Origin of the sequence: Mesorhizobium sp. B4-1-1, assembly GCF_006439375.1 — a bacterium.
Classification (GTDB): domain Bacteria; phylum Pseudomonadota; class Alphaproteobacteria; order Rhizobiales; family Rhizobiaceae; genus Mesorhizobium.
In genome coordinates, this window is the sequence record NZ_VFTH01000008.1 from 107,370 (window position 1) to 161,362 (window position 53,993).

General features: G+C 64.1%; 63 protein-coding genes, 1 pseudogene and 1 riboswitch (2 of these 65 cut by a window edge). Of the genes and pseudogenes, 33 read left to right on the forward strand and 31 right to left on the reverse strand.

What is annotated here, in order from left to right:
* From FJW10_RS13640 to FJW10_RS30770, 6 genes are all read left to right on the forward strand, one after another.
* A protein-coding gene (locus FJW10_RS13640) for a GlxA family transcriptional regulator (protein ID WP_140900497.1) crosses the window boundary here: on the forward strand, positions 1-613 show its 3' portion. The gene continues 365 nt to the left of window position 1, outside the view; the window shows 613 of its 978 coding nt (coding positions 366-978); its start codon lies off the left edge, out of view; its stop codon occupies positions 611-613.
* 129 nt (positions 614-742) lie between these two features.
* On the forward strand, positions 743-2,062 hold the full coding sequence (locus FJW10_RS13645; RefSeq protein WP_140900498.1) for an aspartate aminotransferase family protein: 1,320 nt from the start codon (positions 743-745) through the stop codon (positions 2,060-2,062).
* 17 nt (positions 2,063-2,079) lie between these two features.
* On the forward strand, positions 2,080-3,252 hold the full coding sequence (locus FJW10_RS13650; protein ID WP_140900499.1) for an FAD-dependent oxidoreductase: 1,173 nt from the start codon (positions 2,080-2,082) through the stop codon (positions 3,250-3,252).
* 213 nt (positions 3,253-3,465) lie between these two features.
* Positions 3,466-3,747: a hypothetical protein gene (locus FJW10_RS13655; protein WP_140785672.1), complete on the forward strand. Its 282-nt coding sequence runs from the start codon at positions 3,466-3,468 to the stop codon at positions 3,745-3,747.
* 100 nt (positions 3,748-3,847) lie between these two features.
* Positions 3,848-4,804 carry an EamA family transporter gene (locus tag FJW10_RS13660; protein ID WP_140900500.1) on the forward strand — a complete coding sequence of 319 codons (957 nt, stop codon included), beginning with the start codon at positions 3,848-3,850 and terminating at the stop codon, positions 4,802-4,804.
* Positions 4,805-4,994: 190 nt separating this feature from the next.
* A complete protein-coding gene (locus tag FJW10_RS30770; RefSeq protein WP_246674246.1) occupies positions 4,995-6,545 on the forward strand; it encodes an alpha/beta fold hydrolase in 1,551 nt (516 codons plus the stop codon).
* A 19-nt stretch (positions 6,546-6,564) separates the two neighbouring features.
* On the opposite strand, the gene FJW10_RS13670 is transcribed toward FJW10_RS30770, so the two are convergent.
* The 5 genes from FJW10_RS13670 to FJW10_RS13690 form a co-directional block, all read right to left on the reverse strand.
* The gene (locus tag FJW10_RS13670; protein ID WP_140900501.1) at positions 6,565-7,020 is read right to left on the reverse strand and encodes a MaoC family dehydratase; all 456 of its coding nucleotides are present in this window, start codon (positions 7,018-7,020) and stop codon (positions 6,565-6,567) included.
* Positions 7,017-8,312, reverse strand: a complete 1,296-nt coding sequence (locus FJW10_RS13675; protein ID WP_140900502.1) for an NAD(P)/FAD-dependent oxidoreductase — start codon at positions 8,310-8,312, stop codon at positions 7,017-7,019. The genes FJW10_RS13670 and FJW10_RS13675 overlap by 4 nt, the downstream gene beginning before the upstream one ends.
* Before the next feature lie 14 nt (positions 8,313-8,326).
* Positions 8,327-9,550 carry an NAD(P)/FAD-dependent oxidoreductase gene (locus tag FJW10_RS13680; protein ID WP_140900503.1) on the reverse strand — a complete coding sequence of 408 codons (1,224 nt, stop codon included), beginning with the start codon at positions 9,548-9,550 and terminating at the stop codon, positions 8,327-8,329.
* A 65-nt stretch (positions 9,551-9,615) separates the two neighbouring features.
* Positions 9,616-10,194 carry an OsmC family protein gene (locus FJW10_RS13685; protein ID WP_246674247.1) on the reverse strand — a complete coding sequence of 193 codons (579 nt, stop codon included), beginning with the start codon at positions 10,192-10,194 and terminating at the stop codon, positions 9,616-9,618.
* A gap of 235 nt (positions 10,195-10,429) precedes the next feature.
* Complete coding sequence (locus FJW10_RS13690) at positions 10,430-10,675, reverse strand: DUF1127 domain-containing protein (RefSeq protein ID WP_181177524.1); 246 nt, start codon at positions 10,673-10,675, stop codon at positions 10,430-10,432.
* Between the two features lie 257 nt (positions 10,676-10,932).
* On the opposite strand from FJW10_RS13690, the gene FJW10_RS13695 reads away from it, so the two are divergent.
* On the forward strand, positions 10,933-11,148 hold the full coding sequence (locus FJW10_RS13695) for a hypothetical protein (RefSeq protein WP_140831660.1): 216 nt from the start codon (positions 10,933-10,935) through the stop codon (positions 11,146-11,148).
* 49 nt (positions 11,149-11,197) lie between these two features.
* Here the strand turns inward: FJW10_RS13695 and FJW10_RS13700 are convergent, their stop codons facing one another.
* The 9 genes and pseudogenes from FJW10_RS13700 to FJW10_RS13740 form a co-directional block, all read right to left on the reverse strand.
* Positions 11,198-12,355 carry an ABC transporter ATP-binding protein gene (locus FJW10_RS13700; RefSeq protein WP_140900506.1) on the reverse strand — a complete coding sequence of 386 codons (1,158 nt, stop codon included), beginning with the start codon at positions 12,353-12,355 and terminating at the stop codon, positions 11,198-11,200.
* Positions 12,348-13,490: an ABC transporter substrate-binding protein gene (locus FJW10_RS13705; RefSeq protein WP_140681392.1), complete on the reverse strand. Its 1,143-nt coding sequence runs from the start codon at positions 13,488-13,490 to the stop codon at positions 12,348-12,350. The genes FJW10_RS13700 and FJW10_RS13705 overlap by 8 nt, the downstream gene beginning before the upstream one ends.
* The gene (locus FJW10_RS13710; protein WP_140900507.1) at positions 13,487-14,329 is read right to left on the reverse strand and encodes an ABC transporter permease; all 843 of its coding nucleotides are present in this window, start codon (positions 14,327-14,329) and stop codon (positions 13,487-13,489) included. The genes FJW10_RS13705 and FJW10_RS13710 overlap by 4 nt, the downstream gene beginning before the upstream one ends.
* The gene (locus tag FJW10_RS13715; protein WP_140900508.1) at positions 14,326-15,204 is read right to left on the reverse strand and encodes an ABC transporter permease; all 879 of its coding nucleotides are present in this window, start codon (positions 15,202-15,204) and stop codon (positions 14,326-14,328) included. Before FJW10_RS13715 ends, FJW10_RS13710 begins: the two co-directional genes overlap by 4 nt.
* A gap of 160 nt (positions 15,205-15,364) precedes the next feature.
* Positions 15,365-15,592: a hypothetical protein gene (locus FJW10_RS13720; protein ID WP_140900509.1), complete on the reverse strand. Its 228-nt coding sequence runs from the start codon at positions 15,590-15,592 to the stop codon at positions 15,365-15,367.
* An 87-nt stretch (positions 15,593-15,679) separates the two neighbouring features.
* The gene (locus FJW10_RS13725) at positions 15,680-16,996 is read right to left on the reverse strand and encodes an HlyD family type I secretion periplasmic adaptor subunit (protein ID WP_140900510.1); all 1,317 of its coding nucleotides are present in this window, start codon (positions 16,994-16,996) and stop codon (positions 15,680-15,682) included.
* 3 nt (positions 16,997-16,999) lie between these two features.
* Positions 17,000-18,733 (reverse strand): type I secretion system permease/ATPase, encoded by a 1,734-nt coding sequence (locus FJW10_RS13730; protein WP_140900511.1) that lies wholly within the window; start codon positions 18,731-18,733, stop codon positions 17,000-17,002.
* 52 nt (positions 18,734-18,785) lie between these two features.
* Positions 18,786-20,249, reverse strand: a complete 1,464-nt coding sequence (locus tag FJW10_RS13735; RefSeq protein ID WP_140900512.1) for a family 16 glycosylhydrolase — start codon at positions 20,247-20,249, stop codon at positions 18,786-18,788.
* A 326-nt stretch (positions 20,250-20,575) separates the two neighbouring features.
* Positions 20,576-21,361, reverse strand: a pseudogene (locus FJW10_RS13740) (pyrroline-5-carboxylate reductase dimerization domain-containing protein).
* Between the two features lie 229 nt (positions 21,362-21,590).
* On the opposite strand from FJW10_RS13740, the gene FJW10_RS13745 reads away from it, so the two are divergent.
* The 3 genes from FJW10_RS13745 (at position 21,591) to FJW10_RS13755 (ending at position 22,658) form a co-directional block, all read left to right on the forward strand.
* Positions 21,591-22,034 carry an SRPBCC family protein gene (locus tag FJW10_RS13745; RefSeq protein WP_140900513.1) on the forward strand — a complete coding sequence of 148 codons (444 nt, stop codon included), beginning with the start codon at positions 21,591-21,593 and terminating at the stop codon, positions 22,032-22,034.
* 87 nt (positions 22,035-22,121) lie between these two features.
* A complete protein-coding gene (locus FJW10_RS13750; RefSeq protein ID WP_140900514.1) occupies positions 22,122-22,361 on the forward strand; it encodes a hypothetical protein in 240 nt (79 codons plus the stop codon).
* A 66-nt stretch (positions 22,362-22,427) separates the two neighbouring features.
* Positions 22,428-22,658 carry a hypothetical protein gene (locus FJW10_RS13755; protein ID WP_140900515.1) on the forward strand — a complete coding sequence of 77 codons (231 nt, stop codon included), beginning with the start codon at positions 22,428-22,430 and terminating at the stop codon, positions 22,656-22,658.
* A gap of 44 nt (positions 22,659-22,702) precedes the next feature.
* Here the strand turns inward: FJW10_RS13755 and FJW10_RS13760 are convergent, their stop codons facing one another.
* The 5 genes from FJW10_RS13760 to FJW10_RS13780 form a co-directional block, all read right to left on the reverse strand.
* Entirely contained in the window at positions 22,703-23,407 is a 705-nt protein-coding gene (locus FJW10_RS13760) for an SDR family oxidoreductase (RefSeq protein ID WP_140900516.1), read from the reverse strand.
* 20 nt (positions 23,408-23,427) lie between these two features.
* Positions 23,428-23,949, reverse strand: coding sequence for a GFA family protein (locus FJW10_RS13765; RefSeq protein WP_348639756.1), 522 nt, complete (start codon positions 23,947-23,949; stop codon positions 23,428-23,430).
* A gap of 77 nt (positions 23,950-24,026) precedes the next feature.
* Entirely contained in the window at positions 24,027-24,242 is a 216-nt protein-coding gene (locus tag FJW10_RS13770) for a hypothetical protein (RefSeq protein ID WP_140900517.1), read from the reverse strand.
* A 217-nt stretch (positions 24,243-24,459) separates the two neighbouring features.
* The gene (gene dinB / locus FJW10_RS13775; RefSeq protein ID WP_140900518.1) at positions 24,460-25,722 is read right to left on the reverse strand and encodes a DNA polymerase IV; all 1,263 of its coding nucleotides are present in this window, start codon (positions 25,720-25,722) and stop codon (positions 24,460-24,462) included.
* 274 nt (positions 25,723-25,996) lie between these two features.
* Positions 25,997-26,377, reverse strand: a complete 381-nt coding sequence (locus tag FJW10_RS13780) for a cupin domain-containing protein (RefSeq protein ID WP_140900519.1) — start codon at positions 26,375-26,377, stop codon at positions 25,997-25,999.
* A 410-nt stretch (positions 26,378-26,787) separates the two neighbouring features.
* Between FJW10_RS13780 and FJW10_RS13785 the strand changes: the two genes are divergently transcribed.
* Entirely contained in the window at positions 26,788-26,979 is a 192-nt protein-coding gene (locus FJW10_RS13785; RefSeq protein ID WP_140831692.1) for a hypothetical protein, read from the forward strand.
* A 150-nt stretch (positions 26,980-27,129) separates the two neighbouring features.
* Here FJW10_RS13785 and FJW10_RS13790 read toward each other — a convergent pair whose 3' ends face one another.
* Positions 27,130-27,414, reverse strand: a complete 285-nt coding sequence (locus tag FJW10_RS13790; protein ID WP_140831694.1) for a hypothetical protein — start codon at positions 27,412-27,414, stop codon at positions 27,130-27,132.
* A gap of 212 nt (positions 27,415-27,626) precedes the next feature.
* Here FJW10_RS13790 and FJW10_RS13795 point away from each other — a divergent pair, with 212 nt between their 5' ends.
* Together FJW10_RS13795 and FJW10_RS13800 are read left to right on the forward strand one after the other, a co-directional pair.
* A complete protein-coding gene (locus FJW10_RS13795) occupies positions 27,627-27,974 on the forward strand; it encodes a hypothetical protein (protein ID WP_246674249.1) in 348 nt (115 codons plus the stop codon).
* 29 nt (positions 27,975-28,003) lie between these two features.
* Entirely contained in the window at positions 28,004-28,240 is a 237-nt protein-coding gene (locus tag FJW10_RS13800; RefSeq protein WP_140831696.1) for a hypothetical protein, read from the forward strand.
* Between the two features lie 81 nt (positions 28,241-28,321).
* Here the strand turns inward: FJW10_RS13800 and FJW10_RS13805 are convergent, their stop codons facing one another.
* Positions 28,322-29,539, reverse strand: a complete 1,218-nt coding sequence (locus FJW10_RS13805) for a TadE/TadG family type IV pilus assembly protein (RefSeq protein ID WP_140900520.1) — start codon at positions 29,537-29,539, stop codon at positions 28,322-28,324.
* A 252-nt stretch (positions 29,540-29,791) separates the two neighbouring features.
* Here FJW10_RS13805 and FJW10_RS13810 point away from each other — a divergent pair, with 252 nt between their 5' ends.
* From FJW10_RS13810 to FJW10_RS13825, 4 genes are all read left to right on the forward strand, one after another.
* A complete protein-coding gene (locus FJW10_RS13810) occupies positions 29,792-31,084 on the forward strand; it encodes a pilus assembly protein TadG-related protein (RefSeq protein ID WP_246674250.1) in 1,293 nt (430 codons plus the stop codon).
* 4 nt (positions 31,085-31,088) lie between these two features.
* Positions 31,089-31,529 carry a TadE/TadG family type IV pilus assembly protein gene (locus FJW10_RS13815; protein WP_140900521.1) on the forward strand — a complete coding sequence of 147 codons (441 nt, stop codon included), beginning with the start codon at positions 31,089-31,091 and terminating at the stop codon, positions 31,527-31,529.
* A gap of 16 nt (positions 31,530-31,545) precedes the next feature.
* Positions 31,546-31,986 carry a TadE/TadG family type IV pilus assembly protein gene (locus FJW10_RS13820; protein WP_246674251.1) on the forward strand — a complete coding sequence of 147 codons (441 nt, stop codon included), beginning with the start codon at positions 31,546-31,548 and terminating at the stop codon, positions 31,984-31,986.
* 411 nt (positions 31,987-32,397) lie between these two features.
* The gene (locus tag FJW10_RS13825) at positions 32,398-33,222 is read left to right on the forward strand and encodes a hypothetical protein (protein WP_140900523.1); all 825 of its coding nucleotides are present in this window, start codon (positions 32,398-32,400) and stop codon (positions 33,220-33,222) included.
* Positions 33,223-33,838: 616 nt separating this feature from the next.
* On the opposite strand, the gene FJW10_RS13830 is transcribed toward FJW10_RS13825, so the two are convergent.
* Complete coding sequence (locus FJW10_RS13830; protein WP_140900524.1) at positions 33,839-34,381, reverse strand: J domain-containing protein; 543 nt, start codon at positions 34,379-34,381, stop codon at positions 33,839-33,841.
* 520 nt (positions 34,382-34,901) lie between these two features.
* Between FJW10_RS13830 and FJW10_RS13835 the strand changes: the two genes are divergently transcribed.
* Positions 34,902-35,309, forward strand: coding sequence for a hypothetical protein (locus FJW10_RS13835; RefSeq protein ID WP_140900525.1), 408 nt, complete (start codon positions 34,902-34,904; stop codon positions 35,307-35,309).
* A 262-nt stretch (positions 35,310-35,571) separates the two neighbouring features.
* On the opposite strand, the gene FJW10_RS13840 is transcribed toward FJW10_RS13835, so the two are convergent.
* Together FJW10_RS13840 and FJW10_RS13845 are read right to left on the reverse strand one after the other, a co-directional pair.
* Entirely contained in the window at positions 35,572-35,919 is a 348-nt protein-coding gene (locus FJW10_RS13840; protein WP_246674252.1) for an exopolysaccharide production repressor protein, read from the reverse strand.
* 272 nt (positions 35,920-36,191) lie between these two features.
* Positions 36,192-37,079, reverse strand: coding sequence for a DUF1236 domain-containing protein (locus FJW10_RS13845; protein WP_140900526.1), 888 nt, complete (start codon positions 37,077-37,079; stop codon positions 36,192-36,194).
* A 246-nt stretch (positions 37,080-37,325) separates the two neighbouring features.
* Here FJW10_RS13845 and FJW10_RS13850 point away from each other — a divergent pair, with 246 nt between their 5' ends.
* A complete protein-coding gene (locus FJW10_RS13850) occupies positions 37,326-37,625 on the forward strand; it encodes a DUF1236 domain-containing protein (RefSeq protein WP_140831709.1) in 300 nt (99 codons plus the stop codon).
* Positions 37,626-37,838: 213 nt separating this feature from the next.
* Positions 37,839-38,060 carry a hypothetical protein gene (locus FJW10_RS13855; RefSeq protein ID WP_140652209.1) on the forward strand — a complete coding sequence of 74 codons (222 nt, stop codon included), beginning with the start codon at positions 37,839-37,841 and terminating at the stop codon, positions 38,058-38,060.
* A 292-nt stretch (positions 38,061-38,352) separates the two neighbouring features.
* Here FJW10_RS13855 and FJW10_RS13860 read toward each other — a convergent pair whose 3' ends face one another.
* Entirely contained in the window at positions 38,353-38,703 is a 351-nt protein-coding gene (locus tag FJW10_RS13860) for a DUF982 domain-containing protein (RefSeq protein WP_140900527.1), read from the reverse strand.
* Positions 38,704-38,918: 215 nt separating this feature from the next.
* Here FJW10_RS13860 and FJW10_RS13865 point away from each other — a divergent pair, with 215 nt between their 5' ends.
* From FJW10_RS13865 to FJW10_RS13885, 5 genes are all read left to right on the forward strand, one after another.
* On the forward strand, positions 38,919-39,218 hold the full coding sequence (locus tag FJW10_RS13865) for a DUF1236 domain-containing protein (protein ID WP_140831712.1): 300 nt from the start codon (positions 38,919-38,921) through the stop codon (positions 39,216-39,218).
* 130 nt (positions 39,219-39,348) lie between these two features.
* Positions 39,349-39,558 carry a hypothetical protein gene (locus tag FJW10_RS13870; RefSeq protein ID WP_140831714.1) on the forward strand — a complete coding sequence of 70 codons (210 nt, stop codon included), beginning with the start codon at positions 39,349-39,351 and terminating at the stop codon, positions 39,556-39,558.
* A gap of 119 nt (positions 39,559-39,677) precedes the next feature.
* Positions 39,678-39,923, forward strand: a complete 246-nt coding sequence (locus FJW10_RS13875) for a DUF2934 domain-containing protein (protein WP_140900528.1) — start codon at positions 39,678-39,680, stop codon at positions 39,921-39,923.
* A 360-nt stretch (positions 39,924-40,283) separates the two neighbouring features.
* A complete protein-coding gene (locus FJW10_RS13880) occupies positions 40,284-40,784 on the forward strand; it encodes a porin (protein ID WP_181177525.1) in 501 nt (166 codons plus the stop codon).
* A 19-nt stretch (positions 40,785-40,803) separates the two neighbouring features.
* On the forward strand, positions 40,804-41,304 hold the full coding sequence (locus FJW10_RS13885) for a porin (protein ID WP_140703592.1): 501 nt from the start codon (positions 40,804-40,806) through the stop codon (positions 41,302-41,304).
* Positions 41,305-41,310: 6 nt separating this feature from the next.
* Here FJW10_RS13885 and FJW10_RS13890 read toward each other — a convergent pair whose 3' ends face one another.
* Positions 41,311-41,520 (reverse strand): hypothetical protein, encoded by a 210-nt coding sequence (locus FJW10_RS13890; RefSeq protein ID WP_140831720.1) that lies wholly within the window; start codon positions 41,518-41,520, stop codon positions 41,311-41,313.
* Positions 41,521-41,672: 152 nt separating this feature from the next.
* The gene (locus FJW10_RS13895) at positions 41,673-41,870 is read right to left on the reverse strand and encodes a hypothetical protein (RefSeq protein WP_140900531.1); all 198 of its coding nucleotides are present in this window, start codon (positions 41,868-41,870) and stop codon (positions 41,673-41,675) included.
* A gap of 293 nt (positions 41,871-42,163) precedes the next feature.
* Positions 42,164-42,276, forward strand: a riboswitch (TPP riboswitch).
* Here FJW10_RS13895 and FJW10_RS13900 point away from each other — a divergent pair.
* From FJW10_RS13900 to FJW10_RS13915, 4 genes are all read left to right on the forward strand, one after another.
* Positions 42,267-42,875, forward strand: a complete 609-nt coding sequence (locus FJW10_RS13900; protein ID WP_140900532.1) for a YkoF family thiamine/hydroxymethylpyrimidine-binding protein — start codon at positions 42,267-42,269, stop codon at positions 42,873-42,875. It overlaps the preceding riboswitch by 10 nt.
* Before the next feature lie 148 nt (positions 42,876-43,023).
* Positions 43,024-43,791, forward strand: coding sequence for an ABC transporter permease (locus FJW10_RS13905; RefSeq protein ID WP_246674261.1), 768 nt, complete (start codon positions 43,024-43,026; stop codon positions 43,789-43,791).
* Complete coding sequence (locus tag FJW10_RS13910; RefSeq protein ID WP_140900533.1) at positions 43,788-44,561, forward strand: ABC transporter ATP-binding protein; 774 nt, start codon at positions 43,788-43,790, stop codon at positions 44,559-44,561. Before FJW10_RS13905 ends, FJW10_RS13910 begins: the two co-directional genes overlap by 4 nt.
* Entirely contained in the window at positions 44,558-45,574 is a 1,017-nt protein-coding gene (locus FJW10_RS13915; protein ID WP_140900534.1) for an ABC transporter substrate-binding protein, read from the forward strand. Before FJW10_RS13910 ends, FJW10_RS13915 begins: the two co-directional genes overlap by 4 nt.
* Before the next feature lie 54 nt (positions 45,575-45,628).
* On the opposite strand, the gene FJW10_RS13920 is transcribed toward FJW10_RS13915, so the two are convergent.
* The 4 genes from FJW10_RS13920 to FJW10_RS13935 all read right to left on the reverse strand — a co-directional run bounded on the left by FJW10_RS13920 (position 45,629) and on the right by FJW10_RS13935 (position 51,739).
* Complete coding sequence (locus FJW10_RS13920) at positions 45,629-46,333, reverse strand: hypothetical protein (protein ID WP_246674254.1); 705 nt, start codon at positions 46,331-46,333, stop codon at positions 45,629-45,631.
* Positions 46,334-46,422: 89 nt separating this feature from the next.
* Entirely contained in the window at positions 46,423-48,687 is a 2,265-nt protein-coding gene (locus FJW10_RS13925) for a tetratricopeptide repeat protein (protein ID WP_181177532.1), read from the reverse strand.
* Complete coding sequence (locus FJW10_RS13930; RefSeq protein WP_140900536.1) at positions 48,609-50,912, reverse strand: tetratricopeptide repeat protein; 2,304 nt, start codon at positions 50,910-50,912, stop codon at positions 48,609-48,611. The genes FJW10_RS13925 and FJW10_RS13930 overlap by 79 nt, the downstream gene beginning before the upstream one ends.
* 194 nt (positions 50,913-51,106) lie before the next feature.
* Positions 51,107-51,739: a S24 family peptidase gene (locus FJW10_RS13935; protein ID WP_140645412.1), complete on the reverse strand. Its 633-nt coding sequence runs from the start codon at positions 51,737-51,739 to the stop codon at positions 51,107-51,109.
* A gap of 80 nt (positions 51,740-51,819) precedes the next feature.
* Here FJW10_RS13935 and FJW10_RS13940 point away from each other — a divergent pair, with 80 nt between their 5' ends.
* From FJW10_RS13940 to FJW10_RS13955, 4 genes are all read left to right on the forward strand, one after another.
* Complete coding sequence (locus tag FJW10_RS13940) at positions 51,820-52,101, forward strand: hypothetical protein (protein ID WP_140900537.1); 282 nt, start codon at positions 51,820-51,822, stop codon at positions 52,099-52,101.
* Positions 52,098-52,394 (forward strand): hypothetical protein, encoded by a 297-nt coding sequence (locus FJW10_RS13945; protein WP_140900538.1) that lies wholly within the window; start codon positions 52,098-52,100, stop codon positions 52,392-52,394. Before FJW10_RS13940 ends, FJW10_RS13945 begins: the two co-directional genes overlap by 4 nt.
* A gap of 87 nt (positions 52,395-52,481) precedes the next feature.
* On the forward strand, positions 52,482-53,315 hold the full coding sequence (locus tag FJW10_RS13950; RefSeq protein ID WP_140900539.1) for a GcrA cell cycle regulator: 834 nt from the start codon (positions 52,482-52,484) through the stop codon (positions 53,313-53,315).
* Between the two features lie 275 nt (positions 53,316-53,590).
* On the forward strand, positions 53,591-53,993 hold the 5' portion of the coding sequence (locus FJW10_RS13955) for a DUF6456 domain-containing protein (protein WP_140900540.1). Its footprint extends 194 nt past the window's final position; the window shows 403 of its 597 coding nt (coding positions 1-403); it begins with the start codon at positions 53,591-53,593; its stop codon lies beyond the right edge, outside the window.

The window sequence follows — 53,993 nt, forward strand, 5'->3', positions numbered from 1 at the left end:
CGACGGCTACAGCGCCGCGGTCAGCTGGTTCCACATTAAGGATTTTCGCGCCGAGTTCCCCGATGTGAACGCCCATGCCGACAGCCTTTATTCCGTCGACCGCGGCCGCGCCACCTGCGCCGGCGGCACGGGAGCGGCCGACCTCGCCGGCTATTTCGTCTCGCAATTCATCGGCCAGAAGGCGGCGGAGAAGGCGGCGAAAATCCTGGTGCTCGACCGCATCCGCTCCAGCCGCGACGTGCAGCCGGTCGGCGACCTTTTCCCCGCCGCCGCGAGCCGCGCGGTGAAGCGGGCGCTGCTCCTGATGGAAAGCAATCTGCAGGAGCCGATCCCCGTGGCCGAGATCGCCGCCAGGCAGAACTGCTCGCGCCGCCAGCTCGAGCGCCTGTTCGGCGCCGAGCTCGGCATCGGCCCGATGGCCGCCTATCTGGCGCTGCGGGTTCATTACGCCAGGTCGCTGCTGGAAGGCAGCGACCTGGCGATCGGCGAGATCGCCTATCGCTGCGGCTTTGCCAATGCCGGCCATTTCAGCCGCGTCTTCCGCCAGCAGACCGGCATCACGCCGACCAATCTCAGGCACCCGAACCGCGCGGCTGCAGCCGCCGCGAAATGATCGGGATGTCCCTGGTCGGGTCGCATGCCCGGCCTGGCCGATTGCGCCAGCGCGGAAACGAACCTTAGCTTCGTGACGAGCGGCGGATGCGCTGCTGTTCCAACAAGTCGAATTCGCCTTCGGAGAGCCATGCCGCATTATCCCGACGCCATGCCCGGATCGAAAACCCTGTTCGAGCGCGCCAGGAAGGTGATGCCGGGCGGCAACACGCGCACTACGGTCTTCGTCGATCCGTTTCCGATCTACGCCGCGCGCGGCGACGGCTGCAGGGTCTGGGATGTCGACGGCAATTCCTATTACGACTGCATCAACAATTTCACCTCGATGATCCACGGCTACGCGCATCCGGACGTCACCGCGGCAGTAGCCGAGCAACTGCCCTCCGGCACGGCCTTCGGCGCCCCGACGCTGAGCGAGATCGAGCTTGCCGAACTCCTGGTCGAGCGGCTGCCCTCGGTCGACCAGGTCCGCTTCACCAACTCCGGCACCGAAGGCGTGATGATGGCGATCAAGGCCGCGCGCGCCTTCACCGGACGGCCGAAGATCGTCAAGATCGAGAGCGCCTATCACGGTTCCTACGATTTCGCCGAGGTCAGCCTCGACTCGTCGCCCGCCGACTGGGGCGATCTGCCGAGGTCCACGCCCTACGCCAAGGGCACGCCGCGCGGCGTGCTGGACGACGTGATCGCCGTGCCCTTCAACGACAGCGAGGCGCTGCGCGCCGTCTTCGCCGCCGAGGGTAACACCGTCGCGGCGGTGCTGATCGACCCGATGCCCAACCGCGCGGGATTGATCCCGGCGCGCCGGGACTACCTTCACGCCATGGTGGAGATCGCCCACGCGGCGGGCGCGCTGGTCATCTTCGACGAGGTCATCTCGTTCCGGCTGGGATGGTCGGGCGCGCAAGGGCTGTGGGGCATCGAGCCCGACCTGACGGCGCTCGGAAAAATCATCGGCGGCGGTTTTCCTGTCGGCGCCGTGGGCGGGCGCGCCGATGTCATGGCGGTGTTCGATCCGACCGCCGGCAAACCAGCGCTTCCGCATGGCGGCACCTTCACCGCCAATCCGGTCACCATGCGCGCCGGCCTTGCCTCGATGCAGGCTCTGACGAAAGAGAGCTTTGCCCATCTCGACCGTCTCGGGAAGTTATCGCGCGACGGGGTCACCGCCTCGTTCGAAAAGCATGGGCTTGCCGGCCAATGCGTCGGCCTCGGCTCGCTGTTCAAGGTTCATTTCACGTCGCATCCGGTCACGGATTACCGCTCCATCTACCCCGGCCAGGCTGAGCGGAAAAAATTCGACACCTTCCACAAGGGCCTGATTGGCCGTGGCGTGCTCTCCGCCAGCTACGGCCTGTTCGCGCTGTCGACGCCGATGACCGAAGCGGATGCCGGCGCCATTCTTCAAGCGATCGACGAGGCCTTGGGCGACGTCGCCGCGCAGTCGTGAAAGCAGGCGGGCCACAGATGACAGTTGCTCTTCATGTCGTGGTGATCGGCGCGGGCACGCTCGGCATGTGCACGGCGCTCAACCTTGTCGAGCAGGGCGCGCGCGTCACGGTGCTCGAAGCCCAGTCGATCGCTTCTGGGTCGAGCGGCCGGTCGGTCGGCGTCGTCGGATCGCAACTGACCGACCCGTTCGAGATCATGCTGCGCGTCCATTCGCTGCGCCGGTTCCGCCAGTGGGAGGGCGAGGGGCTTCGCTTCAACCATATCGGCTATCTGCGGCTGGCGCGCACGCCGGCGCAGATGGCGCTGTTCGCGAGATCGGTCGAGATCCAGGGCGAAGCGGGACTGAGGTCGCGCCTGCTCCGCGCCACCGAACTCAGGGACCTCGTGCCGCACATCAATCCTGACGGGCTCGAAGGCGGGTTGTTCGGGCCCGACAACGGCTTCCTCGACCCGCACGAAATGTGCAATTTCCTGGCCGGCATCGTCCGCGCCAAGGGCGGCGAGATCCGCCAGTACCGCAAGCTGCTCGGCGTGCAACGACGGCCGGGCGGCTATACGCTGGAAACCAGCGGCGACCCGATCGATGGCAAGCGACGACTGATCGATTGCGATGTCGTGGTCAATGCGGGCGGCGCCTGGGCGCCGCAGGTGGCCGCGCTTTTCGGCCAGCGTCTGCACATCTGGCCCGAGCGCCACGAAGCCGTCGTCATCCATCTCGACGAGCCGCTCGGCTACACCATGCCGATGGTCATGGACCTCGTGAACGGCGAAGGCAGCGGGCTCAACTTCCGCCACGAAAAGCCGGGCGAGCTGATTGCCGAGATCCACAAGGCGAAGTCGACCGCGCCCGAGGATCCCGACAACTACAACGACCAGTGCGAGGAGCAGTCGAAGGTCGACCTGGCGGAGCTGCTTCTGGAGCGCGTGCCCGATCTGCCTGGCGCGCGGCTCGGCCGGGGCTGGGCGGGCCTTTATCCCGTGACAGCCGACCATCGCCCCTTCGTCGGGCCGATAGATCTTTCGGAGCCGACATTGATCACCGCTGCCGGCGCCGGCGGCTACGGCATCCAGCTCGCCCCGGTGATAGGGCAAATCGCGGCGGACTGGGTGCTTCACGGCGCGCCGGTTTCGGTCCCTGGTTCGCAGAGCCTCGCGCCATCGACCGGGCGAAACATCCCGGGTCACTGACCGATGCGTTTTCAGGCCAAGCCGGATGCCTAAGATGCCAGCTTTGCCGTTAACCATCAATTAACTATCCGGTCGCCTTTAATAGGGTTCTGGAGGACACTGATTTTGGCCGTGAGCGATGATCTCGCGACTGCCAAAAATTGGAAAAGAGCGGCGGATACCGTCGCCGTCTGCCGGGGAGGCGCCCAGCATCTTAGATGAGGGAGCGCCGGAATGAATATCGAGGAAGCGGTCACTGCAGCGACTGCAGGGTCGAGCGCGCTTCTGTCCTGCCTTGGCCAGCCGGTCGTAGCCTATCACGTCACGGCCATCATGCGCGAAACCGACGCAAGGCATGCGCGGCAGATGCAGCTCGCCCTGCTGCGGCGGAGCATCGAGGCCCTTGTCGACGACGGCCTCGAAGACATCGAAGCCGAACGATTTGCATCACAGTTCCATGGTCGCGTCGGCTCGGCCTGGGAGCATCTGCATATGGCCAGCGACACGCCGCATTGATCTCTGCCGGACGGGTTTGTCGGAGCCATATGTAACACCCCCGGGATGAGGTAGACTACCGGCTACGTCTGGGCTGACGTTCATCGAACGGGCGCATGCGATGCAGGCGATACCGATAGTCCATCAGCCGGAACCGCGGGCCATCGCCGCGGTAGCATACCTGGGAGGCTATCCCACTGCCGTGCTGTGCTGGCTGCTCTCGGCCGGCGTCTATATCGCGGCCAAATGGGTGGCGCCGGAAATGCCGCCCTGGGGGCTGTGCTTCTGGCGGCTCTTGCTGGCTTGCGCCATCCTTTTGCCGATGGTGCACCGCCATCACGGCGCGATGATTGCGCTTCTCAAATCCCGGCCCTTGGAGATCGTCGCCGCGGGGGCGATCGGCCTCACGCTCTGCCAGGGCATGATGTACCATGGCCTGAACGACACCGACGCCACCACGGCCGGCATCATCATGGCGATGTCGCCGATCATGACCATGGTGCTGGGGCGCTTGGTGCTTGGCGAGCCGCTCGGACTCTGGAAGTCGCTCGGCGCGGTTGCGGCACTTGCCGGCATGCTGGTGATCGTCGCGCATGGCAAGCTGGATGCGCTGGTGCAACTGCGGTTCAACATCGGCGAATTGTGGATCGTCGGCAGCGCCTTCTGCTGGGCGCTCTATACGGTGCTGCTGCGCCGCTCCAAGTTCGGCCTTGAGCTCTTGCCGCTGGTCGTGCTTTTGCTCGGCGCCGGCGCGCTGGTCGCGCTGCCGTTCCACCTGTGGGAAATCTTCAACGACGAGCGCTCTGCCCTGAACGGCAATGGCCTGCTCGCGCTCGCCTATCTGGCGGGGCCAGGCGGGGCGCTGATGTATTATCTCTACAACAAAAGCGTGGAGGCGCTGGGCGCAAGCCGGGCAAGCATGCTGCTCTACCTGCAGACGCTGTTCGTCGCCGTGCTTGCCTATCTGCTGCTCGGCGAGAGCCTGCATGACTACGATCTGCTCGGCGCCGCCTTCATCGTCGCCGGAGTCGTGCTGGCTACAGCGATCAAGTCGAGGCCGGTCCCGGCAAAGGCGTGAACGAGCGGCCACATGCCTTGATTGACATAAGCGGCTGTCCGCGCCGCCAAGTCGATTTGGTTCCTCGGCCGTGAGCCGTCCGGACCACGCTTCCCTAAATTAGCCGATTTTGCTATGGCGAGCGGCTGCCTTTGGGCGGCGCCGGCCAAGGCCGAAGGGGGATCATGGCGATCGACAAGCGCGTGGACGCATGAACGGCGATCAGCACATGCTGGAACTGCGCGTGCTTGGCGATTTTCAGGTGATGCGTGACGGCCAGCCGCTTGACCTGCCGCCGTCGCGCAAGACGCGGGCGCTGCTCGCCTACCTTGCCGTCACCGCCAGGCAGCACCAGCGCGAGCGGTTATGCGAGATATTCTGGGACATCCCCGACGATCCGCGCGGCGCCTTGCGCTGGAGCCTGTCCAAGATCCGCCAGGTCCTGGGCGGCGTTGAAACAGCCCTTGCCGCCGATCGCAACGCGGTCGCGCTCAATGTCGCGACGGATTACGCGCGGCTGGCGCCGCTGGTGAAGGCCGACCTTTCCTCCCGCTCGACCGAGGAGCTCGAAGCCGTCCTGGCCTCGATCCGTGGCGGCTTTCTCGCCGACCTCTCGCTCGAGCGCTGCTTCGACTATGAAGCCTGGCGGCAGGCCATCGCCAGCGAGGTGGAGATCATCGAGCTCGGCATCCTGCGCGAACTGGTCGAGCGCCTGGCGGACCAGCCGCGGCGGGCGCTGCCCTTTGCCCAGCGCCTGCGCAGCCTAGTGCCCGACGATGCGAGGCTCGCCGCCGAGACCGAGGCGCTGGAGGACAGGGTCCGGTCGGCCGCTGCTCAAGCCACGGGTCGCGCATCGCAGTCCGGTTCCGCCCGGCGGCCGCAAGCCCCGTTGAAATCCGCGTCATCGCAGGATCCCGGCCGCGCCGTGCAATTCTGCCGTGCTCTCGACGGCACCAGGCTCGCCCATGCCAGCACCGGCAGCGGCCCTGCGATCCTGCGCGCCGCGCATTGGATGTCGCATCTCACCTTCGACTGGGACAGCCCGATCTGGCGGCACTGGATGCGGGAACTGTCGCGCCGGAACCGGCTGGTGCGCTATGACGAGCGCTGCAACGGCCTGTCGCAAAGGCATGTCGTCGATATCTCGTTCGAGACCATGCTGTCGGACCTCGAATGCGTGGTCGAGGCAACGGGGCTCGACCGCTTCACCTTGCTCGGCCTGTCGCAGAGCTGCGCGGTTTCGATCGCCTACGCCATCCGCCATCCCGAGCGCGTCTCGGGCATGATCCTTTATGGCGGCTACGTCAAAGGCTGGCGGGCACGCGGCGACGCGGGCGAGATCGCGACGCGCGAGGCCGCCGCGACGCTGATGCGCGAGAGCTGGGGCAAGCCGAACCCGATGTTCCGCCAGGCCTTCTGCTCCATGTTCATCCCCGGCGCCACGCACGAGCATTTCGCTTGGATGGACGATCTGATGCTGCGCACCGTCTCGCCCGACGATGCCTGGCGCCTGCAGAGCGCCTTTTCCGTGATCGATGTCAGCGACTTGCTGGAGAAGGTGCGCGTGCCGACGCTGGTGCTGCACGCGCGGGACGACAACGTCGCTCCCGTCGAATCCGGGCGCACCATGGCCGCCGGCATTCCCGGCGCGCGCTTCATCGAGCTCGAGAGCCAGAACCATATCCTCCTCGAAGGCGAGCCCGCCTTCGAGGAGTTCATCGACCACGTCCGCGCCTTCATCGCCGACACGGCGGGCGCGTAACCAAGCGGTCCAGAAGCTCTCAGCCCCCGGCCAATGGCACGGTGAACACCGTGGCGGTGCCGGTGAGGCAAAGCTCGCCGGCTTCGTTGCGCACCGATGTCTCCAGCTTTGTGATCGGCTTGTCGGCGCGCACGTCCTTGACCTCGACGCGGCCGGTGATCAATTCGCCGACGCCGACCGCCTTGACGAATTTCCACGAGACTTCGAGGAACACCGAGCCGGGGCCAGGCAGCTCTTCCGCCACCACCGCGTTCAGGATGCCTGAGGTGACGCCGCCCTGCACGATGAGCTTGCCGAACACCGAAGCCTCGGCCAGCGCCTTGTCGTAATGCAGCGGATTGCGGTCGCCGGTCATCTCGGCGAAGGCGTCGATATCCTGAGGCTGCGTGCGCCGCGAGCGCTCGGCGAAGGCGCCCAATTGCGGTCGCCCTTTGATGACACCGACCCACCCGTCCTTCATCACATGCACAGTCATGGTCTTGCTCCGGTTCGGTTGCGATTGAGGTTCGAGCCGGCCGAGGCCGGCGGCTCGTCCTGGTTGGCCGGCGCCCGGTGGGCCGTCGGCCGCGATGCAGACGAAGGGGCGCGGCGGGCCGGCATGGACTGCCCGGCCAGCGCCTGCACCTCGGCCTTCAGCACGGCGCTGAAGCGGCGATGCCGCTCGCCGATATCGTCGAGCGTCCAGTCGAAGCCGGCGACGGCATCCGTGGTGTCCAGAATCTGGTTGGCGATCATGTCGCGCTGCTGCTGCCAGATCGCGAATGCCGCGTCGGACCCGTCGAGGATGGCGCGCGCGAGGCTCTCGGCGTCGCGCAGCGCATCGGAAATGCCGTGCGAGGTGATCGGGTCGCGGAAGAAGCCGGCGTCACCCACCAGCGCCCATCCGGGACCGTGCGCCTGACGGATATAGCCCGGCACGCCCCGGAACGCCTGCAGGCGGGCGTCCTTCGGCGCCTGGGCCGCTTGTGCTGCCAGCGCCGGCGAAAGCGCTTCGAGCACGTCCATGCGGGCGCGGGCGTGGCCGAGGCGGAAGCGCTGGTCGAACAGGCTCGTCGGCACCGAGGCTACGATGCAGGCGAGGCCGTCATTGGTTGGGATGAACGAGCCGGCGATCCCGTCGCGGAAGTACCAGTGATAGCCGGCGCCCGGCTCGACCGGCGCATAGCCATAGACATGGGCGGCCGACACTGCGCCGCGCCGCAAGGGCTGGGCGTCCACGCATTTCGCCACCAGCGAGCCGATGCCGTCGGCGCCGACCACGATATCGGCGCTGACCCTCACGGATGCGCGGCCGGCGGCGCGGATTTCGATGCCGCGCACGCGCCCGCGCGTGCCGGCGAAGAGGTCGCCGACCGCCACCTCGTGCAGGACCTCCGCGCCGGCCTTGCGCGCCGCATCGACCAGGATGCGGTCGAGCACCGTGCGCCGCGGCGCGATCAGCCCGGGAAGGTCCGAACCGGCAGCGAGCGGGACGGCGATCTCCTCCTCGCCATAGTGGAAGGTCGTCGTCTCGATCGGCGGCGTCCCGGCCTTGAGCAGCGGCTCGAGCAGGCCCCAGCGCCAAAGCTGCAACACGGCCGGCCGCATCAGCGCATGCGTCGACAGCGTGTCGGAGCCGTAGGGCTTGCGGTCGATCGCAAGCACCTTGAGACCCGCGCGGGCGAGCAGCATCGCGGTCGCCGCACCCGCGCAGCGCGCGCCGACGATGATGGCGTCGTAGTGGCCGCGCCTGGGAGTGGCCATGAGGGAGATGGGATTGGTTGCCATGGTGGTCGTGATCCTCAGGCTGCCTTGCGGCCGTTGCAGTCGAGATGACGCGAGATTTCGGCGGCGATCGCCTCGGCGTCCGCGCCGACGCCGCCGATGAAGTTGGAATCGCGCTTGCGCAGGAAGCGGAAGCCGAGCGCGTAGAGGCCGGGCACGCTGGTGACGCCGCCCTGATGCGCGAGCTCGCCGTCGGCGCCGAGCGCCAGCGGCTCCAGCCAGCCGAGCGAGCGCGCGTAGCCGGTCGCCCAGACGATGCTGCGGATCGATCCGTCGGTGAGCGACAGCTGTTCTGCGCACGCCGCCGGCATCGCTACCGGATCGGGCCGGTATGGTGTCGCCGCGCCCGTGAAGCGGTCGATCTGGTCGAGCAGGCGCGCCTGCTTCGCTTCCGCCGCAGCGATGTGCTGGCCAAGGTCGCCGGCGAAGGCGATCTCGCGGTCGCCGACGCCGCGCACCCGCCCGGTCAGCTCCACGCCGAACGCCTGCAGCGTGGCGAGATCGACATCGGCCCTGTCGGGCCGGCCGGAGAGCTGCAGCGACGGCTGGCGTCGCGCGCCTTCCGGATTGGCGAGGTCTTCCCGGCGCTGCGCCAGCAGGCCCATTGCGCACAGCCAGAAGAAGATATCCTGGCCGCGCCATGTTCTGGGCAGGCGCGTATGCTTGCTGACCGAAAGCACCACGCGCCGGCCCGAGCGGGCGAGTTCGTCGGCGATCTGCACGCCGGAGGATGAGGCACCGACGACTAGGACGCCGCCGCCCGGCAGCTCGCCGGGCGAGCGATATTGCGAAGCGTGAATGCTGAGAGGTCCGCAAAGGGTCTCAGCCGAAAAAGGGATGACCGGCCGGTCGCAATGTCCTGTCGCGACGACGACCGCGCGCGCCGACCACTCGCCGGCGCTGGTGCGCAAGGCAAAGCCGTCGCCGGTCCGCTTGACTGATGTGACCTCGACATTGGTCTCGACGGGCGCATGCCACTGCCAGGCGTAGCGCTCCAGGCTTTCCACGAAAGCCCCTTTGCTCATGAAGCCGTCGGGATCGCCGCCCTCATAGGGCGAGCCGGGCAGGGCATTCAGCCAGTTCGGCGTGAGCAGCCTGAGCGAGCGCCAGCTCTGCGAGCGCCAGCGCTCGCCGATGCGGCCGCGCTCCAGCACGGCATGGTCGATACCGGCCTGGCCGAGGCAATGGCTGAGCGCAAGGCCAGCCTGGCCCGCGCCGATGATGACGACCGCGCGTCTCATGGTTCTGGTCCGTTTGAGAGGCGGCAGGCGGCCCGGATCGGTCCGGATCGCCTGCCGGCTTAGGCTTACTGGATGGTCTTGATGCCGACGGTGACCGGCACGCCCTTGGTCAGCACATCGAACACGGCCGAACGGACGCGCGACTGCTCGACCAGCTGCTGCAGCTTCTCGGCCGGCGCGTCGCCTTCGATCTCGAACGACACCTGGATGTTCTGGAAGCCGTTGCGAACCTCGTCGGAAATGCCGAGGATGCCGCGCAGGTCGATGTCGCCGTCGACCGAGCACTTCACCTTGGTGAGCTTGATCCCGCGTGCGGCGGCAATGTTGGCGACGCCAGCCATCAGGCAGCCCGCCAGCCCGTGCAGCAGCCATTCGACCGGGGTCGGCGCATTGTCGGCGCCGCACAGGATCGCCGGATGGTCGGCGTCGGCATAATGCGGCTTCTCGTGCTTCTGCTCCTGGCCTGCGCCGAAGAAGCCATTCATGACGGTCTTGCTGTGTGTGCCCTCGATCCACTCGTTGTGGGCGCGGAACTGGAATTTTGCCAGCTCCGGCTGCCCGGCGACGAAATTGATCGTCGCCAGAAGGTTCGGCGTGTCGACGCCATTGAGCGGAAGCCGTGCAGGTTTGGTGTTGGGTTGCATCTTCATCTCCAAAGGTTCGTTTGCGGCTTGGTTGCCGTGACGGTCTCTGTTTGCCGATGGAGCGTTTGAACGAGAGTGGGTGCGACCGTGGAATTTTTCATACGTCTACCGTTGGAAATTGCGTTGGATGTATCATTTGAAACGAATGTCGACGCTCGAATGCGCCGGAACGCAAAAGTCCCGGCGCGGGGAAGCCCGGGGCTTGTCGAGAGCGTGGTGACGACCGCCATCGGGGTCATCCGGCGTTGCGGATGTCCATCCCGTCAACGTCGGAGGCGTAGCGCATCGAGGTGTAATGGTCGATTTCCGAACGGCCGATACCCATGTCCTTGAGCAGATGATCGGGCATGGCCTGCATGGCGGCGCGGTCGCTGCGCATCCTCATCGCACGATAGGCAAGCCGCAGCGCGCGGCCGGCAAAGCCAATCAGGCTGAGGTCCGCGCGGCCGGGTTCACAGGCCGTGTGCTCCAAACTCGTCATTGTCGTCTCCATCTCTTTGCGGCGTGATCATTCACGTCACCAATGGGAGGACTTGTCGCCGATGACCGGGGGAGCGAGCGTTGGAGCGGGCGTCGAAATTGCCGTGGGAATCTGGTGGTGTCTCAGCTTGAAATATCGTCCCTTTGCCAATGCGGCACGGAGCGCTTCGTCGCAAAGTCCTTTGCCTTCCTATTATATCAGGGCTAGCGTATATAATGGCTGCGTTACTATACTCATGTTCAGAGGGGAATTAACTCATGCGCAAACAGAAAACGCTTGGACTGGCGCTTCTGGCTTCCAGTTCGCTTTTCCTCGCCGACGTCGCTTCAGCGAAAGATGCCTACAAAACGCCATGCAGGACGGATGCCCAGCGAGTGTGCAAGATGGTCGACAATGCAAAGGGGTTAAGCTGTCTTAAACAGCACATCAGTGAGCTCACCCCTGCCTGCAAAGCGTTTCTCTCCAAGAAATGAACTGTAATAGCCGTCAAGGGTCGTACTGATTACAGGGCGGACGCGGCCTTCAGGAAATCCGCCGCCCTGCCTCGTCCAGCAAGACGCAATCGTCCGCGTCGAAGCCGAGTTCGATCGCTTCGCCTTCGTTGAGAACGCGGCCGTCGATCGGGGCGTTGGCGCGGATGTTCGTCTTGCCGCCTATGTCAACCTCGTAGATGGCGCTGCCGCCGAGATACGAGGCCGACACGACCCGGCCGGGCAACCGGTTGGCGCTCGTTCGACCCACCGACAGTTTCTGCGGCCGCACCACGACGGTGACGGCGCTTCCTCGCGGCAGCGGTTGCGGCGCCTGCACATTGACCGTCTGGCCACTGGCCAGCGTGACTGTCGTCGGTCCGTCGGATCGGCTCACCGTTCCCGGAAGCATGTTGGCCTTGCCGAGGAAGTCGGCGACGAAGGCGGTGGCGGGCCGCTCATAGACCTCTTCCGGCGTGCCGATCTGCTCGGCCGAGCCAGCATTCATCACCACGATGCGGTCCGACATCGACAGCGCTTCTTCCTGGTCGTGCGTGACGAAGATTGCGGTGATGCCGGTTTCCTTCTGGATCTTCTTGATCTCGACGCGCATCTCCTCGCGCATGTTGGCGTCGAGCGCCGAGAGCGGCTCGTCGAGCAAAAGCACCTGCGGCTCGAAGACGATGGCGCGCGCCAGCGCGATGCGCTGCTGCTGACCGCCCGACAATTGGGAGGGCAGTTTCTTCTCGCTGCCCGGCAGCCGAACCATGTCGAGCGCCTGGCCGACCTTGCGCCTGATCTCGGGCTTGGCGACGTTGCGGTATTTCAGGCCGAAGGCGACATTGTCGAACACGGTCTTGTGGGGAAAGAGCGCATAGCTCTGGAACACCAGCCCGATATTGCGCTTGTAGATCGGCACGTCGTCGACGCGCCGGCCGCCGATCATGATCTGGCCGGCCGAAATGTCGACCAGCCCGGCGATGGAGCGCAGGATCGTCGTCTTGCCGCAGCCCGAAGGCCCGAGCAGCGTGACGAAGCTGCCCTTGCGGATCGACAAAGAGAAATCGCGCACCGCGACGAACTTGCCGTAGGCGATGTCGATGTTGCGAAACTCGACCGCCGGGCTGCTCGCCCCGGCGGCCGCGCTCGCGCCTTCCGCCCCGGCCGAGGCCGGCCGGGGATGGATTTTCGTGTCCTGATCCTCAGGCACCTTTCGAGATCCTGTTCCACTGCTTGGTCCAGGCGTCCTCGTTGGTCGCCCAGTAGGTTGGATCGGCGAAGGTCAGCGCCTTCATCGTGCCGGTCGGATCGAAAGCCGGCAGCTTCGCGATCTTGTCGGTCAGCTTGACCTTGGTCGGGTCGAGCGACGGCGGGTAGCTCTGGCCCTCGGCCACCGCGATCGAGGTCGCAGGGTCGAGCATGAAGTTGATCAGCTCCTCGCATTCGGTCATCGGCGAGCCCTTCAGGATCAGCATGTCCTCCATCCACGCATAGGAGCCGGCCGGATCTAGATAGCCGATCGGATGGCCCTGGTCCTGCAGCGCGGCGACCCGGCCCGACCATGCGTCGGTCACCACGATCTCGCCCTTGGAGAGCAGGTCCATCAGCTCCGCGCCGGAGCTCCAGAACTTCTTGGCGAGGTCGCGCGTTTCGCGCACCTTGGCCCAGATCGTGTCCATGTCCTTGAGGTTGTTGGGGTCCTGTCCAGTGGCCAGGGCGGCGTACCAGACGCGCGTCGTCATGTCGGAATAGCCGCCGACCTTGCCCGCATATTTCTTGTCGAGCAGAAGTGCCGCGCCCTTTTCCTTGGCTTCCTCCGGCGAGATCACTTTGGTGTTGTAGGCGATGCCGGTGGTGCCGTAGTCGTAAGGCACGGCCGACAGCTTCGGCGTCAGCTTGCGGAAGGGCTCGATCATCGGCTGCAGCACATTCACCATGTTGGGAATGTTGGCCTCGTTGATCTCCGAGGTCAGGCCGCCATTGACGTATTTGATGTAGTAGTTGACGCCCGACGAATGGATGACCTGGTAGTCGCCGGGTTTCGCGGTCTTGATCTTGGTGATGATCTCGTCCTCGTCGCCGAACGTGCCTTGCACCACCTTGATCTTGGTCTTGGCCGTGTAGGGCTGGAAGGCGAATTTGTCGATCGCGTCCTGCACCGTGCCGCCCCAGCCATCGAAGCGGACCTCCTCGACCGCGGCGAGCGCCCGTCCCATCCACGGCATGGAAAGCCCCGCCGATGCGGCCGCTGCCGCCGTCAGCGTCAGGAAAGTGCGGCGGCTCAGATCGCCATTGGCATATCGGTCATGCAGCCGTTCCAGCCGCTTGGTTGTCGTCAGTTTCATCGTACTTCCTCCTTTGGTTCACCGCGTCTCTTCAACTTCGTCAGGCTTTGCAGGATCAGGCCGCCGATCAACGGGATGCCGACGGTCACCAGGATCATCACGGTGCCGAGCGCGTTGATCTCCGGGCTGATCGAGATTTTCAGCATGGAAAGGATCTGGGTGGGCATGGTCTCGACGCCTGCCGGCCGCCAGAACAGGCTGGCCGAGGTGTTGTCGAACGAGATGGTGAAGGCGAGCAGCGCGCCGCCGACGACCGCCGGGATCAGCAGCGGCAGCGTGATCTCGCGAAAGGACGAGAAGCGCGAGGCGCCGAGCGAGAGCGCGGCCTCCTCGTAGACGCGCCTTATGCCCACCATGCGCGCCTGCGCGATCAGCACCACATAGGGCACGGCTAAAAGGATGTGGCCGAGCACCAGGAGCAGCATGGTGCGCGGCTGGTCGATCGCCTTGATCAGCACCAGAAGGCCGACGCCGAGGATGGTTTCCGGCACCAGCGCCGGCAGGATCACCAGCGTGCTCAGCGCCTGCTTGCCCGGGAACTCGAAACGCACCAGCGCGAAGGCCGTGACGACGCCGATGGCGGTGGTGGCGACGGCGGTGACCAGCGCGATCCACAGCGAGGTGCGGAAGGCCGTCAGCACCGCGTCATTGTTCATCAGCTTGGCGTACCATTGCAGCGAAAAGCCGGTCATTGGGAAGCCGCCGAACATCGAGGCATTGAACGACAGGATGACGGTCGCCACGATCGGCGCGAACATGAAGATGTAGACGCAGACCGTGACGAAGCCGGTCAGCCGCCAGGCCCATCTGCCTTCCCTGTTCGGTCGCGCAGCCTTCATCCGCCCAAGCCCTTCACAATCTGCGACATGCCCATGTAGCGGGTGTAGATGGCGGCGAAGAAGCCGAGCACGACGAACAGCACGATCGAAAGCGTTGCCCCCAGCGGCCAGTTCAATTCGCCCATGATGGTATCGTAGATCAGGTTGCCGAACAGCGCGTCGCGGCCCGAGCCGAGCAACTGCGGCGTCACATAGCTTCCGGCGGCCAGCACGAAACAGAGCAGCAGGCCCGCCGCCAGGCCCGGCAGGGAGAGGGGGAGCGTGACCTCGCGGAACGCCTGCGCGCTGGTGCAGCCCATCGAGCGCGCGGCCGAGATCAGCGTGCGGTCGATGCCCTCGAGGCTGACATAGACATTGAGGATCATGTAGGGCAGGAGGAAGTGCAGCAGTCCCAGGATCACCGCGCCCTCGTTGTAGAGCATCTGCAGCGGCTCGTTGATGATGCCCATCTTGAGCAGAGCGACGTTGATGACGCCCTGTTCGCCCAGGATGTTGATCCAGGAAAACGTGCGGATGGTGAAGCTGATCCAGAACGGCACGATGAGCAGGAGCAGCAGCAGCCATTTGTGCCTGAAGCTCGTCGCCCAGATGAAATAAGCCGGGAAATAGCCGAGCACGCCGCACAGCAGCGCGGTGATCGCGCCGACCCTCAGCGTCTTCAGAAGGAAGCCGGAATAATAGCTGTCGGTGAAGAATTCCTGCCAGTTGGCGGTGGTCAGCGCGCTGGATTCGACGCCGGCGGTGACGAAGGTGAATAACGTATAGGCCGCCATCACCGCGATCGGCAGCACCAGGAAGAAGATCAGCAGCAGAAGCACCGGTGCAACCAGCATCCAGGCCAGGCGTGGATCGTACAAGGTCCAGCGATTGTTCATGCGCACCCGAAGGTAGGCGCCTTCTTCGAGACGCGCTTATGTTCCCGCAGTGAAGATTGTTTCATTGCCGCCGCTATGTCTACAGGCGGTGGCCCAAATTCGATTCAGCCAGGGGAGGGGCGATGGTCCCGTGGGATCGGGGATGGCTTTTTGTCGCCGCTCAATACCTCCGGGCGAACCGGCGCTCGACGAAACCGAAGCCCGCCATCACCAGCCCCGCCAGCAGGAAATAGCCGGGCGCCGCGGCAAACAGCGGCTCGTAGACCCGGAAGGTCTGCGCTCGGACGAGGTTCGCCGCGCCCATAGGTTCGAACACCGTGATCGTCGATGCGATGAACAAGGCCTGGGTCGACTGGCTCGACGGCGCGGAGCCGCCGGCGCGCGCCACGGTCGGAGCGAGCTTCGCGTTGCCCGATATCCGTTTCGAAATCCAGCCTACCGCGGCAGGCTGGACGTGGCTATGAACTGACGGTGCCTACCTTTCCCCGAACGCCCGCGCGAAGGAGTCCATCATCGGGCGTACCAGATACTCGAAGAAGGTCCGGTCGCCGGTGCTGATGAAGGTGTCGACCGGGGTGCCCGGATAGAGCTGTTCTCTCTTCACGCCCCGGGGCAGGGCATCGGTGATCTTCAGCCTAGCGCGGAAATAGGGTTCGTGAGTAGCCTCGTCGATCAGCCGGTCGGCTGAAATCTCGCTCACCGTGGCCGGGACTTCCGGTGTCAGGCGCGCGTTGAGCGCGGAGAGCCTGAGCTTTGCCTGTTGGCCGACATGCACCTGGTCGATGTCCTTCGGCCGCAGCCTGGCGTCCACCACCAGGCCCGATGACGTGGGCAGGATCTCCATGATCTTTTCGCCGGGCGCCACCACGCTGCCTTGCGAATTGTAGGTCGACGAGATGACGATGCCCGCCGTCGGCGCGGTGATCGTCGTGCGCTTCAGCACCGCTTGCGCCGCGCGCATCCGCTCCTCGATGTCGGCGAGATTGGTGCGCACGTCGTCGAGTTTGGTCAGCGCTTCCTCGACGCGCTGCGTCGTCGCGCGCTCGGTCTGCGCCTCCGCCTCGACGATCTGCGTGTTGGCCGAGGCGAGGTCCGCCTCCAGAGCGCCGGCCTGGCCGATGAGGTCGGCCTCCGAGCGCAGCAACTGCGAATATTCGCTGCGGTCGGTAAGGCCCCGGTTCAGAAGGTCGGTCTTGATGCCGAGCTCCTTCTTCACCACCTCGGCTTGCTGTTCGATTGCCGCCTTCTGCGCGTTCAAGCCTTTGACCGACTCGCGATGCATGGCGACGCGCTGCGCCAGGATCGACTGCTCGGAGCGGAACCGCGCGAGCCTGGCGTCGAACTCCTTCTGCTGTTCGCGGATCAGGTTCTGGAACTCCTGCTGGAACGGCGCCGGCGCTGGCTCGGCGACCGGCGCCAGCGTGACGAGGCCGTCGCGCTCGGCTTCCAGCCGCGCGGCGCCGGCCTTGAGCGCGATCCACTGCCTTGTCAGCCGGTTGAGGTCGGCCTCCGGCGCGGTCCGGTCGAGCAGAATGAGGTTCTGGCCTTCCCGTACGCGGTCGCCTTCATGCACCAGCAATTGCCTGATGATGCCGCCCTCGCGGTGCTGGATCAGGATGTTGCCGCCGGTCGCCGCGATCGTGCCTTGGGTGATCACCGCGCCGGCCAGCGGCGCACTCGCCGCCCAATAGCCGAAGCCGCCGACCATCAGCGCGATCGCCGCGTAGCCGGCGAAGGCGGTGCGCCGGAAGTCGGTGCGCGGGCGGCCTTCGAAGGTGAGGCTCTGCGTCATCGTTCAGGATCCGTGGCGGATGGTCGGCGCGGCACGGATGGTCGGTGCGAACGATCCGGTCACCACCGTGCTCTGCCGCGTGCCCTTGCCCCTGTCTGCAGTTGACTGCCGCAGCACCTCCGCGCTCGGCCCGAACGCTTCGATGACGCCGCCGCGCAAAACCATCACGCGGTCGCAGGCCGCGGCGATGGAAGGGCGATGCGTGATCACGATCGTGGTGACGCCGGCGGCGCGCGCGGCGGCAAGCACTGCCTCGAGTGCCGCCTCGCCGGCGCCGTCGAGATGCGTGCTCGGCTCGTCCAGCACCAGGATGCGCGGGTTGCCGTAGAAGGCGCGCGCCAGCCCGATCCGCTGCCGCTCACCGCCGGACAGCGTCCCGGCGATCACCGTCTGGTAGCCGTCGCGCAGCGAAAGGATCAGCTCATGCGCCTCGGCGCGTTTTGCCGCCTCAACGATTGCGGCGTCGTCCGCGTCCGCGTCGAAGCGGGCGATGTTTTCATGGACCGAGCCGGGGAAAAGCTCCACCTCCTGCGCTAGATAGCCGATATGCCGGCCGAGCTGGTTTTCGTCCCAGGTCTTGAGTTCCGCGCCGTCGATCCTGACCGAGCCGCCACTCGGCTGGGTTGCCCCGACAAGCAGCCGCGCCAGCGTCGATTTACCGGCGCCGCTCGGGCCGACGATCGCTACCGCCTCACCGGGCTGGATCGCGAAGCTCAACCGCTTGAGGATGGGCTCGGCGCCGAAGGTGGCATTCGGCGCGATGAAGAAAAGATCCTGCGCAGAGATCGCGCCGGTCGGGTCGGGCAAGACGAGCTTGCGTGCCTCGGCCGGCTGTGCCGTGAGCGCTCCTCCCAGCCGCGACCATGCGCGTCTGGCCTCGCCAATCTGCCGCCAGGAACCGATCAGCTGGTCGAGCGGCTGCAGCGCGCGTGACGACACCAGCGAGGAGGCGAAGATCATGCCGGCCGTCATCTGGCCCTTGAGCACCAGCCAAGCGCCGGTGCCGAGGATCGCCAGCTGCAGCATCATGCGCAGCGCCCGCGAAGCGCCGCTGAAGATAGCGTTGGCGCAGGCCGAATGATCATGCAGGACAAGCGCTTCCGCCACATGGCGTCCCCATGCGCGCGCGGCGTTTTCCACCATGCCCATGGCGCGCAGCGTCTCGGCGTTGCGGGCAAAGGCCTGCTCGGCCCGGCTGGCCAGAGCCGAACGCTCCGCCGACAGCGCATCCTTCCTGCCGATGGCAAGCTGGTTGGCCACGACCAGCATGACGAGCATCGCCGCGCCGCCAAGCGTCACCCAGAAGAGCAGTGGATGGATAAGGTAGAGCAGCGCCAGGAAGACCGGCGCGAAGGGCAGGTCGAACAGCACCGCCACGCCGCGCGAGCGGATGAAGGCGCAGACCGAGGCGAGGTCGGTGAGCGGCGACGGCGCGTTCCTGGCGCCGAGCGAAGCGGCGAACATTCTTGCGCCAAGCCTGTCATTGACCGTCGCGGCGACGCGCTGCGTGTAGACCGCGCGGATGGTGTCGAGGAAGCCGAGGAAGCCGAGCGCCGCGACCGCGATGACCGACAGATAGACAAGCGTCTCGAGGCTGGAGGAGGGCAGGACGCGGTCGTAGATTTGGAGCAGGTAAAGCGGGATCACCAGCAGCAGAAGGTTGATGAGCAGCGAGAACAGCCCGACATCGGCGACGGCGCGACGCAAGACTGGCCGCAATCCCGACTGTCCCGTCATTTCCCGCACTCCCTCTCCAACCCGGATCACGGGCAGTCGCCTAACGTCCGAATCAGGCCGAATGCTCGCTTGCCGTGCCGAGATGCTGCTGCGTGCTGCTTGCAGTGTGGCTGGTCAGTGCCGCCTGGCTTGGCAAGTCGTTCAGCGTATAGGCGCGGATATAGTCGATCTTCATCTCGGCCGGTGTGGCGAGATGGTCCGGCGGCGCGCCGGCTTGGCCGCCGACCGCGAGATCGACCAGCATGTACATCGGCTTGTTCATGTCCGACGGCGTCGCCGCTTCGGCGACCTGCACGCCGTCATAGGTCCAGACCAGCTTGTCCGGCGTCCACAGCAGGCCATAGGTGTGGAAGCCGGCGGTGTCCATGGCGTTCACCGTGGATCCGACCGTCGTGTGCTGGCCCGTCTGGTTGGTGTGAGCGGTCATCAGCAGCGAATTCGGGTTCTGGCCATACTTTTCGATCACGTCGAGCTCCGGCGGCCAGGAGCCGTCCTCCGGCAGCAGCCAGAAGGCTGGCCAGGCGCCGGCATTCTCCGGCAGGTCGGCCTTCATTTCGAAATAGCCATAGGTCTGCGAGAACGAGTCATGCGTGGTCAGGATGCCGGAGGTGTATTCGTAATTGTTGATCAGCGGCTTGATGTCGGCCGGCGCCTGCGCGGCGGTGATGGAGAGCACGCCGTTCTGCACGCTGAACGGATGCACCGAGCTGGTCGGGCCGTAATTGGCGTCGATGTACCACTGCAGCTCGCCATTGCGGGTGAGCGTGCTGCCGTTCGCCGCGCCCCACCAGAAGTTGGTGTCCCAGGTGCCGCCCTGGCTGTTGTGAAGGTTCAGCGTGTTGAACTCGTCGCTGAAGGACAGCGTCATGCCGGACTTGTCGATCGGCAGCTCGAACTGGTTGGGCTGCAGCTTGTCGATTGTCATGTTCTTGAATTCGAGAATCTCGCCCGATCCGAGATTCAGCATCACATTGGGGCCCGCCTGGATCAGGTTCTCGTGGATGGCGGCGAACGACGTGAACCCGTAGCCATCGAGGCGCACGGTATCGTTCGAGGCAAAATTGACGATCAAGTCGCTTCCATTACCCTTCGCGATGATGAAAGTGTCGGCGCCGCCGCCGCCATCGATCAGGACATCGTTGCCCGCGCCGCCGTCCAGGGTCTGGCCGCCCGCCGCGGCGGTGATGATGTTGTCCAGGGCATTGCCGAAGGCATAGTTATGGGCGTTGGTGACGACGAGGTTTTCGACGTTGTTCGGCAGCGTGTAGCTCATCCAAGTATTGATCGTGTCGATGCCCTCTCCAGGGTTCTCGACCACCTTGTTGCTCGCCGAATAGAGGTAATAGATGTCGTCGCCGGGGCCGCCATACATGGTGACGTTGACGCCGCTGGCGCCCCAGATGGAGTCGTTGCCGCTGCTGCCGTTGAATGTCGGTCCGGACGTTGCCGAAAACCAATGATTGGAAGCGCCGCTATAGTAGAGAGGAACGCCTATCGCGTTGACGACGAAGCTCATCGTGCACTCCTTCCGCGCTGCCCCGCCCGGAGGTTCATTGCAGGTTCAAGCGACCGCTTCGAACCAAATTTGCAACGTGGACTATGGTTCCCGAAAACAAGCAAATAGTACAGAGAAAAATTGCCAGTATTTTTATCGATATTTTGTGAAGATAGAATAAGTTGTATCTAATACAATCATGGCGTGAGTTATTCCCAATTTTACTTAATTTTGCAAGATTTTCTGCCAAAAGATTGTGCGGACAGCCGCGAACGGATGCATTGGCCGCAGCGGGAGCCACAGGTGGTGGCCGATCGAGTCTTGGCCTTTAGGATTGGAGCGTCCGCTCACGTCTCGCCCATCGCGATCGATTTCCTGAACGCCGCCTCGAGCCCCTTGGCGACCGCCTCGTCGAATCCGGCTTCGCGCATCGTCTCGATCGCGGCGGCGGTCGTGCCGTGATAGCCGAGGAAGGCCTTTACCGTGTCGGCTGGCGAAGCGTCGTTCAAGTCGATCAGCCGGCCGGTGCCGGTCAGCACCGTATTCACGGCGCGCTGCGCCACTTCGGGCTTCAGGCCAAACGCGATAGCGTGGCGCATCATGGCATCGGCCAAAAGGGCGGGGAAGGCCGGGCCGGACAGGCCGGTGAGATAGTCGATGTCGCGTTCGCTGCCGACCTCGTCCTGGCTGCCGCAGGCGCAAAAGATCGCGCGCACGATGGCGCGGTCCACGCCGGTGGCATCGCTGCTCGCGATCCAAGGCTTATAGGATTTCGCGACCTCGGCCGCGGCGTTGGGCAATGTGCGCGCCACCCGGCGCGTGCCATGCTTCGCGCCGATCTCGGCAAGGCGGATGCCGGCCATTACCGAGATCACAAGCTTGCCCTTGGCGTCGATGGTAAGCGACGGCCAGTCCTGCGGCCGCACCGAAAGCATGATGACATCTCAGCGGTCGGCGAGCGCCTGGTTGTCGTCGGTCCAGAACGCGCCGGCAAAACGATCCGGCTTGGCGCTGCGGTAGGAGAGGGCAAGGTCCTGCGCGCGAACGACGCCGGCCTGAAGCGCGGCATCCGCGATGGCGCCGCCCAGCCAGCCCGCGCCGCCGACGATGCCGAGTCTGATTGAAACGTTCATGTCCGCTCCCTCCATTGAAAGGCGCACGGCCCGAGTCGGATGATTTCAGGTCAAATCGAGCTGAAATCATCCGACTCTAGATCAAAAAGATAGAGCATGATGTCATCCGAAAGCCGCTTCACACTTTTCGGCATCATGCTCTAGCCAAAAAGTTTGACAGCCCTCTGTCGGATCGGCTGGAGCCCGCCCGTCCTTGGGGCATCGATCAACTGAAGAAGGATATCGAGATATGCCGAGCACCATCCACCTGCACCGCGTCCTGGCGACCAAGCCGGAGAAGGTCTACCGCGCATTCGTCGAGGCCGATGCGCTGGCAAAATGGCTGCCGCCGAATGGCTTTACCTGCACGGTGCACCAGTTCGAGGGCAAGGTCGGCGGCACCTACAAGATGTCCTTCCGCAACTTCACCACGGGCGACAGCCACGCCTTCGGCGGCGAATTCGTCGAGCTCGTTCCGGGCGAGCGCCTGCGCTACACCGACCGCTTCGACGATCCCAACCTGCCGGGCCAGATCGAAGTGACGGTGACCTTGAAGAAAGTGTCGGTCGGCACCGAGATCAACATCACCCAAGCCGGCATCCCGGACGCCATCCCCGCCGAGGCCTGTTATCTCGGCTGGCAGGAATCGCTGCGCAACCTGGCCAAGCTCGTCGAGCCGGAGATCAACCAGTAAAATTGAGGGCGGCGGCGGCCGGTGCAACGGCCGCCGCCTTACCCAAGGTAAGTAAAATTTCACCAAGCGCTGTTAAAATCCGCTTCCATGGATCGCAACAAGAACAACGACCTGTTTGTCCTGATGGCCGCGCTTGCCGCCATCGCGATCTACAACATTGCCTGCGGCATCAAGACAGGCGAAGTCCGCGGCAAGTTGCATTGGGTCGCTCTCTCGGACGACCCGACTCGATTCTGGAACATCGTGGTCGGCAATTCGATTGTCCTGGTGGCGTCGATAGCCTTCCTATGCGTTCTGTGCGTGCTAAAATCCCGCAGGCCCGGATGATCCGAGGCGACGTGCCGTCCACACGACGATAAGCAAAATTTCATCGGGCGCGGCTAGACGTGCTGCATGGGTCGCAACAAGCACGACGCCGTCTTTGTGCTGGTGGCGGCACTCGCCGCCTTCGCCATCTATAACCTTGCCTACGGCCTCAAGACCGGCGAGATCCGGGGCAGACTCAGCTGGATTTCGTGTGTGGACGACCCGGCGCGTTTTTGGAGCAACGTTTTCGGCAATGTCGCCGCTGTCATTGCCTTGTTGGGCTTTCTCTGGCTGTTGCACCTTCGCCGCCGCAAATGACGTAGCGCCCGGCAACACCGGGTGCCGTCCTGCCGCGGCGTGACTTACAGCGCCCTTGTGATGCCGCCGTCGACGCGGATGTTCTGCCCGGTGATGTAGGCGGCCCCATCGGAGGCGAGGAACGAGATCGTCGCGGCGATCTCTTCCGACGTGCCGTAGCGCTTCATCGGCACGCTGTCGCGGCGCTCGTTCGTCGTCGGCAGGCTGTCGATCCAGCCGGGTAGCACATTGTTCATGCGGATGTTGTCGGCGGCATAGGTGTCGGCGAAGATCTTGGTGTAGGCGGCAAGCCCGGCGCGCGCCACGGCCGAGGTCGGAAACATCGCGCTCGGCTCGAACGCCCAGGCGGTCGAGATGTTGATGATGACGCCTGACTTCTGCTTCTGCATCACCGGCGTCACCAGCCGGGTCGGGCGCACGGCGTTGAGGAAATAAGTGTCGATGCCCTTGTGCCAGTCCTCGTCGCTGATCTCGATGATCTGCGCGCGGGGTCCGTGGCCGGCGCTGTTGACCAGCACGTCGATGCGGCCCCAGCGTTCCAGCGCGCCGTCGGCAAGGCGCTTCAGGTCTTCGTTCGACTGGTTGGAGCCGGTGACGCCGAAGCCGCCGAGCTCCTTGCCCAGCGCCTCGCCCTTGCCGGAGGAGGAGAGCACGCCGACCTTGAAGCCGTCCGCGGCCAGGCGCTTGGCCGCCGCAGCCCCCATGCCGCTGCCGCCCGCCGTCACCAGAGCTACTTTTTCTACTGCCATGTCGCTGTCCATCCCGGTGTTTAGGTTGAAAGCGATCCTGTTAGCATGCGGAGGGCAGGGAATGAACCGGATTGGATTGCGCCAAGGCGATTGACGAAAGCGGCGGAGCGCTCAATCTTCCCCTCGAGGGGCAGATTGGCAGTTCCGCCGTCGCCTCCCCGCCTATCCACGCATGCCTTCTCTCCTCCCATGCAACGCGCGTCGGCGCCGGAAACGCCGGATCCGCAAAACAGCCCACCGCCATCGCGATCGCGTCCGGCTTGCGCTCTGGCTCTCAGAAGACGCTGGAGCCGCACTCCGGGCAGAAATGGAACATGACCGCGTGGCCGCCGTCGGACAATCGCTTTGTAGGTGCTGGCGGTCTCTTCGGCCGTGACCGCCGAGCGCGCGAAGAATGCGGCAATGACGTAAGTGCTGCCGGTCCGCCTCTGGCACTCGAGGCAATGACACAACGCGACCAGTCGCGGCTCGCCGTCACAGGAGATCTTCAGTTGCCCGCAGGCACAGGATGCGGTTCGCATGGGCTGCCTCATGGTCGACATGAATGCTTCGCGTGCCTCGCGGCCCGGCAAATCGATACTTTCGGGGGAGATTCGCGGCTCGCGCGCCAGCTCACATCCTAAACCGTCTTCGACACGCGCGCGCAGCGGCCGGGCCTCACGTCGCCCGGCGTCAAGGGCAGGCCCTTGCCGGCTGCCACCGCCGGCTCGTGCCAGTCGCGCAGCGCCTGATCGGCCGCGCAATAGCCCCAGTTCACCAGATCGACGGTCTCTTCGCTGCCCAGGAAATGCAGCGATGTGCCGATATCGGCAGGCGCGATGGCGGCGGTCTGCATGAAATTCGGCTCGGGTCGCGTCTGGCTTGCTGGCGATCACCCAGAAGACGCCGCGCGCCGCCGCATAGTCGGGCCGCGTCGCGTCATTGGGCAGGCCGCGATCGTCGGCGTCCTTGGCCGCCTGGAAGCGTGCCACCAGATCCCGGCGCCACAGCGAGCGCACTTGGTTGTCGGTGTGACGATGCGGCTGGCCTGGGGGAGGTGAGCGCAGGCCGCTCTATAACTCCTTCTCCGCGAGCTCCCTGAAACCGTCCGGTACCGAGCGCGGGCCTTCCAGCGCCACCGTGCCATAGCCGACCGCCTCCTTGCCGAAGCGCTGGCGGATCTTGTCGATAGCGCGGTCGGCGCCGAAGCGGGCGAGACCTTTTCGGCTGCCAGGCCTGAGCTTCTCGTCCGCCAGGCCGAGCGGCAGTTCGAGCTGCAGCTCGGCATGCTCATCCAGATGCGAGACGGAGATGGCGAGCAGCGAGATGTCGCGCTCGCCCGGATGGGCGGCGAGCACGCCGCGCACCAGCTCCTCGGCGATCTCGGCCAGCATCGCGGTCGCCTGGATCGGCTGCTCCAGCGTAATCGAGCGGCTCACCGCGCGCATGTCGGCGAAGCGCACGCGCACCGTGACCGTGCGCCCGGGCCGGTCCTTGGCGCGCAACCGGCTGGCGACGCGGTCGGCAAGATGCAGCAGCGTCGGCACGAAGACGCGCGCCACCGCCGGTTTCCTGCCCAGCGCCGATTGCGCGCCGGCCGAATGCGCGCGCCGATGCATCTCCAGCTTGCGCGGGTCGCGGTTCCAGGCAAGCGCGGCAAGCTTCTGGCCGGCGGCATGGCCGATCAGCCGCTCCAGCGCCCCGCTATGCGTGCGCGCCAATTGCCCGATCGTCTCGACGCCGATTTCCGCGAGCCTGGCCTTGGTCGCGGGGCCGACGCCCCACATCAGCGTGACGGGCAAATCGTGCAGGAAGGCGAGCTCGGTGCCGGGCTCGACCACCACCAATCCGTCTGGCTTGGCGACCTGCGAGGCGATCTTGGCGAGATGCTTTGTCCGCGCCACGCCGATCGAGATCGGCAGGCCGAGCTCGGCCTTCACCCGCGCGCGGATTTTTCGCGCGATCTCTTGCGGAGGGCCAAACAGATGCGTGCAGCCGGCGACATCGGCAAAGGCCTCGTCGATCGAGATGCGTTCGACCACCGGCGTGAAATCGTCGAGCACCTTGATCGCCGCATCGCCGAGACGCTGGTACTCGGAAAAATGACCGCCGACGAAAATGAGCTGCGGGCAGAGCTCGCGCGCCTTGCGGCCGGGCATGCCGCCGCGCACGCCGAAGACCTTGGCCTCATAGGAAGCCGCCAGCACCACGCCGCCGCCGACGGCGATCGGCTTGCCGCGCAATGATGGATCGAGCAACTGCTCGACGGAGGCGTAGAAGGCATCGAGATCGGCATGCAGGATGGTGGCGGCAGCGGCGGCGTCCGTAGCGAGCATCCTGCGCTCCCGTCTGCAGCGCCCGCTTTGCCGCGGTGCAGTATTAGATTTCTCTGTTGGAAAAGGCAGATTTAGGGAACATAAAGAGAACAAAAGCAGTCTGGTGTCAAGGCCCTGTGAGCTTGCTTTCTGTGTCTTCATACAAACGAATGAGCCTGCCTCATTCATTCGAATGAGGCGGCGATTGCACCTGCGAAGGGACCAAGGTGACGTCGCCTCGATCCCGCAGCCTTGGCTGGTGCAGCTTCATAGCCGCCCATCGGCTGAATCCGGCCTATGCTGGTTTGGCGTATTGCTCGGCGCTCAGCACCTCGATGCACTGGAAGGGCTGATTGCCTTCCACCCAGGCGTCGTGGCCCGGCGGGATGGTGTAGGAACTGCCGGCCTCGAAGGTCTTTTGCGTGCCGTCGGTCATGCGCACGGTGATCGAGCCGGATACGACGTAGCCGACATGCGAGACCTGGCAGCTGTCGGTCTTGACCACCGGCTTCACGCATTCGGACCATTTCCAGCCCGGCTGCATGTTCATCCGCGCCAGCGAATAACCTGGCAGCCGCACGATTTCGACGCGCGTCTTGGCGGGCGCGCGGACTTCGTCCGGATTGTTGTGCGATTTGGATTCGAGTTTCGTCACCTGCATTGCAGTTTCGGCCATGGCATCCTCCCTTGTGCAAGCGGAGCCCGACATTGCGATCGTCGGCGACCGCTGGCTTACTCATACCCCATATTATGAGGTATCGCTAATATAATTGGAGGCGCTCTCGGCCTTCGAAAATTTTTAGCGTTTCCTATCGGAAGTTAATGCGGGACCCGATCGCCGGGTGCTTCCTGTTCTCGCGCTGGCACGGCGGTGGTTGAGGGACCCACCGTTCTCGCCCGACAGGGAGAATTCGATGCGAACCCTCGGCAACGATGAAGGCGATACCATCGCGACTTTTCGCAATCCCCCATCAGCAGGATGCCGAACCTGCCTCAGCGCTTACCGAGCGCGGCGCCGGTGCCACATAGTCGGGCGAGGGGGAAACTTTTGGGTGGAGATAATCAGCAACCATCGGGAGGAAATCGATGCTTGATCAGGTCGTGAATGGCTATTCGCGCGTGCCGGTCATTGCCGCCCGTCGCGGCCCGCCGGGGCTCCGCCGATGCTGCGACAGCTATGTCTGTCCGGTCTGCACGCAGGTCGTCGAACTGACGGATTATTGCCAGGTGTTATGGCATCAGCGACCCGGCCATCAGCCGATGGACGTCGGGGACTGAATTCTACTTCGGTTTGGGCGAATACTTGGAGCGGCTCGACGCCATTGCAGAAGCGGAACCGCTCCAAGGGCGGCCCGCGTCTCCCAAGAATACGCGGGCCGGAAGCACGACAAGCAAGACCCTTTGGCCAACTGGTCGCGTTCGCCAGGGTCAGCCGCCGCTCGCGGGAGCGGGAGCTGGGCCCGGCGCCGGAGCAGCGGGTGCCGGCGACGGTGTCTTGGTCGGCGCCGGCGGCGTGTCGGCCTTTGGCGCCTCGATCTTGGGCGTGTCGATCTTGACGTTGACGTCGGTCGATCCGCCGCCACCGCCGCCGACATTGATGATGCCGGTGAAGAACAGCAGCCCGACGATCACGATGATGGCGAGAACGACTGCGACCGCGGTTCCGCCGCCGCCACCGCCGCCTGTGTTTACAACTGTAGGTCCGTCGGCCACGACTTCCTCTCCTTTCGCCGATCTCGATTGTCGGGCAACGACAGCATGAAGCGATTGTTCCAGCCTTCGGGCGACGGTCCGGGGCCATGCTCAGACTGAAGTCTCATCCATCGAACGCAGAGGCCCGACCCCCCGATTTCCACGCAACAACAGCGGCACCAATTCATTGGCTAGCAAGCCGCCGGACAAAGTCCCTTCATCGGCGGTCGACGATGGGTGCCCGCCATTCCTGCGATATGGCGGGCATTCCTTCCGCTCTGGAAACTCTCTTGGAGTTGCTGGCCGTGCAACCCGGCAACGTGATCGCGAACCTGTTTGCCGCGCTGCTTTTGGCGGGATTGATCGGCGGCGTCTTCCTCCTCTTCGGCAGGCCGCTTTGGCCACAGCGCCATGCCCAGATGGTGGTCCTTCTTCCGATCGACACGATGGCCACCGGATCGGTGCGCAAGGCCTGTGTCGAGCCATGCCTGCCTGTTCGTTTCGATCTCAAGCTCGCGCCCGTCAGGCCATCCGACGAACACAAGCGAGGGAACCAGTCCGCGCCTCATACCGTTGATTGAGCGAAGGGATGGCGCAGGCGGAGGCCGCCATGCATAATTTCGAACTCATCGATCTTTTGTGCGTCATCGACGCATGCGCGAGCGGCCGTTTGGCCGGACGTGTGGTGCCGATGTCAAAGGCTGTCGAGGAATTTCGCGTCCTGACCGGCGATTTCGTCTCGTCGGATACAGATGCGGCCAACGCCTTGACGCAGGTCGCGCTCGAGCGCGGCTGCGCGGTGCTCTTCGACGAGCAGCCGGGCGCGGATATCATAGGCGGATCGTGATCTTCCCTGGAAGCGATTCCAGGAAAAGTGCGAGCGGTTTTCCGTCCGGAATTGCATTTCAAAGGATGACGAAATTGGCGCTCATTTCGCCAGCGTGATCATCCGTCCCGCATACATCGCGCGGTTCCCAAGCTCGGCCGTGCAGTCCGATTTAACTGCGGAGCTTCCCGTCATTGCGACAGTGTCGCCGACCAGCCGCAGGCAACTGCCTTCGGCGTTCATATCCGAATTTCCGGCATAGGTGATGGCAGCGTCCGGGGCGTAGATGAAACCGCTCACCACCGAGCCGGATCCGCCGTTCAGCGTCAGCGCCTGTGTGTTGCCGCGCGCCTGGTAGATTGTGATGCCGGCGTAGGGGCCGCTGCTCGGCGGCGACAGGCTCACCTGCTCGTTGGCGTTGATGATGAGCTGCGAGTTCTCCATCAGGAAGATCGTCACGCCCTGGCCGCTGAGGCTGCCGTTGCCGCCCGGCTTTATGGTGACGTTGCGCATGATGTAGGTGCCCGGACTGAGGGTAATCTTTCCCGACAGCGTCTTGTCGCAGTAGGTGCCCGGCGAAAGCGTTATCGTCTTGCCGTTCGGCACTGGCAGGCAGAGCGTGTAGGGAGGCGGAACGACGTCCGCCAGCGGATCGAACGAGGCATACTGGTTTTCCTGCGCCGCGCCGCAGGAAAGAGTGGCGCTGGGCGGCGTCAACCCTTGCGTGCCGCCGACTGTCGAGACGCAGCCAGCGCTGACGATCGCCGAGCCGCCCCGGCTGACGGCGTCGCCGGCGTCCGAATTGGCCGCGATCACGCAACCGCTCATCGCCACATTGGTGGAGCCCTGCAGGCTGACCGCGCCGTCGGCATGCTGATCGAGCGCGAGCACGCAGGCTTGCGCGCCGGGCTTGATCTTGACGGAGGCGGAGCGCGTTGCCGGCCAGGCCGGCATGCCGGGGACGAAGGCCGGTCGGCTGATGCTCGACGACAGCGAAATGAAGTAGGCGCTCGGACTTCCGCTGGCCCCGGCCTGGAAGGCGGCGACGCTGCCCGAATATTCCTGCGCGTCGGCGGCGCTCATATTGGCCACGAAGAAGGTCTGGCCGAGTTGCTGCACGTCGCTCGCCGACATGCTCGCCTGGTATTTCGTACCGATCGCAAGGCCGGCCGCGTCCAGCGAATTCTGCAACTGCGCGGCGTCGTCGCTGGTGCCGATCAGGTCGACGGATCCTGCCAGGGCAAGCATCAGCGGCACCATGGCCACCGCGGTCGCGACCGCGAAGTTGCCGCGCCTCGAAGCCCAGAAACGTGCAAACATGGAAGCCCGCCCTCGTCCTATCTGCGAGAGTGATAGGCACGCTGTCTCTACGGGCGATTTCCAAAAAAGATAAAATGCAGAAAGTGCTAAAATATACGGTTTAACTGATGGTTACACCTTAAGTCTGAGAGTTTTTGGGCCTTAAGTCTTAGTGTGCGCGGCGCAAGGCCGGGGTGGCGGCCTGATGCAGTCCTAACAGCGCAAGTCGAGGGAAATAATTAGGCATTCGTTCATACGCCGATGATGAACGTAATGGCCGGGATAGCTTGGGTGCACTCGGCCATGGCCTTTTCAGGTCGGTTCATCGGAAATCTTTTTTCTCGACTGGTCTCTCGACGCTTTTGCGAAGGCAAGGGCGGCAATGTCGCGACCATCTTCGCGCTGACCCTGCCGGTGGTCATCGGCGGCGCCGGCCTCGGCGTCGAGACGTCCTATTGGTACTATTCGAGCCTGAAGCTGCAGGCGATCGCGGACGCCGCGGCCTATGCTGGCGCGCTGGAGAAGGTCGCGGGCTCCGATACCACCGCCATCACCGCCGCCGCCACGTCATCGGCCGGCTCGAACGGACTGGGCGGCGGCACCATCGTCGTCAACACGCCGCCGGCGTCCGGGCCGAACACGGCCAAGAAGGCGGTGGAGGTGATCCTCAACCAGAATCTCGACCGGATCTTCACGTCCATCTTCACGCAGACGAAGGTGCCCGAGCAGGCGAGGGCGGTGGCTCTGATCACCGATGCCTCGAAGGCCTGCGTGCTGGCGCTCAATCCCTCGGCATCACAGGCCGCCCTTTTTTCCGGCAACACCAGCGTCAAGTTCACCGGCTGCTCGGTCATGTCGGACTCGCTCGCCTCCGACGCCATCAAGGTGCAGGGTTCGGCCGGCCTCCAGGCCGACTGCCTGATCACGGTCGGCGGCATGGTGCTGAACAATCCGGTGACCACGCTCTGCAAGTCTCCGATCACCCAGGCGCTGCCGGCCTCTGACCCGTTCGCCAGCCTGCCGGCGCCCGCATCCTCTAACCAGTGTCAGCCCGTGAACAGTGGCAAGTCAGCACAAATATTGCAGCCCGGGACCTATTGCAGTGGCATGAATCTCAATGGCAATGTGGCGCTGTCTTCCGGTACTTATGTCGTGCAGGGTAATTTGAAGATCAACGCCGGCGCCGTCGTCACCTGCGCGGCGCCTTGCACCGGCGTCACCATCTTTATGGCCGGTAGCAATACCGTAAGCATCAACGGCAATGCTACGGTGACGCTGAGCGCGCCGACCTCGGGCACCTATTCCGGCGTGCTGTTCTACGGCGACCGGACAGGAACGGCGGCGCAGAGCACCTTCAACGGCACCGCAAATTCGCTTTTGACCGGTGCGATCTACTTCCCCAGGCAGCAGGTCAATTATCTTGGCAATTTCTCGGGCCTGGACGGCTGCACGCAAGTCGTTGCCGACACCATCCAGTGGTCGGGCAATGCGACCATCAACCAGGACTGCTCGAAATACGGGGGCGGGGATATCCCGGCTGCACCGTCGGTCGCGATCGTCGAGTAACAGCATGGGGCCGCTGCCGATCCGCTTCCGCAAGAACCGCTGCGGCGCCGCCGCAGTGGAATTCTCGCTCGTGCTGCCGGTGCTGTGCGTCGCTCTCTTCGGTATCGCGGACGGCTGGTCCTACGTCACCAGTTCGCTGGCGATGCGGGCCAGCGTGAAAACGGCGGCGAACCTGCTGTTGGCCGGCTCCTCCGACGACAGCGCCACCCAAGCAGCAGCGCTCGCAAGCTGGGACAACAAGCCCGCCGACGCGGCGGTCACCGTGAACCGCACCTACAAATGCGGAACGACCGTGGTTGACGCGGCGACCCCGTGCACGGGGTCGAACCTACGCACGATCTATGTCCAGATCCAGGCGTCCGGAACCTGGGTTCCCCCGTTTACCTTCGGCCCCTTCCCAAACAACACCTCGATCGGCCATCAGCAGGTGGTTCGTGTCCGCTAAAGCAACCCCAGGAAAAGTGCGCCGCAGCCTTCCGCCCGGAATTGCGCCTCGATACAAGCAAATAGCTAGGGCGTTCGCCGGCAATGCCTCGGGCGGGGCCGCGATTGAGTTCGCGCTGATCGTGCCCTTCCTGATCATGCTCCTGTTCGGCATCTTCGCCTTCGGCTGGTCGATGAACAACGCCTCCAGCGTCCGCTATGCGCTCGAAGCCTCCGCGCGCTCGCTGCAGCTCAACAACACGCTTACTCAGGCCGATATCCAGGCCGTCGCCACGCAGAAACTGCAGGCGCTGGGCCTGCAGAACGTGAACGTCACCATTACCACCGACCCGGTGAGCGGCGGCTTCCGCATGGCACACGTCAACGCCAGCTATGCCTTCGTCATCAGTTTCCCCTATTTCAGCGATTACCCGATCAGCTACACGACCTCGGTGGCCGTGCCGCTGGTCGGCGGTTAGAGGATCGGTGCCGGGTCCAGCACCGGTGCACAAGGTCAGGAGCCGGGCGCCGCCTCAACCCTTGAAGCAGAACGCCTGCGCTGCGGAACCCTCTTCATAGCTGCGCCGAACCGGGTGACAGGGCCTTGCTGCCGTCGCCTTGCGGGGGCGCAAGAAACATCTTTGGGACCATGGTCTGGCGAGACAAGGGCCCTCATTGTTCCAAACGGCCCAAGGGTGCTCGGCCCTTTGTATTTCCATTGAATTTCAATATGTTAACGTGCCATTTCGTGAAGATCGCCGAAGGATGGCGACCCGTGCTCTCATTTCGCGACCGCGATTGCTTAAAGTTTATCCAACGCCATTAGGAAATTCTCATAAGAGGCTGTCTAGCGGTGGGCCATGACGACGATTCATCTGCGGAGAAGCAAAATGACATTGCGAAAGACACTTCTGGCATCTCTTGCCATTCTGGCGCTCGCGGCGGCCCCCGCGCTTGCCGGCGCTGGCGGCAATGGCGGCGGCCACGGCCATGGCGGCGGTAATGGCGGCGGTAACGGAAACGGCGGCGGCAACGGAAATGGCGGTGGCAATGCCGGCGGCAACGGCAATGGTGGTGCCTCGCACGGCAAGTCGGCTTCCGCTCCCGGTCACAACAAGGGCACCGACAGCGCGTCCGACAACAGCGCGTCTGACGACAGCTCGACCGACAACACGACCACGGCCGCCACACCCAAGGAAAAGAACATCCACGCCAAGCTCGGCCGGTTGAACTCGCTGAAGCGCAATCTAAGCGCCTACGAGCATTCCAAGAGCAAGAAATTCGCCGGCGTCCAGGCTTACGCGACGCAGGCCGCGGCGGCCAAGAACGCGCAGGCCAAGCTCGACGCCGCGAACGCCCAATTGACCACCGACCAGAGCAAGCTCGCCGACCTCTCTCAGCAACTCGCCGATCTCAACGCGACCGACACGACCGGCTTCACGACCGAACAGCAGGCCGCTCTCGATGCGCAGGTTGCCGACGTTCAGGGGCAGATTGACGCCCAGAACACGGCAATCACCGCCGACAACCAGGCGGTCACCGATGCCCAGGCCGCGGTTGACAACGCGCCGCCCCCCACTGACGCGTCCTTGGACGCGGCCCTTACCGAGATGGCCAACAAGCCGGTCGACGCCGACGTCACCGCCTGGGCCAAGGACACGCTAGCGGGCAAGATCGACGCGCAAGCCGCTGCCACGGCGACGACAACACCATAAGGCCGGGCGAACCGACCAGAGGGTGAACGAAAGCCGCCGGGCCTCGTCCGGCGGCTTTTTTGTCGGTGTGTCGCCCGCCGCGCACTCGCGATCTCCAGAAAGAAAATGGCTCGCCTCGGTCGAGACGAGCCAAAGCGGGAGCCCATTGTTGGGTGTCGGCTCCCGCTACAGGTTGCCACCTGACTTCACGAATGGCCGGTGCTTGCCGGAGGTTCGTGTGTCGCTCACGGCTTTCGAAAATGTCGTGTTACGATACACTTGTCGTTGGCATGACAGCCTCGCAACAAGTTTGATTTTCGAACGCCAGCCACGCGGCATTGCGTCAAACAAGCTGTTGGCGGGGCGTCCTCGCAATCACCCTCGACGGGTCCCGGCCCAATGCGTCGGCACGTCAGACCTCGGTCCCCTTGTATTCGGCGAAACACAACGCCAATATAACCCGCACTCCTCGTCCTTGCCCGCCATGGTGCATGGCTTAGACTCCGCCGCCCCCGGCGAACCGAGCCCAGATATGGGGAGTTGAGAAGACGACAGTCGATTCCCCAGGGATGTAGCTGTTCCTTCATCGAGCCCGCCACTGGTTCAGGCGCCAGTCGGCGGGCTTTTGATGGTCGGCCTAATTCGCGTGATCGAGCAGGCGGGTGGCATCGCGGCGATCCTGGCCTTGTTTGGTCCCGGCGTGATCGATGCCTTCCACGGTGATCGCGAATGTCCCGTTCTCGGTCCTGCCGATGAAGCCCTTCGCCTTGAGGTACCACAGGTGGAATTCGAGGTGCTCGCGAGGGCAGCCGGACAGGCGTTCGAGCTCGTCGTCGCCGATACCCGGATTGTTGACGTCCCGCCGGCGCCTCACATAAAGGAGCGACAGCAGATTGGCCTGGATGACGGTATCCCTCTCCATGCCGCCGCCGTCGCGGGCTCCTTCCGTGAGTTCGTGACGAAGGCCCAGATGCTCCCGGTAAAGGATGTCGTACTGAGCCCGTTTGACTGGGTCCCGCAGCGTATTGTGGGCTTCCACGATCTCGCTGAAGCGCGATTCATTGCCTGTTTCCCGATTGTCGGGATGGTAGCGCATGGCAAAGTAGCGGAAAATCCGCTCGATGGTCTCAGAATTGGCGTTCGGGCTTATTTCCAGAAGTTCGTAGTAGTCAATGAACATGTAATCGTGCTTCCGAAATTACGGAAACCACTCCCCCGTCGCCAAGCATTGCTCAAATGCTGCGCGGGTGCAAGGCGCCGCGCCTTGCCGTGCTCCGCCGGCGGTTCTGGCCGAGGGATGGGAACGCTGAAGCTCATGCTTTCACCCGCCGGCTGAAAAAGGGGCGACGTCCTGCCTGGCGGCGCGCCTTGGTGCCGATGGGCCGATCGGCAAGGCTTGAGCTGTCCAAGGTCGGGAAACCTCACCGTGTCAGTCCGCTATTGCGGTGAAATAAATTCCGGGCTCTGCTACGTTAGCTCCGTTTGAAATTCAGGTGGCAACCTGGATGGGGGCCGACCTCAAGCCCGGCTCCCTTTTGGCTCGCCTCGAAAGAGACGAGCCATTTTTTTGCAAAGCCGTCGACATCTCGTGGCTTTCGCCCGAAGGCCCCACCCGACTTAGGTACGCCATGGCTAATATGGCTTGCAGGATGTAGACTTCGCAGAGTCGGGTTTACAAAAGGCATTGGGAGGACAGCAAAATGCCACGGGTATCGGAGCTTTTCTTCAAGACGGCCATCGTCTTTCTTATCCTGGGCATCGCCGCCGGGCTGCAGATGGCGATTTCGGGCGATCACGGCGCCTTTCCGGCGCATGCCCACATCAACCTTCTTGGCTGGGTCACCAGCGCCATCTTCGGCGGCTACTATGCGCTCAATCCGGCCAAGGCCGAGCGCCGCGTCGCCATGATCCATTACGGCCTCTATACGGTCGGCATCGTGGTCATGCTGCCGGCGCTCTACTGGATGCTGGCGGCAGGCCATCCGGAGGTCGAGCCGGTCGTGGCGGTCGGCTCGCTGATCGTCGCCGCTGCGGTGCTGATCTTTGGCTTCGTCGTGTTCTCGTCTTCGGAGGAGGTGCGCTCGGCTTCGCCGGCCACCGCGCGTTAGTTCGGCGAACCACAGGATTGCAGCCGGCTCGGACCACGGTTCCGACGGCTGCAAGCCGGCGGGGTTGCGCCGCATTGACGTCGTGAAAGGCGGCCCGCCAGCGACGATACAAATTGATGGCGCCTCGAAACTTTAGCACCGAGGCGTAGCCCGGTCCCTGCGTTCGAGCGCAGAATGCGGAATGCTGGCTATTGCGGCGCGACGACCTCTCGAAAAGGAAAAGACGTCAGTCAGCCCGGTCGCAAAGCGCCGCTCAAAGCGATCAAGGCAGCAGTTTCGGGAACAGCCACAAGATGAGAGCGTGGACTATTCCATCGCGTTCGAACGGGCCGGGTATCTTGACCGGTGCCGAGCTTGCATCCGCTTTGCTTTCGTCGGCCGCGCGGGTCTCGCCATGCACGAGCCAGAGCACGGCCACGAAATAGCCGACCTGCAAAACCACGGCAGCCAGGAATGTCCAGCCGATCGCCGTCCAGACAGATCCCGTGGAGGCGTAAGTCCAACCTAGGATCACCAGAAGCGTCGCCACCATTCCCACAAGAAACTGCGGAAAATACATCTGCCCATTCGAGCGCCGCGGCCACATTCGGTCATCGACGATCTCGCCCATATCTCTACCCATCTCGACCCATGCACGTTTTCCAGGTGGACCGCAAGCTTGAACGATTTGCCGACGGGCCCATCGCCCTTTTGTCCGATCCGATAGGGACTAGGGACGCAGGACTTCTGGTGTGACAACTGGGAATTGCGCCAAATCGTTCCCGAGGCTCAACATTCAACGCGTGCCTAATGAACACGCGCAGGCGATTGCCCGTGTGTTCGGTTGTCCTCACGAAAAAAGGCCCGCCGCGTGGCGGGCCCTTGTCTGTCCTGCTATCCGGATCAGGTCAGGATCAGCACGATCTTGTAAGTGTCGGGGTCGACGATGACGATGCGTCCGTCGGCCAGCACGAAATACTCGTAGGATTCGTAGGCAGGCACGATCTTGACGATGCGCGCCGGCAGGCGGTGCAGACGCACCTTGTGCCGCGGAACCTCGATACCGACAGAGATGTCGAAGTTAACGTCGCGAACCGGCTCGACCTTGGTCTCATGGATGATCTGCGTGACCTGCGTCTTCTGCTCCACCGTCACGTTGTTGATCGAGGCCGTCTTGTTCTGGTCTGTCTCGACATTGGTGTTGCCCTGGGCATTCTGCTCGTTGGTCGTGCCGGTCTTGCCCTGCGCATTCTGCTCGGTCTGCATCTTTGTATTGCCGCCCTGAGCGTTCTGCTCGTTGGTGGTGCCGGCCTTGCCCTGAGTTTGCTGGTCGGTCCGGGTCGTGGTCTTGTTCTGGGCATTCTGCTCGGTGCTGGTGCCGGTCTTGCTCTGAGCGTTCTGCTCGGTCTGCATCTTGGTGTTGCCCTGGGCATTCTGCTCGGTACCGGCCTTGCCCTGTGCCTGCTGCTTCTTCTTCAACTGCGTGTTGTCCTGAGCGTTCTGGTCGGTGTTGGCGCCGGCCTGACCCTGGGCCTGTTCATCGGTCTTCATCTTGGCCTTGCCCTGGGCCTGCTCCTCGGTGTTGGCGCCGGCCTTGCCCTGAGCGTTCATCTCAGTCTTCGATTTCGTCTCGCCCTGAGCCTGCCCGCCGGCCTTGCCGCCCTTTTGGCAATCGGCCGTGCCGGCCGCGCAATTTTCGCCGCCGCTCGGCTGTGCGGATTCGGTCTGGGCCATGGCGGCGCCGCAACCGACGCCAAGCGCGATCATACTCGTGATAAGCAGATGTTTCATGGGATTTCTCCTCGGAAAGTTCGGTCCCTTCACTGGGAAAACCCGGCCCGAAAAGCATTGTTCCGAAATTGTCGCGCCGCGCGCCGCGGACGTTCTTTGAATGCGCCTGTGACGTTCCCCCGAAAATGGTGTCGGCGAATTTTTTTGCAGGAACAAGGCTTGTCGGCCGGCGTTACGCACATTGCCTACCGGCTGTGAAATCGCAGGCGCAGCGTGAGAGGCATATCCAAATCAAGGAGAAAATCGATGAAAATGCACCTCACAACCGCAGCCGCGGGCCTGCTGCTTCTGACCGGCATCGGCGCCGCCGCCGCCGAGGATGTGATCATCCAGCCCGAACAGGAAACGGTCATCCGCGAATATGTGCATAAGCAGCCGCTGGCGTCGGTCAAGGTTCCCGGCGTGGAACTCAACGTCGGCACCGCTTTACCGGATACGGTGGAACTGCACGAGGTTCCCAACGTCAAGTATCGCTACACGGTGATCGACAACCGGACGGTCGTCGTCGATCCCGGCACGCGCAAGATCGTCAAGATCATCCAGTAGGATCATTCGCAGCTGAGTTGACGGCCCTGCCGCCAACTGCGGCCGGCCGTCAACCAGTATTAATTCGTTACCATATGCTAACGGAACCTTCGTTCCGGGCCCGCGTTGCCGCTGCTGTGTTCGAAATTGCCTCATAGAGAACACAAGCATGCGCAGGATTAAGATTCGGGCGGCGGCGAAACAGGCACGGGTTGGGGGAGGAGACTGACCAACATGTCGAAACGTGAAATCGGAACGTCCCGTTCGCTCGGGATGCGTGTCGCCGATCTCAAAGCCAGGATGCGGGACGCCCGGATCACCGAGCATGAGATGAAGACCTTCCAGAAGGTCGCGGCCATCATGGGGGGCGGCGAGGGCTCTCTACGCATAGACGCGGACGATCTGATCGCCGCGTCCTTCGTTACCGAGGCGCCGGGCGAATCGGCACCGAGCTGACAGCCGCCCCCAGCCAAATCCTCCCCGATCGATCCAGTCGACCTCCAGCCGGCAAGGCGGCGGTTTGCAGGCAAACGGATGCAACGGACGCCAGGGCGCGCCCGGTTGCTCCGGGATTCGCAGGCCAAAAATCCTAAAACTCGTGGTCGAGGCCGATGCGCACCGCGTCTTGGGCGGATGTCGTTATATGCGTTGTGAGGCGTGATCAACAGACGCCGCGAGTCCAGCGGGTGCCGCTGGCCCTGCGGGCGTTATGCCCGACGCCGCCGCCCGGCCGTTGTCCGGCGAGAGACTATCCAGGCACGTGTCGGTTCTGTGCCCGGCTTTCGCGTACCCGGCTTCGCCTGATCTTTGCTTCGCGCAGCACTGCGACCGGATCGGCGCCGGTCCATTCGATTCCCGCCTTCTTCGCGAAGACCAGGAATGCCTGCCGCGCCTTGTCGAGATCGATGTCGCCGGCTCGCGCCGCCTCGCAGGCGTGCAACGCCGTGCTGTGGCTCTTGCCTCGCGACGCCAATGGCCATTCCTTGAGAAAGTTCTGCATCCCGGTGAGCGTGGCGATCTCGCGCTTGAAGCCGGCGCCCACGGCGATGGCCACGGGGGCCCGAAGTTCGATGTCGCTTCTGATGGGGCCTTCTTGCATGACTGCGGCATCCTTTTGATTTCAAAGACTTGGGCAGTTTCAATGCCTTCCAATGCGGAGCCGATGCGAAGGTTCCGCCAAATCAATTAGTCGTCGCTGACGGAACAACACCCTGCCGTCGGCGTTTGCCCCGGGAGCTCCCATGTTCCACCTGCCCGTGTTTCCGCCCCCGCGGAGGCCGGGGCGGAGTTCACCAACGCAACAGGAGAGAAACGATGAAAACCACCCTCATTCCAGCTGTCGCCGGCCTGGCTCTGATGGCCGGCATCGGCATCGCGGCCGCGGACGAGGTGATCATCACCCCCGAGCAGCAGACCGTGGTCAAGGAATATGTCCACAAGCATCCGATCGCCTCGGTCAATGTGCTCGGCCTCGAGCTCGGCGTCGGCTCGACCGTGCCTGACACCGTCGAGCTGCAGCAGGTTCCGGATGTCCAGTACCGCTATGCGGTCGTCAATGACCATACGGTGCTGATCGATCCCGGCACGCGCCGCGTTGTTCAGGTGATCCAGTAGATCTAGTCCTCAAAGAGCCCGATCCTCTCCCGGAGCGTCGGGGAAGGATCGGGCTCTTCTCGCATCCGGGCATAAAGCCTAAGATAGGCAGCGGTTTGGGAGGCAACGAAGCGCGGAAGGAGTCGTTGCCATGCATCATCCACACGTCGAATCCCCTGACATTGCCCGCCAAGTCGACAAGCTGCTGGCCGAACGCGGCGATGGGCTGCTGTCGATCAAGCAGGCGGTCGCGCTATTGCGCGAGCGCACCGGAACTGATCGTTCCGACGCCGACCTGGCCGGACTGATCGTCAAGAAGGCCGCGTATCTCGGCATCGCGGTGCTCTCCGACGAGAAATGAGCCATCACCGGATATTGCTTTAAGATGCGTTTGCGCGCCGCGTCTACACCCAAGACGCCACGCGAAAATTCGGCTAATGTTTGGCTGGGGAACAGTCCCAAACCTTAGGAGGCGACAAAGTGACGGACGACAGGTACGAACGCATTCGCCAGCGCGCGCACGAGATTTGGGAGCAGGCCGGCCGGCCTGAAGGCGCGCATATGGAGCACTGGGACCAGGCGACGGCCGAGATCGATGAGGCGGGCAGGCCGAAGAAAGCCGCCAAGAAGGCCGCTGCCGCCAAGGTCGAGAAGCCGAAGGCCGCGAAGGCGGAGAAGCCTGCCAAGGCCCCCAAGGCGTCACCCAAGTCGAAAGCCAAGGGCTGATCGCGTCCTAACGGGATTACGGGCGGTCGTCAGACCGTCTGCCGCATGTTGACCCACCGGCGGCGCGACGGCGACTTGCAAAGCCGCGGTCTGCGCCAGCCGCGCGTCCATGTCGGCGAGCCTGCCGAGCAGATCGCTTGGCATCGCTTGAGAGTGTTAATAAGCCACAGCTCCAATCATCAGGGAATTACTGATCAGGTTGAAATATTTGCTGTGCCTTGGCTGCAACCTGTGTTCAATAGATGAAGTGCTCCCAGTAAAAGTCAGGCATTGAGTGGAAGGCGCAGTTGACTCCGCGCGCCCGCATGCGCCTTTTTCATGCGAGGCTTTCTCTCAACATGCAACTTCGGGGATCAGGGCATGCGGGGTATCAACCGTGTCATTTCATTTGCGTTTCTAGCTGTGGCGGGCGGTCTCTCTGCGCCTTGCCAGGCGGCGCCGGTCGAGTACGTCAGGGCGTGCACGGCGTATGGCGCGCAATACTATTACAGTCCCGGCACCGCCACCTGTATCAATGCCAACACGGGCGAGACGCGCAGCGTGACGGAGGAGGGTGTGGTCGACGGCAAGACGGCGTTGGCGAGCAAGGTTGACGACATTGACCGCCGCGTCCAGCGTGCCTTCGAGGGTGCGTCGGTGGCCTCGGCGCTGGCCGGCCCAGACCTGGTGCAGGGCGAGCATTTCGGCGTGCGCGTCAACTGGGGCAATGCCGGTCAGTCCAATGCCATGGGTGTCACCGGCGCAGCGGTTCTTGGCGAGGGCTTAATGCCTGGCGGCAACGGTCGGCTGGCCGGCGCCGCGGGCGTCGCCTTCTCCGGCAAGACGGTCGGCGGCAATGCCGGCCTGCAGTTCACCTGGTAAGCGCGACCGGGGGCAATCAATGTTCAGATATCTTCTTGCGCCGGCGATCCTCGGCGCGGCAACGCTCCTTGCGGCGCCATCCCAGGCGGCGGTCGCATATGTCAAGATCTGCTCCGCCTATGGGGCCAATTACTACTATAGCCCGGGCACGGACACCTGCATCAACGCCCAGACTGGCGTGACCAAGAAGCAGGTCGACGACGGCAACGGCGGCGAGATGACCGAGGTCGGTAAGACGGCGCTCGCGGCCCACGTCGATGACATCGACAACCGCATCACGCGCGCCTTTGAGAACGCCTCGATCTCGGCCGCGCTCGCAGCGCCCGATCTCGTCCAGGGCGAGCATTTCGGCGTGCGCGTCAACTGGGGCAATGCCGGCTATGCCAATGCCTTCGGCATCACGGGCGCCGCGGTGCTGAGCGAGGGCTTCGACCATGGCGGCCGGCTGACCAGCACGCTCGGCATTGCCTTCGCCGGCAGCCAGGTCGGCGGCAATGTGGGGCTGCAGTTCAGCTGGTAGGGGAGGCTACCGTCTCCCTTGCTTTCCGGCGTATTGCGCGACCGCGCAAATGAGGGCCAGCGCCGCCGTATCGCAGGCGGTCCGCGACGGCGACGGTCCCTTGGCGAAAAGCACCGCGTCCGCGACGGGGATCGTCAGGCCATGCTTTCTGGCGAATGACGTGACTTCGTAAGGCTGGTCGTCGGGCTGTATGCCGATGTCGATACGCTGGTCCATCAACGAATTCCTCCCTGGTACGCGGCTTTACCCTCCTTCGCCTGAGACGAATTTAACCACCCGCCGCTCAGCCGCGTCCACCAATTTCCAATTGTATGAAACGATGCATTTTTCGACGGGCGGCCCAAGGGTTGTAGGGGGAGCTGCCTGCCTCACCACGCATCGCTCGACCGGGCAAACCGCACGCCTGCCGCGATCATCGCGCTTTCGCATTCGCTGATCAGCCTGAGATTGCGCAGATACCGCGCCACCGTCTCCGAGAGCCAGGCGGCGCAGGCCTCGACATAGGCGCGGCCATGCACCAGCGATGTCCTGGCTGGCCATGCGCCAAGCGCCGGCGAGGCGTTCACGCTCGGCAAACGGCAGTGGCGAGAACAAAGGGCGGGAGAGGTTGGCGAAAGCGCCATGGTTCGCGGTATTCAAGCAAGTCCCCTCAAAGGAAGGGAAATATCGTACTTTATGTACGAAAAACAATCAAGCCGGATTCGTACAATTTGAACGACACTGCGGTTACGATACCGCGGTTATAAGAAATCTGCGAAAAATCTTATAACCCGGCATCTCCCTAAGGGAGATGGGGCCCCTGGTTCGATTGGCCTCGCAAAAAACCGCTTTCCCATTCGCTCGAACAGTGCTTTAACGCGGCGATCCACAGGGGTGCTCCGTACGGTCGGGGCTGAGATGGCGGCGGCAAGCCTCCGGACCCTAAAGCTGATCTGGATAATACCAGCGGAGCGAGGCGGGCCATGTTTTCCGGCGCACAGATTTCCCTTTATCCCATGGCTGACGATTTCGTCGGCGTCATCCTTGGCGCGTTGGGCGCGCTCGACCCTTACCGCGACAGGCTGAGGATCGAGACCGACGATATCTCGACGCTGCTGGTCGGGCCGCCCGAAGTGCTATTTCCCGCCATGCGCGACCTGTTCGTCGCGGCGGCGAAGAGCGGCAAGCACTGCGTGCTGTCGGCGGCGGTCTCGCGCGGCTGTCCCGGCGAGCCGGACGATCCGATCTGCCGCTCGGACGAGATAGGCGGCCCGGCGATTCCGCTCGAGGAGCGCAAGCGTGCCGCGCTCCGCGCCGTCGAGGCGACGCCCTCGACCGACCAGCCGGTGGCGGCGCAATTCTCGCTCTATGTGATGGGCACCGGCGACCACATGGACGAGATCTATGGTTGCATCGACTTCCTGAAAAACTCCGGCGTCTTCGACCGCTCAAAGAATTTCTGCACCAGGCTGCGCGGCGACGCCGGCGCGGTGTTCGCCACGCTCGCGGAAGCCTTCTGCCGCTTCGGCCCCGGCGCGGGCCACGTGACGCTCGACATAACGATTTCGGCGAACAGTCCGACCGCGGTTTGAGCCGCGTAGCGCTGCCGAGGTAGATGTCGTGGCTGTTTTGTTCGGTTCTACGCCGCAAGAAGAGCCTTCCGAGATTGGCGAAAGCCGGGATGCCGTCCAATCTCCCCCCTTGCGGGGGAGATCAGCCCTTGCTTCTGTCTTCGCCAGGATCTTCCCCGCCGCCATCGCTTTGGCTCTTCTCCTCATCGCCTGGGAGCTCTACGTCCGCCTCGGCGGCATCGCATCCACCGTGCTCCCCGCGCCCTCGCGCGTGCTGGCGCAGGCTTGGGAGAACCGCTCGGCACTTGCCGACAACACGCTGCCCACGATCCGCGCGACGCTGGCGGGCTTTGCCTGCTCGCTCGTTGCCGCCTTCATCCTCTCGGCGTTGGTCGACTTCCTGGCCCCGTTGCGCCGGGCGCTGTTCCCGCTGCTGATCGCCAGCCAGACCTTGCCGCTGGTGGCGATCGCGCCGCTGGTGGTGCTTTGGTTCGGCTTCGGGCTGCTGCCAAAAATCCTGCTCGTGGCGCTGGTCACCTTCTTCCCGATGATGGTGGCGCTGGTCGAAGGCTATGCCGCCACGGCCAAGGAGATCAGCCAGATGCTCGCCGCCATGGGAGCAGGGCGCTGGCGCATCTTTTGGCTGGCGCGGCTGCCGTCGGCGCTGCCCTATTTCTTCGCCGGACTGCGCATCTCCATCACTTATGCCGTGGTGGGCGCCATCTTCGCCGAATATGCGGGCGCCGCGAAGGGGCTCGGCATCTACATGCTCAGCGCCAAGAACAATTTCCGCCCCGACCTGGTGCTTGCCGCCGTCGCGGTCAGCTCGGCGCTGACGCTGGCGCTGTTCGGCCTTGCCGTGCTCGTCCAGCGTCTCGCCATGCCCTGGGAACGCGCGGACGGCAAATCCGATCCTTCCGCCGCAGGCCGGCCATGACCCGGCTCGAGCTCCGCGACGTGCGAAAGAACTTCGGCGCGCTCGAGGTGCTGGCCGGCGTCTCCCTCCATGTCGGCGCGGGCGAGTTCGTCTCGATCCTCGGTCCTTCCGGCGCCGGCAAGTCGACATTGTTCCAACTGCTCACCGGCGCGATCCGGGGCGAGGGCGAGATGCGCTTCGACGGCGCGCCGCTCGATGGCGCCCGCTTCGCCTTCATGCCGCAGCGCGACGCGCTGATGCCGTGGCGGCGCGTTATCGACAATGCGGCGCTGGGGCTCGAAGTGCAGGGCATGAAGCGGCGCGCGGCGCGCGAGCGCGTGGCGCCGTTGTTCGCCGAATTCGGCCTTGCCGGCTTCGAGCGCGCCTGGCCGGCCGAACTGTCCGGCGGCATGCGCCAGCGCGCCGCGCTCCTGCGCACCGTGGTGCAGCAGCGCGACATGCTCTTGCTTGACGAGCCGTTCGGCGCGCTCGATGCGCTCACCCGCGCGGCCATGCAGCGCTGGCTGGAGACGATGTGGCGAAACCATCGCTGGACGGCGCTGCTCATAACCCATGACGTGCGCGAAGCAGTGCTTCTGTCCGACCGTATCTATGTGCTTTCGGCGCGGCCCGCGCGCGTGGTGCGCGAGGTGGCTGTGCCGCTGCCGCGTCCGCGCACCGAGAGCGCGGCGCTTGCCCGCGAGGCCGCGGCGATCGAGGCCGGCATCCTCGACACGCTGCTTGGCCAGCCCGATCCGAATTTCCGACCATCCGATGGAGAATTGAAATGACCGATCTGACCCGCCGCCAGGCGCTGTTTCTGGCCGCCGGCCTGCCTCTTGCCGGGGCCGTCACGCACGCCCGTGCCGCCACCCCGCAAAAGATCACGGTCGCGCTCGACTGGACCGTCAACACCAACCACATCGGCCTGTTCGTCGCTCGCGACAAAGGCTTTTACCGGGACGCCGGCCTTGACGTGGAAATCCTGCCCTATGGCGATACCGGCTCGGGCACGCTGGTCGCCAACCGTGTCGCCGATTTCGGCATTTCAGGTTCGCTCGGCCTGTTCACCCAAAAGAGTGCTGGCGCCGACCTGAAGGCCGTCTACGCCGTCGTCCAGTCGGAGACCGCCCGCGTCGTCTTCAACGCCGACCGCGCGGCGATCAAGAGCCCGAAAAATCTCGACGGCCTGACCTATGGCGGCTTCGGCAGCGCCTGGGAAAACGCGCTGCTGCGGACCATCATCCGCCATGACGGCGGCAAGGGCGATTTTTCGACCGTGACGCTGGGGACGTCCGCATACGATGCACTGGCCAACGGCTCGGTCGATTTCACGCTCGAAGTCTCGACATGGGAAGGTGTCGAAGCGGAACTGAAAGGCCTCAGGCAGCGCAGCTTTCGCTATGCCGATTACGGCGTGCCGGACGAGCACACGACACTGATCGTCTCCAGCAACGCCTTCCTCGCCGCCAATCCTAAAGTCGCCGCCGCTTTCGTAAAGGCAACGCAGCGTGGCTACGCCTTCGCGGTTGATCAGGCGCGGGAGGCGGGCGACCTGCTGGTCGCCGCCAACAAGGACACGCTCACCGACCCGGCGCTGATCGATGCCTCGCTGAAGGCGCTGAACGACGGCCATTTCCTGAAGAGCGCCGACGGCACCATCGGCACCATGGACAAGGCGAAGATGGAAGCCATGGGCGGGTATCTGTTTGCCTCGGGGGTATTGCTCGACGGCAACGGCAATGCGCTGACCGCGAAGCCGGACGTCGAGGCATATTTCAGCAACGAGTTTCTGGGCGCCTGAGGACGAAGGAACGCGGTATCGTGCCAGAACCCGTCCGGAAATCCGGTGCGGAGCCTAATTCTCAACGATGGCGCGAAGCAGCGCGGTTTTGATGTGCCACCCGGGTTCGCCATCCAGTAACAGGGCGGCCTCATAGAATCTCGCCACGGCCGGGCACAGGCCCGGGAAGTCCTGGTTGGCGTTCGAGATAGCCTCCATCTCGGCCGACGTGCCGCCGATCTTTGTGAAAACGTCGGCGACCAGCGACCAGTCCTGATCGCTGGGCACGGCCGCCGGTAGACCGCTTCTTTTGGCGGCGCCGAAGGCGCGGAACAGCGTGGCGCCGATCCTGTCCAGGTCAGCCAGGAAATCGTGGCCGGGCGCACTGATCGCGTCCGGCCCGTTGCACAGGTAATTGTTGCAGGTGGCCGGTGTTTCGCGCGCTATGACATGATTGAGCATGTCGAGTTGCGCCGAAAGCGCTTCCGAAGCGTTGCTGTCGGGGGTCGTGGGTAGGAGTGGGGCATATCGATGCCTGAGATCGGCGACCGCCTGTCTGGTGATATTGCGCACTTCTGTTTGGCTTCCGGCCTGGGCCGCGGCAGTGATCTTGCGCAGCATCGCATCGTAGTCGTCCGGAAATTCGCGGGCGATAGCCTCGAATATCTGGAGATCCTGCGTCCGGATCTCGGCATCGATGTCGGCGGTGGTCAGCGTCTGGGGCGGCATCTTTACTGACTGATAGTGGTGATGTTTGCCGCTGCCGAACATCGTCGGCATCACTTTAGTCCCAACGATGCTTACGGAGACGACCGCCGCGACTTGCAACCATTTCCAAGGTGACATCCGCCTGCGCTCCGACACCCTTCTCACTCTGCCCCAAGGCTCAGCGCCTTCTTGCGGTCGGCTTCCGCACGCTTGCGGTCGCCCTTGGCTTCCCACACAGCGCTGCGAGATTTGTAAACCAGTGCGAAATCCGGTTGCAGTTTTATCGCCTGGCTGAAGTCTTCGATCGCCCCGTCATAGTCTGCATTGCTGGTCCGGATTGCTCCTCGGCCAAAATACGCAACGGCGTTCTTGCGGGTAAGGCTGAGCGCTTTTTCGAAATCGCGCATCGCCGCGGCATCCTCATGTCTGCCCATCCTCAAGATACCCCTGTCGGCATAGACCCGCGCGTCTTTTGGGTTGAGGCTGATTGCCTTCTCATAGTCCGCAAACGCGCCTTCATAGTCCCTCTGGAAGCCGCGGTTCTGGCCGCGGTCGTAATATGTCTCGGCGTTGTTCGGATCGAGCGCGATCGCCTCGCTATAATCGGCAACGGCATGTGCATAATCGCTCTTGGATTCCCAGGCCATGGCGCGGGCCAGATAGGCGTCATGGAATGCCGGGAAGAACGCAATCGCTTTGCTATAAAGGACTATCGCTCCGTCATAATCGCCCTTTCCATACAGCGCTTGACCTTTGTTGAACGTCTGCGCGGCCAGCGAAGTCCAACTCGGCCTGGTCGCCGTTTCGCCGGTCCCGCCAGTAGCCTTGCCTGACGTCTTCGAGGCGTTCGCTTCGTTTCTTGCCATTATCGCCAGCTTGCGGCCCTTGCGGGCGATGGCCAGCTTTGGGTCGAGCTTCAGCGCCTGATCAAAGTCTGTGATCGCCTTGTCAAAATCGCCCTTGGCGAACCAGGCGCTGCCACGCCCGAAATAGGTCGGCGCGTAACCGGCGTCGATTTCGATTGCGCGACCGAAATCGGCAATAGCGCGATCAGGCTCCTTCTTTTTGGTCCAAGCGACGGCGCGGCCGAGATAGGCGTCGTGATTGGCCGGATAAAGCGCGATAACCTTGCTGTAGTCGTCGATCGCCGCGTCGTATTTGCCTTTGTCGACAAGCGATATGCCGCGCCCGATATAGGCAGACGCCCTCTTCGAATCGAGAGCGATCGCGCGGCTGTATTCAGCGATGGCGCGATCATATTTGCCTTTCTTGTAGAGGGCATCGCCACGATCGATGACGGCCTGGACGTTCTTCGGATCCGAGCCTACGGCCTCGGTCGCCGCGCCGCCTTTCTTCAACGCGGCCACCGCCGCCTTGCGGGCAGTCGGATAGTCTGGATTGTCGGGATTCAGTCTGATCGCCTGGTCGAAGTCTGCAATGGCGCCTTCATAGTCCTTGCTGTCGGCCCGCTCTATGCCGCGCCCGTAATAGTTGAGGGCATCTTTCGGATCGATTTCGATCGCCGCCGAATAGGCGGTGATCGCTTGGCCTGCATCGCCCTTCGCGTGCCAGGCCATGCCCATGCAGAAGTAGGCGTCCATTGCCTTCGGGTCGAGTTCTGCGGCTAGGCCGCAATCGACGAGAGCGCCTTCGTCGTCGCCTGATGTTGCCTTGGCCATGCCGCGGCGGATACGGGCCGAGACCAGATTCGGCAAAACCCGGATCACGTTGTTATAGTCTGTAATCGCCCGATCGTAGACTTGCTTGGAGTCCCAAACCTTGCCACGGCCGAAATAGGCGAGGGGACTGCTGGGATCGAGTGCGATCGCCTTGCCATAGGCGTCGATTGCCTGGTCGTATTGGCCCGCGTCCGACAAGCTGTCCCCGTTGCGCACCGCAGCCAAAACGCGCGGGTCGGTCGCCTGAATGAGCTCTGCCATCTCAGCGGTGGACAGCTTGGAGTGGGCTTGGTGTGGGGCGTCGTGCGAGGTAGCAGGTTCGGTGCCCACCACGGCGGCCGCCGTATCGCCCTGTCCTTTCGCTGACGCCGCTGCCTTGCGGGCTACGGCATAGTCACCATTGCCGGGATCGAGCTTGAGCGCCTGATCGAAATCGGCGATGGCGCCGGCATAGTCTTTCCGGTCTGCCCGCGCCATGCCGCGCGCGTAGTAGCTGGCGTCATGCCCGGGATCGATCCCGATCGCCACCGAATAGGCGGCGATGGCGCGCCCGGTGTCGCCCTTGGTGTGCCAGGCCATGCCTTTGCAATAGTGGGCGTCGCGCGCCTTCGGGTCGAGCGTCGCTGCCTGATCGCAATCGGCAAGCGCGCCATCGACGTCGCCAGACGTCACCTTGGCGAGCCCCCGGTGAAAATACGCGGCGGCAAAATTGGGGGCGAGTTGGATGACCCTGTCGAAGTCGGCGATCGCCTGGCTGTAATCGCGTGTGGCTGCCCTGGCCCTGCCGCGGCCGAAATAGCCGAAGCGGTGTCGGGTTCGAGCGCGATCACCACGTCATAGGAGCCGATCGCCTTGTCGTATTTGCCCATGTCCAGCCAGGCATCGCCTTCCAGGATCGCTTGCAGGGCGCGCTGGTCTTTTGTCTCCAAGGTCTTTGCGGCCAGCGTGTCGTCCGTAGCCGCCAAATTCGGACGGACGATTTGTGGCTTTGGAGCAGCGGCCGCCGCCTTCGGCTGCTCAGGGTCCTGCGGCGGTTCAGTTTTGCCCTCATCGCCGGCAGCCTGCTCGTCGCAGCTTGCCGACCGTGCGGAATCCAACTCCACGGCGCGCCGGCAATCCGCCGCCGCGCCGGCGTGGTCGCCATTGAGCGTCCTGGCGCGGCTGCGGCCTAGATAGGCGTCGGCATTGTCGGGGTCGAGGCTGATCGCCTTGTCGAAATCGAGCAGCGCGCCGTCGACGCCGTATTTCGACAACCGCATCTGGGCGCGCTCGAGCAGTGTCTTGGCGGTCGCCGGATCCCCGCTTGGCTGCGTAGCGGTCGGCTGTTGGCCAGGCAGATTTTCCCAACACGTGCCTGCGCGTTTCCGATCGAGTTCGACCGCTCGCCGGCAATCGCCGATGGCGAGGTCGAAATTGCCGACGAGTGCCTCGGCGATCGAGCGGTTGTAATAGGCATCTGCATTGTAGGGATCGAGGCCGATGACAAAGCTGAATGTATCTATCGCGCCCTTGGGGTCGACCTGCATCGCCTGCAACCCCGATTTGAGATTCCAAGCAATGGCGGCGGAGTTATCCTGCTTGGCATATAGTTGCGGCGGCGCATATGTGGGGGGCGGGGTAGGCTTGGCCGGCTGCGGCTCAGCGGGGACCGGGACATCAGCCTGATTGGTCGCAGCGCTCGGCGACTGCAGCACGGGTTGCCCGTTCGCCCTGCTCTTGCTGATTTGGACGCTGAGCCTTTCTTTGCGGTAGTCGGCGTTGGCCGGATCGAGCGCGATCGCTTTGTCGAGGTCCGCAATTGCCTTGTCGGAATCCTTCGCCTCCCAGACGACTGCCCGCTCGAAATACGATTTTGGATCGTCGGAGCTGATGGCAATCGCTTTGTCGAGGTCGGCAAACGCCTCTCGTGAATTGCCGATCTGGGCCATGGTCATGCCGCGCACGCGGTAAGCTTGGGCGTTGGCCGGATCGCGGCGAACGGCTTCATCCAGATCGGCGATAGCGCGGGCATAATTCTTCTTTGAGGCCCAGCTCTTGGCGCGGTTGAAGTGGAAAGCGGAACTTGCTGGATTGAGCCGGATCGCCTCGTCGAATGCGGCGATGGCGCGGGTATGGTCGCCCTTTTCCTGCCACTCTACTCCAATCGCATTTTGAGCAGAAGCTGGGTTCGGGTCGGTCGCGCCGTCGCCCGGCTCACCGAAAGCCTCGACAATCAGTCGCGTGCAATCGCGCCCCTTGTCCGCATCGATATTGGCGATGCGCTTGCAATCGGCCTTGGCTCGCTTGCGATCACGCTCGGCGATCGATGAGCGGGCGCGGTCTAGGTAAGGAGCGATAGGGTCAATACGGACGCTCTCCGCTTTGTCGTAGTCGGCCTGGGCTCGCGCTGCGTCGCCCTTGTCTTCCCACACAACGCCGCGCACGCCATAGGCCATTTCATTGGCGGGATCGATGTCGATCGCCTTGTCGCAATCGGCGATAGCCCGATCATGCTCGCCTTTCTTATTGAGCGCCCGCGCGCGATCGGCATATCGGCTTGCGTCATCCGGCGTAAGCGCGATCGCTTTTGTGTAGTCCGCGACGGCCCGGTCGAAATCCCCTTTGCTTTCCCAGGCGATGGCGCGATTGGTAAATGCGCGGACGTAAGTCGGATCGAGCGCGATCACCTCGTTCATATCGGCGATGAGGTGGGCAATATCGTTCCTCTGTGCATAGGCCAGGCCGCGCACAAAATAGGCGCTTACGCGAAGATCAGGCACCTCGCCTCTGTCCTCGGCGATTGCGGTGCAGGCGGCAACCTGCCGGTCGGCGGAGACTTTGCTCTCGCTGAAGCAAGTGTTGTAGTCTTTGCCAGCCGCGAATGTTTTGCCGCCGAAAGCACCAACCACAACCACCCCTGCCAGCGTCAGGAGCAGCCCGCGCGGAACCCAGGCAACAAACGCGCGCATCAGCGCGCCAGTGCGGCGTGACATGATTGATCCTCCCCCCGGAGTGATCGCGACTGCTCTCGCGGATACCTATATAGTTCTGTTTTTGTTCCCTAATGCAAGCAGAAATTGCGGTGGCTGCATTTATGCCCTTGGGGTGGGCCAAGTGGAGTTTGGCGAGGACCTTGCGAGAGGGAGGCAAAGCAGCACCTCAGCTTGGCGGCATCGCTCCCAACGGCTCACATATCGATCATCGACCTTTTCACCCGCCCGATGATGGTGATCGCGCCCTCCAGCTCCGGCGGCGGGATATCCATATAGGACGCCGGCTGGAAGGGCGGGTTGTCGTTCGGGCGGTAGCGCTTGTAGGTGGCGCGTCCCGTCTCGTCCGAGATCACGTAGCAGCCATTGGTCACCAGACGCTTGTCGCGCAAATTGACGAAGATGATCGAATCCGGCGGCGAGATCTTGTTCATCGACGGACCGTCGACGCGCAGCGCGATCCATTCGCCTTCCTCGAGGTCGGCGGTGGGGATGGTCGGATAGTCGGAGAGGTTGACCACGCTGTCCTGGCTGCCGAGCTCGCCGGCGCTGATCCACGACACGATCGGCACGTCGACGGTGACGGGCGAGGGCATGAGGCTGACGGGCGCCGCTTCCGCGCCATCGGCGTTGAACAGGAGCCAGCCGGGGTCGACGCCGAACAGCCGGCCGTATTTCTCGGCCGCCTTCCGGGACAAAGGCCGGTTGCCGTTCTCATGGCTGATCAGCGTGTTCTTGTTGATGTCGCGCAGGGCCCGCGCCGCATCGCTGGGCGAAGCATAGCCGGCCTGGGCGCGCGCCTGCTGCAATCTGTGCCGGGAATCCATCATCGTACAAAATGCCTGAAAATAATCGTCCAAAGTGTACGATTATGCTTGCGCCTCATTCGTACATAACGTACGCTTAGCGCATGATCGTACATTCCGCAAGCTCTTCCGCATCGCCCGCCGGCGGATCCGCCCAGCCCGCCGACATTCCGGAGCTTATTGATTCCTGGCAGAGCATCGGCGCCTTCGCCGCCGACGTCGGCTGCGGCTACGAGGCGGCGCGGCAGATGCGCCGGCGCGGCCGCATCGCGCCGCAGCACTGGCCGCATGTGGTGGCGGCAAGCCGCAGGCACGGCATCGCCGGAGTCAGCCACGAATCGCAGGCCGGCCGCTGCGCAGCCGCCATGCAAGGGGAGGCGGCATGAACACGCCTCCCTCGATCCATGAATTCCAATCGCCCGGACCGTCCTCCTCCCCGGTCCGGGCGCTTTCCGGGGCGCTTGCCCCGGATCCGGTCGAACCGCCCGCACCCCGGTTCACCGGAGCGGCCGGAGCCGTTCCTCCCCCGGCTCCGGCCGCCACTTATGGCGGCGCATCCTGCATCCGCACCGAGGACGGAACCGTCATCCTGTTCGACCGGGCGACGGGCCTTGCGGTGTCGGGCCTGACCCGCGCCGCGGCCGAGGCAGCGCTGCTTCGGCTGACCGGCGCCGCCTGACTTCAACCGATCGCTGACCTGACCGCGGCCTCGCGGCCGAACCCTGGCGCTCGTCCGAGCCTTCGACAAGCAAATGGAATGAGAAGAATGGCAGCCGCCTACACGCAAAAGGAAATCGACGAGATCGCCACCTGGCTGAAGGAGGGGCTTTCGGCCTCGCGCATCGCCGGCCGCTTCAGCGCCCTGCGCGGCGCCCCGGTCTCGCGCAACGCCATCATCGGCATCGTCCACCGCAACGCGGGCCTGAGCGCCATCGGCTTCGCCAATCCCAAGGGCGGCCGCGCCGGCGGCCGGCCGAGGAAGCAAGCCGCACGGCCGGATCGCCCCGGCCGGCGCGCCAGGGTGGCCACTGGAGGCGTGACGCTCTCCGAGCCGGCCGCGCTTGCCAGATACGCCGAGCTTGTAGAAGGCGCCGGCGCCGAAGTGATTGATCTCCCCCCAACTGGGGGCGATGCCCGGTCCACCCTCCGCAGCCGCAGCGCAGCTGCTGCGGAGGACGGGCAGGACAGAGGGGAGCGCTGTCCGGCCGACCTCACCACACAAACGGACGCCGTCACCGCCCGCGCCCTCAAGCCAAAGAAACCCAAACCCCGCAAACCCGCGCGCACCTTGCCGCCGGCCTGGCTCGCACCCGGCGGGCGCGAGAAATCCGAAGCGCAGTGTTATAAGCTGCCCGCGCCGCCGCCGCCGGTTAACCCGGGACGCCAGCCGCATGTCGCGGCGATGCGTTTCCTCGATTGCCTGTTCGGCCGCTGCCGCGCGCCGCTCGATCTGGCGCTGCGCGAAACGCCGGAACACGATCCCACCGGCGCGCGCCCCGGCACGGACATGCTGTGCTGCGGCCTGCCGACGTCGGCCGCGCGCTCCTACTGCGCGCACCACCATGCCAGGTTCCACGGCCATCGCGGGAGGGGGATGTGAGAGGCGAGGCGTATCCGTGCTTGTGATCCTCGCCCCGCCGATAGCGGGGGAGAGGTGTCCGCGAAGCGGATGGAGAGGCGGCGACGACGGCAGGACAAAACACCGCGCGGCGAGAATCCGCTGTCGAGCTTGGCGCTCCACGAAAAGATCCCTCTCCGTCGCGGCTTCGCCGCGCCACCTCTCCCCACTTCGTGGGGCGAGGAACCTTGATCCATGCGCGAAGGAACTCAGCCCCTCCCGTTGGCTATCCACCTCACAACCCAAGGACCGCACGCATGCCCCGCAAATCCTCGAAAAAACCGCAACCTCCGAAACTCGCCAAGGGCGAGGCCGAGCAGGTGCGCATACGCCGCGAGGTCGGCCACGACTTCGCGCTGAAGACGGACGCCTTCGGCCGCCAGCGCCTCACCCCCGGCACGGCCGAGGCGCGCCGCGTCTATGAGGTGTCGAACGGCGGCTACACCTCCACCGGCGGCATCGTGCGCCTGCGCAATGTCGATCCGCTGGTGGGCATCACCTCGCTCAGCCGCCAGCAGCGCGAGGCAGGAGGGCGCTTCCGCGACGATTTCGAGCGCAGCCAGCGCGAGGGCCTGCAGCCACAATCCTGGAGCGAGCGCGTCGATGGCGGCCGGATTGGCGGCGGCGTCCCCGACCGCGTGCTGTCAGCCGGCCGAGCGT

Coding starts and splice junctions, on each gene's coding strand:
- FJW10_RS13735 (WP_140900512.1), bottom strand. CDS start 20,249: ATGAGCTTCGTCGTCAACGCGATAGGCGTTCCTCTCTACTATAGCGGC.
- FJW10_RS13730 (WP_140900511.1), bottom strand. CDS start 18,733: ATGACGGGACAGTCGGGATTGCGGCCAGTCTTGCGTCGCGCCGTCGCC.
- FJW10_RS13855 (WP_140652209.1), top strand. CDS start 37,839: ATGTCGAAACGTGAAATCGGAACGTCCCGTTCGCTCGGGATGCGTGTC.
- FJW10_RS13830 (WP_140900524.1), bottom strand. CDS start 34,381: ATGTTCATTGACTACTACGAACTTCTGGAAATAAGCCCGAACGCCAAT.
- FJW10_RS13945 (WP_140900538.1), top strand. CDS start 52,098: ATGAACACGCCTCCCTCGATCCATGAATTCCAATCGCCCGGACCGTCC.
- FJW10_RS13900 (WP_140900532.1), top strand. CDS start 42,267: ATGTTTTCCGGCGCACAGATTTCCCTTTATCCCATGGCTGACGATTTC.
- FJW10_RS13805 (WP_140900520.1), bottom strand. CDS start 29,539: ATGTTTGCACGTTTCTGGGCTTCGAGGCGCGGCAACTTCGCGGTCGCG.
- FJW10_RS13685 (WP_246674247.1), bottom strand. CDS start 10,194: ATGCAACCCAACACCAAACCTGCACGGCTTCCGCTCAATGGCGTCGAC.
- FJW10_RS13695 (WP_140831660.1), top strand. CDS start 10,933: ATGCGCAAACAGAAAACGCTTGGACTGGCGCTTCTGGCTTCCAGTTCG.
- FJW10_RS13760 (WP_140900516.1), bottom strand. CDS start 23,407: ATGGCAGTAGAAAAAGTAGCTCTGGTGACGGCGGGCGGCAGCGGCATG.
- FJW10_RS13950 (WP_140900539.1), top strand. CDS start 52,482: ATGGCAGCCGCCTACACGCAAAAGGAAATCGACGAGATCGCCACCTGG.
- FJW10_RS13935 (WP_140645412.1), bottom strand. CDS start 51,739: ATGATGGATTCCCGGCACAGATTGCAGCAGGCGCGCGCCCAGGCCGGC.
- FJW10_RS13745 (WP_140900513.1), top strand. CDS start 21,591: ATGCCGAGCACCATCCACCTGCACCGCGTCCTGGCGACCAAGCCGGAG.
- FJW10_RS13645 (WP_140900498.1), top strand. CDS start 743: ATGCCGCATTATCCCGACGCCATGCCCGGATCGAAAACCCTGTTCGAG.
- FJW10_RS13725 (WP_140900510.1), bottom strand. CDS start 16,996: ATGACGCAGAGCCTCACCTTCGAAGGCCGCCCGCGCACCGACTTCCGG.
- FJW10_RS13920 (WP_246674254.1), bottom strand. CDS start 46,333: ATGCCGACGATGTTCGGCAGCGGCAAACATCACCACTATCAGTCAGTA.
- FJW10_RS13650 (WP_140900499.1), top strand. CDS start 2,080: ATGACAGTTGCTCTTCATGTCGTGGTGATCGGCGCGGGCACGCTCGGC.
- FJW10_RS13815 (WP_140900521.1), top strand. CDS start 31,089: ATGGGGCCGCTGCCGATCCGCTTCCGCAAGAACCGCTGCGGCGCCGCC.
- FJW10_RS13710 (WP_140900507.1), bottom strand. CDS start 14,329: ATGAAGGCTGCGCGACCGAACAGGGAAGGCAGATGGGCCTGGCGGCTG.
- FJW10_RS13870 (WP_140831714.1), top strand. CDS start 39,349: ATGCATCATCCACACGTCGAATCCCCTGACATTGCCCGCCAAGTCGAC.
- FJW10_RS13715 (WP_140900508.1), bottom strand. CDS start 15,204: ATGAACAATCGCTGGACCTTGTACGATCCACGCCTGGCCTGGATGCTG.
- FJW10_RS13845 (WP_140900526.1), bottom strand. CDS start 37,079: ATGAAACATCTGCTTATCACGAGTATGATCGCGCTTGGCGTCGGTTGC.
- FJW10_RS13705 (WP_140681392.1), bottom strand. CDS start 13,490: ATGAAACTGACGACAACCAAGCGGCTGGAACGGCTGCATGACCGATAT.
- FJW10_RS13690 (WP_181177524.1), bottom strand. CDS start 10,675: ATGACGAGTTTGGAGCACACGGCCTGTGAACCCGGCCGCGCGGACCTC.
- FJW10_RS13675 (WP_140900502.1), bottom strand. CDS start 8,312: ATGGCAACCAATCCCATCTCCCTCATGGCCACTCCCAGGCGCGGCCAC.
- FJW10_RS13825 (WP_140900523.1), top strand. CDS start 32,398: ATGACATTGCGAAAGACACTTCTGGCATCTCTTGCCATTCTGGCGCTC.
- FJW10_RS13890 (WP_140831720.1), bottom strand. CDS start 41,520: ATGGACCAGCGTATCGACATCGGCATACAGCCCGACGACCAGCCTTAC.
- FJW10_RS13835 (WP_140900525.1), top strand. CDS start 34,902: ATGCCACGGGTATCGGAGCTTTTCTTCAAGACGGCCATCGTCTTTCTT.
- FJW10_RS13800 (WP_140831696.1), top strand. CDS start 28,004: ATGCATAATTTCGAACTCATCGATCTTTTGTGCGTCATCGACGCATGC.
- FJW10_RS13940 (WP_140900537.1), top strand. CDS start 51,820: ATGATCGTACATTCCGCAAGCTCTTCCGCATCGCCCGCCGGCGGATCC.
- FJW10_RS13670 (WP_140900501.1), bottom strand. CDS start 7,020: ATGACTGTGCATGTGATGAAGGACGGGTGGGTCGGTGTCATCAAAGGG.
- FJW10_RS13850 (WP_140831709.1), top strand. CDS start 37,326: ATGAAAATGCACCTCACAACCGCAGCCGCGGGCCTGCTGCTTCTGACC.
- FJW10_RS13865 (WP_140831712.1), top strand. CDS start 38,919: ATGAAAACCACCCTCATTCCAGCTGTCGCCGGCCTGGCTCTGATGGCC.
- FJW10_RS30770 (WP_246674246.1), top strand. CDS start 4,995: ATGAACGGCGATCAGCACATGCTGGAACTGCGCGTGCTTGGCGATTTT.
- FJW10_RS13660 (WP_140900500.1), top strand. CDS start 3,848: ATGCAGGCGATACCGATAGTCCATCAGCCGGAACCGCGGGCCATCGCC.
- FJW10_RS13755 (WP_140900515.1), top strand. CDS start 22,428: ATGGGTCGCAACAAGCACGACGCCGTCTTTGTGCTGGTGGCGGCACTC.
- FJW10_RS13795 (WP_246674249.1), top strand. CDS start 27,627: ATGGGTGCCCGCCATTCCTGCGATATGGCGGGCATTCCTTCCGCTCTG.
- FJW10_RS13750 (WP_140900514.1), top strand. CDS start 22,122: ATGGATCGCAACAAGAACAACGACCTGTTTGTCCTGATGGCCGCGCTT.
- FJW10_RS13880 (WP_181177525.1), top strand. CDS start 40,284: ATGCGGGGTATCAACCGTGTCATTTCATTTGCGTTTCTAGCTGTGGCG.
- FJW10_RS13765 (WP_348639756.1), bottom strand. CDS start 23,949: ATGTCGACCATGAGGCAGCCCATGCGAACCGCATCCTGTGCCTGCGGG.
- FJW10_RS13655 (WP_140785672.1), top strand. CDS start 3,466: ATGAATATCGAGGAAGCGGTCACTGCAGCGACTGCAGGGTCGAGCGCG.
- FJW10_RS13860 (WP_140900527.1), bottom strand. CDS start 38,703: ATGCAAGAAGGCCCCATCAGAAGCGACATCGAACTTCGGGCCCCCGTG.
- FJW10_RS13680 (WP_140900503.1), bottom strand. CDS start 9,550: ATGAGACGCGCGGTCGTCATCATCGGCGCGGGCCAGGCTGGCCTTGCG.
- FJW10_RS13840 (WP_246674252.1), bottom strand. CDS start 35,919: ATGGGCGAGATCGTCGATGACCGAATGTGGCCGCGGCGCTCGAATGGG.
- FJW10_RS13910 (WP_140900533.1), top strand. CDS start 43,788: ATGACCCGGCTCGAGCTCCGCGACGTGCGAAAGAACTTCGGCGCGCTC.
- FJW10_RS13930 (WP_140900536.1), bottom strand. CDS start 50,912: ATGTCACGCCGCACTGGCGCGCTGATGCGCGCGTTTGTTGCCTGGGTT.
- FJW10_RS13780 (WP_140900519.1), bottom strand. CDS start 26,377: ATGGCCGAAACTGCAATGCAGGTGACGAAACTCGAATCCAAATCGCAC.
- dinB (WP_140900518.1), bottom strand. CDS start 25,722: ATGCTCGCTACGGACGCCGCCGCTGCCGCCACCATCCTGCATGCCGAT.
- FJW10_RS13810 (WP_246674250.1), top strand. CDS start 29,792: ATGGCCGGGATAGCTTGGGTGCACTCGGCCATGGCCTTTTCAGGTCGG.
- FJW10_RS13785 (WP_140831692.1), top strand. CDS start 26,788: ATGCTTGATCAGGTCGTGAATGGCTATTCGCGCGTGCCGGTCATTGCC.
- FJW10_RS13885 (WP_140703592.1), top strand. CDS start 40,804: ATGTTCAGATATCTTCTTGCGCCGGCGATCCTCGGCGCGGCAACGCTC.
- FJW10_RS13915 (WP_140900534.1), top strand. CDS start 44,558: ATGACCGATCTGACCCGCCGCCAGGCGCTGTTTCTGGCCGCCGGCCTG.
- FJW10_RS13770 (WP_140900517.1), bottom strand. CDS start 24,242: ATGCAGACCGCCGCCATCGCGCCTGCCGATATCGGCACATCGCTGCAT.